General features: G+C 50.8%; 39 protein-coding genes. 29 read left to right on the top strand and 10 right to left on the bottom strand.

Annotated elements, in window-relative coordinates; all coding sequences use genetic code 11:
* Positions 1 to 500: 500 nt before the first annotated feature.
* A complete protein-coding gene (locus tag QWI17_RS15120; RefSeq protein ID WP_302723363.1) occupies positions 501 to 3,908 on the bottom strand; it encodes a two-component regulator propeller domain-containing protein in 3,408 nt (1,135 codons plus the stop codon).
* 394 nt (positions 3,909 to 4,302) lie between these two features.
* On the bottom strand, positions 4,303 to 5,577 hold the full coding sequence (locus tag QWI17_RS15115) for an O-acetylhomoserine aminocarboxypropyltransferase/cysteine synthase family protein (protein WP_302723362.1): 1,275 nt from the start codon (positions 5,575 to 5,577) through the stop codon (positions 4,303 to 4,305).
* 205 nt (positions 5,578 to 5,782) lie between these two features.
* Here QWI17_RS15115 and QWI17_RS15110 point away from each other — a divergent pair, with 205 nt between their 5' ends.
* From QWI17_RS15110 to QWI17_RS15100, 3 genes are read left to right on the top strand one after another with little or no spacing between them, the layout of a single operon-like run.
* Positions 5,783 to 6,553 carry a CPBP family intramembrane glutamic endopeptidase gene (locus QWI17_RS15110; RefSeq protein WP_302723361.1) on the top strand — a complete coding sequence of 257 codons (771 nt, stop codon included), beginning with the start codon at positions 5,783 to 5,785 and terminating at the stop codon, positions 6,551 to 6,553.
* Complete coding sequence (locus QWI17_RS15105) at positions 6,546 to 7,706, top strand: sensor histidine kinase (RefSeq protein WP_302723360.1); 1,161 nt, start codon at positions 6,546 to 6,548, stop codon at positions 7,704 to 7,706. Before QWI17_RS15110 ends, QWI17_RS15105 begins: the two co-directional genes overlap by 8 nt.
* Entirely contained in the window at positions 7,699 to 8,337 is a 639-nt protein-coding gene (locus QWI17_RS15100) for a response regulator transcription factor (RefSeq protein ID WP_302723359.1), read from the top strand. The genes QWI17_RS15105 and QWI17_RS15100 overlap by 8 nt, the downstream gene beginning before the upstream one ends.
* Before the next feature lie 106 nt (positions 8,338 to 8,443).
* On the opposite strand, the gene QWI17_RS15095 is transcribed toward QWI17_RS15100, so the two are convergent.
* Together QWI17_RS15095 and QWI17_RS15090 are read right to left on the bottom strand one after the other, a co-directional pair.
* Positions 8,444 to 8,815, bottom strand: a complete 372-nt coding sequence (locus tag QWI17_RS15095) for a DUF4112 domain-containing protein (protein ID WP_302723358.1) — start codon at positions 8,813 to 8,815, stop codon at positions 8,444 to 8,446.
* 16 nt (positions 8,816 to 8,831) lie between these two features.
* Entirely contained in the window at positions 8,832 to 9,479 is a 648-nt protein-coding gene (locus QWI17_RS15090; protein ID WP_302723357.1) for a DsbA family oxidoreductase, read from the bottom strand.
* A gap of 412 nt (positions 9,480 to 9,891) precedes the next feature.
* Here QWI17_RS15090 and QWI17_RS15085 point away from each other — a divergent pair, with 412 nt between their 5' ends.
* From QWI17_RS15085 to QWI17_RS15075, 3 genes are all read left to right on the top strand, one after another.
* Positions 9,892 to 10,533 carry a hypothetical protein gene (locus tag QWI17_RS15085; protein WP_302723356.1) on the top strand — a complete coding sequence of 214 codons (642 nt, stop codon included), beginning with the start codon at positions 9,892 to 9,894 and terminating at the stop codon, positions 10,531 to 10,533.
* Positions 10,530 to 11,027, top strand: a complete 498-nt coding sequence (locus QWI17_RS15080) for a hypothetical protein (protein WP_302723355.1) — start codon at positions 10,530 to 10,532, stop codon at positions 11,025 to 11,027. Before QWI17_RS15085 ends, QWI17_RS15080 begins: the two co-directional genes overlap by 4 nt.
* A 148-nt stretch (positions 11,028 to 11,175) precedes the next feature.
* Entirely contained in the window at positions 11,176 to 11,967 is a 792-nt protein-coding gene (locus QWI17_RS15075) for a transglutaminase domain-containing protein (protein WP_302723354.1), read from the top strand.
* A gap of 130 nt (positions 11,968 to 12,097) precedes the next feature.
* Here QWI17_RS15075 and QWI17_RS15070 read toward each other — a convergent pair whose 3' ends face one another.
* Together QWI17_RS15070 and QWI17_RS15065 are read right to left on the bottom strand one after the other, a co-directional pair.
* The gene (locus QWI17_RS15070) at positions 12,098 to 12,280 is read right to left on the bottom strand and encodes a DUF6435 family protein (protein WP_302723353.1); all 183 of its coding nucleotides are present in this window, start codon (positions 12,278 to 12,280) and stop codon (positions 12,098 to 12,100) included.
* A gap of 85 nt (positions 12,281 to 12,365) precedes the next feature.
* Positions 12,366 to 13,190 carry a DUF2306 domain-containing protein gene (locus QWI17_RS15065; protein ID WP_302723352.1) on the bottom strand — a complete coding sequence of 275 codons (825 nt, stop codon included), beginning with the start codon at positions 13,188 to 13,190 and terminating at the stop codon, positions 12,366 to 12,368.
* 173 nt (positions 13,191 to 13,363) lie between these two features.
* Between QWI17_RS15065 and QWI17_RS15060 the strand changes: the two genes are divergently transcribed.
* From QWI17_RS15060 to QWI17_RS15050, 3 genes are read left to right on the top strand one after another with little or no spacing between them, the layout of a single operon-like run.
* Complete coding sequence (locus QWI17_RS15060) at positions 13,364 to 14,608, top strand: sensor histidine kinase (RefSeq protein WP_302723351.1); 1,245 nt, start codon at positions 13,364 to 13,366, stop codon at positions 14,606 to 14,608.
* Positions 14,572 to 15,282 (top strand): response regulator, encoded by a 711-nt coding sequence (locus QWI17_RS15055; RefSeq protein ID WP_302723350.1) that lies wholly within the window; start codon positions 14,572 to 14,574, stop codon positions 15,280 to 15,282. The genes QWI17_RS15060 and QWI17_RS15055 overlap by 37 nt, the downstream gene beginning before the upstream one ends.
* On the top strand, positions 15,269 to 15,718 hold the full coding sequence (locus QWI17_RS15050; RefSeq protein ID WP_302723349.1) for a hypothetical protein: 450 nt from the start codon (positions 15,269 to 15,271) through the stop codon (positions 15,716 to 15,718). Before QWI17_RS15055 ends, QWI17_RS15050 begins: the two co-directional genes overlap by 14 nt.
* A gap of 69 nt (positions 15,719 to 15,787) precedes the next feature.
* Here the strand turns inward: QWI17_RS15050 and QWI17_RS15045 are convergent, their stop codons facing one another.
* From QWI17_RS15045 to QWI17_RS15035, 3 genes are all read right to left on the bottom strand, one after another.
* Positions 15,788 to 18,004 carry a carbohydrate-binding family V/XII gene (locus QWI17_RS15045; protein WP_302723348.1) on the bottom strand — a complete coding sequence of 739 codons (2,217 nt, stop codon included), beginning with the start codon at positions 18,002 to 18,004 and terminating at the stop codon, positions 15,788 to 15,790.
* Between the two features lie 380 nt (positions 18,005 to 18,384).
* Entirely contained in the window at positions 18,385 to 18,696 is a 312-nt protein-coding gene (locus tag QWI17_RS15040; protein ID WP_302723347.1) for a hypothetical protein, read from the bottom strand.
* Positions 18,697 to 18,726: 30 nt separating this feature from the next.
* Positions 18,727 to 19,284 (bottom strand): PilZ domain-containing protein, encoded by a 558-nt coding sequence (locus QWI17_RS15035; RefSeq protein WP_302723346.1) that lies wholly within the window; start codon positions 19,282 to 19,284, stop codon positions 18,727 to 18,729.
* 150 nt (positions 19,285 to 19,434) lie between these two features.
* Between QWI17_RS15035 and QWI17_RS15030 the strand changes: the two genes are divergently transcribed.
* From QWI17_RS15030 to QWI17_RS15020, 3 genes are read left to right on the top strand one after another with little or no spacing between them, the layout of a single operon-like run.
* Positions 19,435 to 20,673, top strand: a complete 1,239-nt coding sequence (locus QWI17_RS15030; RefSeq protein ID WP_302723345.1) for a lipoprotein-releasing ABC transporter permease subunit — start codon at positions 19,435 to 19,437, stop codon at positions 20,671 to 20,673.
* The gene (gene lolD, locus QWI17_RS15025; RefSeq protein WP_302723344.1) at positions 20,666 to 21,379 is read left to right on the top strand and encodes a lipoprotein-releasing ABC transporter ATP-binding protein LolD; all 714 of its coding nucleotides are present in this window, start codon (positions 20,666 to 20,668) and stop codon (positions 21,377 to 21,379) included. Before QWI17_RS15030 ends, lolD begins: the two co-directional genes overlap by 8 nt.
* The gene (locus QWI17_RS15020) at positions 21,363 to 22,604 is read left to right on the top strand and encodes a lipoprotein-releasing ABC transporter permease subunit (protein WP_370659605.1); all 1,242 of its coding nucleotides are present in this window, start codon (positions 21,363 to 21,365) and stop codon (positions 22,602 to 22,604) included. Before lolD ends, QWI17_RS15020 begins: the two co-directional genes overlap by 17 nt.
* A 19-nt stretch (positions 22,605 to 22,623) precedes the next feature.
* On the opposite strand, the gene QWI17_RS15015 is transcribed toward QWI17_RS15020, so the two are convergent.
* Positions 22,624 to 23,154 carry a DUF2062 domain-containing protein gene (locus tag QWI17_RS15015; protein ID WP_302723342.1) on the bottom strand — a complete coding sequence of 177 codons (531 nt, stop codon included), beginning with the start codon at positions 23,152 to 23,154 and terminating at the stop codon, positions 22,624 to 22,626.
* A 130-nt stretch (positions 23,155 to 23,284) separates the two neighbouring features.
* Here QWI17_RS15015 and QWI17_RS15010 point away from each other — a divergent pair, with 130 nt between their 5' ends.
* The 17 genes from QWI17_RS15010 to QWI17_RS14930 all read left to right on the top strand — a co-directional run bounded on the left by QWI17_RS15010 (position 23,285) and on the right by QWI17_RS14930 (position 45,107).
* A complete protein-coding gene (locus QWI17_RS15010) occupies positions 23,285 to 25,561 on the top strand; it encodes a DNA internalization-related competence protein ComEC/Rec2 (RefSeq protein ID WP_302723341.1) in 2,277 nt (758 codons plus the stop codon).
* Between the two features lie 174 nt (positions 25,562 to 25,735).
* The gene (locus tag QWI17_RS15005; RefSeq protein WP_302723340.1) at positions 25,736 to 26,365 is read left to right on the top strand and encodes a MotA/TolQ/ExbB proton channel family protein; all 630 of its coding nucleotides are present in this window, start codon (positions 25,736 to 25,738) and stop codon (positions 26,363 to 26,365) included.
* Between the two features lie 14 nt (positions 26,366 to 26,379).
* Positions 26,380 to 26,805 carry an ExbD/TolR family protein gene (locus QWI17_RS15000; RefSeq protein WP_302723339.1) on the top strand — a complete coding sequence of 142 codons (426 nt, stop codon included), beginning with the start codon at positions 26,380 to 26,382 and terminating at the stop codon, positions 26,803 to 26,805.
* Between the two features lie 4 nt (positions 26,806 to 26,809).
* On the top strand, positions 26,810 to 27,850 hold the full coding sequence (gene lpxK / locus QWI17_RS14995) for a tetraacyldisaccharide 4'-kinase (RefSeq protein ID WP_302723338.1): 1,041 nt from the start codon (positions 26,810 to 26,812) through the stop codon (positions 27,848 to 27,850).
* Positions 27,847 to 28,614: a 3-deoxy-manno-octulosonate cytidylyltransferase gene (gene kdsB / locus QWI17_RS14990; protein WP_302723337.1), complete on the top strand. Its 768-nt coding sequence runs from the start codon at positions 27,847 to 27,849 to the stop codon at positions 28,612 to 28,614. The genes lpxK and kdsB overlap by 4 nt, the downstream gene beginning before the upstream one ends.
* An 8-nt stretch (positions 28,615 to 28,622) precedes the next feature.
* Positions 28,623 to 29,102 carry a low molecular weight protein-tyrosine-phosphatase gene (locus tag QWI17_RS14985; protein WP_302723336.1) on the top strand — a complete coding sequence of 160 codons (480 nt, stop codon included), beginning with the start codon at positions 28,623 to 28,625 and terminating at the stop codon, positions 29,100 to 29,102.
* 24 nt (positions 29,103 to 29,126) lie between these two features.
* Positions 29,127 to 30,146 carry a UDP-N-acetylmuramate dehydrogenase gene (gene murB, locus QWI17_RS14980; protein WP_302723335.1) on the top strand — a complete coding sequence of 340 codons (1,020 nt, stop codon included), beginning with the start codon at positions 29,127 to 29,129 and terminating at the stop codon, positions 30,144 to 30,146.
* Between the two features lie 116 nt (positions 30,147 to 30,262).
* Complete coding sequence (locus tag QWI17_RS14975; protein ID WP_302723334.1) at positions 30,263 to 30,877, top strand: alpha-ketoglutarate-dependent dioxygenase AlkB family protein; 615 nt, start codon at positions 30,263 to 30,265, stop codon at positions 30,875 to 30,877.
* Positions 30,878 to 31,166: 289 nt separating this feature from the next.
* Positions 31,167 to 31,817, top strand: a complete 651-nt coding sequence (locus QWI17_RS14970; RefSeq protein WP_302723333.1) for a response regulator — start codon at positions 31,167 to 31,169, stop codon at positions 31,815 to 31,817.
* Between the two features lie 50 nt (positions 31,818 to 31,867).
* Entirely contained in the window at positions 31,868 to 33,694 is a 1,827-nt protein-coding gene (gene uvrC, locus QWI17_RS14965) for an excinuclease ABC subunit UvrC (RefSeq protein ID WP_302723332.1), read from the top strand.
* The gene (locus QWI17_RS14960; protein ID WP_302723331.1) at positions 33,663 to 34,025 is read left to right on the top strand and encodes a hypothetical protein; all 363 of its coding nucleotides are present in this window, start codon (positions 33,663 to 33,665) and stop codon (positions 34,023 to 34,025) included. Before uvrC ends, QWI17_RS14960 begins: the two co-directional genes overlap by 32 nt.
* 900 nt (positions 34,026 to 34,925) lie before the next feature.
* Positions 34,926 to 37,976 (top strand): TonB-dependent receptor, encoded by a 3,051-nt coding sequence (locus QWI17_RS14955; RefSeq protein ID WP_302723330.1) that lies wholly within the window; start codon positions 34,926 to 34,928, stop codon positions 37,974 to 37,976.
* Between the two features lie 148 nt (positions 37,977 to 38,124).
* Positions 38,125 to 38,853, top strand: coding sequence for a SapC family protein (locus QWI17_RS14950; RefSeq protein ID WP_302723329.1), 729 nt, complete (start codon positions 38,125 to 38,127; stop codon positions 38,851 to 38,853).
* A 36-nt stretch (positions 38,854 to 38,889) separates the two neighbouring features.
* The gene (locus QWI17_RS14945) at positions 38,890 to 39,924 is read left to right on the top strand and encodes a cupin-like domain-containing protein (protein WP_302723328.1); all 1,035 of its coding nucleotides are present in this window, start codon (positions 38,890 to 38,892) and stop codon (positions 39,922 to 39,924) included.
* A gap of 49 nt (positions 39,925 to 39,973) precedes the next feature.
* Complete coding sequence (locus QWI17_RS14940) at positions 39,974 to 41,458, top strand: tryptophan halogenase family protein (RefSeq protein WP_302723327.1); 1,485 nt, start codon at positions 39,974 to 39,976, stop codon at positions 41,456 to 41,458.
* Positions 41,459 to 41,466: 8 nt separating this feature from the next.
* Positions 41,467 to 42,162, top strand: a complete 696-nt coding sequence (locus QWI17_RS14935; RefSeq protein WP_302723326.1) for a DUF6445 family protein — start codon at positions 41,467 to 41,469, stop codon at positions 42,160 to 42,162.
* Between the two features lie 329 nt (positions 42,163 to 42,491).
* Positions 42,492 to 45,107, top strand: a complete 2,616-nt coding sequence (locus QWI17_RS14930) for a glycoside hydrolase family 3 protein (RefSeq protein WP_302723325.1) — start codon at positions 42,492 to 42,494, stop codon at positions 45,105 to 45,107.
* Positions 45,108 to 45,278 lie beyond the last annotated feature (171 nt).

Raw genomic sequence — 45,278 nt, 5'->3', positions numbered from 1 at the left:
TTGGCCGTGCCCTTCGGGGCTTGCAGAGCTTTCCGATCTCTGTGTTGGCTCCCCTCACCGGGCCATCGGCACGCCATCGGATCGCCGCCTTGACCTCGAAAAGCTCTTGTAAGCCAGAGGCCACTGAGGACTTAATCAGAGGCTCCCTAGCTGCACACTGGTCTCTTTGGAGGGGAAAGCAAAAAAATAAATAATAAGAAGCAATAGGCAAAATGCGGCAGAACCACCGCAGATGAGTGTTAAAACCAGTGCCACAGTTATTCCCTTTGGGCGAAGTAATTGCCGCCAGTGTGCCAAAACTTCTATTTTAGGTGTGAGCTAGGTAAACAGCCGGTTGGAATTTTCGAAGCAAAGGCCGGTTTGAGACAAATAGCTGATTAAAACTGCGGCAGCCGAGAGATTAAAGGACTATATTTGTGTCTATATGGTTTTCGCCAAGTTTTCTGTGATGCTGTATTTTTGTGCATAAAAACACGTGTCTGACGGGGTCAGGGCTGGCTTTAGCGCCAGTGTATTTTGTTGCTATCGAGATTGGTTTGTACCTGCAATGTTTTATTGGATAAAAGCTCCAGCAACTGTTCTTCGTCGGCGAGGTTAACGATGTCTCCTTTGCGGCATTGGAGATGGGCCGCTGAGATGCCAATCCAACCATTTTTGCCTGAACGTTTGCAGGCATAAAGCGCACGGTCGGCAATGCCAATGACTTGCTCCCAGGTTAGGGCGTCTGGGTATAGGGGGTGAATCGGGTAGTTGGCGTAGCCAATTGATACCGTTTTGTAAATCGGATCGTTACGGCCGATATCAAAAGCCGTAGTACTTATTTTTGTACGTAGGCGGTCAATACAGGCTTCGATATCCCGGTGCTTAAGGTGTCGCATCACAAGCACAAACTCCTCACCGCCCCAGCGCACAATGGAGTCATATTGTCGCATCATACTGCGCAGCACCTCTGCCAGTTGCACCAGTATTCTATCGCCTGCGTCGTGTCCATAGGTGTCATTGACGGACTTAAAATCGTCTATATCGAGAATTACAAACACCAAGCCGGCCGAATCATCTTCGGGTTGGCCGTTCTGAAATAGACGCCTAATCAATGCAGTATCATCGAGCATAGCGCGATTCAGGTAGCGCCGGTTCTTCAAGCCGGTTAGTTGATCTGTAACCGTCATAGACTCAAGCTTTTCGTTGAGTGCGGCTAGCTGTGAGTGCGCGTCGAGCAAACGTTCTTTTTCCAGGCTGAGCTCTGCAGTACGTTGGCTGACTTTGATATCCAACTCGCGGTTGAGATTGTCTTTCATTCGCTCAACGTCGCGTAATTTGGATACGAGCTCGCGTTCGCGTGCTAGTTTTGCCCGGGCACTTTGTAGACGAGAGCGTTGCATAAAGTAAAGTTTTGCTAATAAGCCGACAATGGTAAACACATAAAAAGCTTTGGCCCAATGGGTTAGCCACCAAGGGGGCACCACTGTGATATGCAGTCGTTTCGGGTGATGGTTCCAGATGTCGGCGCTGTTAGCGGCTTTTACTTCAAGTGTATATTTACCTGGGTCAAGATTGGTATAGGTCGCTGAGCGCTGGTGGTCTACCCAGTTCCACTCTTTTTCGAAGCCAAGCAAACGGTAGGCATAGCTGTTGTCTTCCGGGGAGCGGTAATCCAGAGCTGCAAAGCTAACGCTAAATACCGATTGGTGGTGGGAAAGAGTAATTTGTCGAGTATAGTTTATGTGCCGATTAAGTATTCCGGTAGCATCTCCCACTTTCACCGGCTGATTAAAGATGCGCAGTTCTTTGAAGACCAATGCTGGTGGTACTTCATTCGCTTTTAGTTGTGATGGCTTGAATATGACAAGTCCTTCGGAGCTGCCGAAGGCCAGCTCGCCGGTTGATAGCAACGCGCCGCTGTGTCGATTGAACAGGTTGCCCGGCAAGCCGTGGCCACGTTTATAGTGATTAACGACGCCGAGCTCGGGGTCAAATACCACCAAACCCTGATAGGTTGCCATCCATATTTGTCCGGTGGTATCTTCAACAATTGCGACAATTGACAGGTCGGGTAAGCCGTGGTCGATACCATAGCGCTTAAACTGCCCGGTGTTTCGATCAAATATATTAACACCTGCGCCATCGGTACCTACCCACAATCGGTTTTGTGAATCTTCAAAAACGTAGGACACCATGTCTGAACTAATGGATGTATCATCCTGTGGGTCGTACCGGTATGTTGTAAAGGCGCCAGTTGCGGGGTCGACGTTTTGCAAGCCCGAGAAAGAGGCTACCCAAATGTTGCCGCGTCGGTCTTCATACACATGTCGTGTGTACATAGCTTCAACCGGTTGGCCAGAGGAGTTTTGGGGCAGGTAGTGCCGAAAGTCATCGGTTAACGGGCGGTAAAGATTTAGCCCCTTTTCGGTGGTGACCCACAACCGCTGTTGTGAGTCGAATAATATTCCCCAAGGCTCGCGCCCTAACAGTGAATGGGGATTGTCGGCCTCAGGTAGGTATCGCTTAAAGCGTCCAGATTTAGGGTCGAACTGATTTAGTCCCCGATCCCAGGCACCCAGCCAAAGGGTACCATTTGGCCCGTAAGCCATCTCGAGAATCGTGCTGCCCGATAAGCTGTTAGGGTTTTTCGGCTCGTGCTTGAAGTGGGCAAATTCATTGCGCTCACGCCTAAGTAGGCCGAGTCCAAAACCTGCCCCGACCCATAGATCGCCGTTCGGAGCCTCGAGCGTCGCAAGTACCCCACCGTCAGGCAGCGATGTAGTAACACGGGGGTCGTGGCGATAGCTTACAAATTGCGAACCCTGCTCATCAACAAGGTCAATGCCACTTGGAAAATAGCCAATCCATATCCCACCGTTTTTGTCTTCGTACAGTGAGCGTACTACGTAATTACCTGGGGTTAGCGGTTTGCCTTCAATAAACTGATGGCTTTCGATAGAACGGTCTGTTGGTGAAACCAGGTGCACACCCGTGCCGTCTCCAATCCAAACAAGTCCGCGCTGGTCTTGCACAATGTCCCAGACAGTATCAGCTTTCTCGGCTTGATTGTGACTAAATGAGCTGGCCTGCAGCCGCTGGGTATCAAAAAGAACCACTCCCGCGCCTTGTGTGCCGATCCACAATTGTCCCTCCTGGTCGACCATTAACGAGCGCAATTTGTTACTGGAAAGCCCCGCATCACCTTTGCGCCAATTAATACCTTCTCCGGTACGCGGGTTGAATCGGCTCAGGCCTGCATCGTAGTGGCCTAACCATAAGTAACCATCGTTGTCTTCGGTGATTGTTGATAGGTAAACGTCGCTGCCGCGGGCATGATTCTGCAACCAAGTACTGGGATGTAACGTTGCTTTTAGTGATTCTGGGTTAACGGTAAAAACCCCCTGGTTACTGCTCAGCCAAAGGTTGTTACGACTGTCTTCGAACAAAAAGTCGTAAGTGGGCTCCGCGTCAGGGGAGGGACTGTGCAGTTGAGCACAGCTGAAATTGGCGGTTAGCGCATTGAAGCGGCAGTAACCTTTGCGCGTTGTCAGCCATATTTGGCCTTGGCTCGATATTAATAGGCGCTCTACCCAGCTGGTGGGAATCCCATCAAGCCCCTCTTTTTGACGAAAAACTTCCAGCTCGTAACCGTCATAGCGCGCTAGCCCCTTCGCGGCGCCAAACCACAAATAGCCTTCGTGGTCTTGAACAATATCGTTAATATGCCCTAAAGCTTCGAGTTCGTTCTGCGCTATGTGAGAAAATTTTAATTGCGGCAATACGTCTTGTTTTGCGTGCGCACTTTGTACTAAGCCTAAACCGCCCAGAGTACAAAGCACAATAGAACAAAATAACCGTGCTAGCGTTAGTCGAACGGTAGCAGGCAACATCGCTGTCAATGGCCCTAACAGTGCGCTAATTTGCATTGCGTTATTCTGAAATCCTGTTAGATGAAGCTTGGCATTGTCGCTCGATTCTGAGCCTGTCTATTTGTACCCTAATTGCGCGCCAGCTTGTGGTTGTACTAAAGCCTCTTCTCTTAGCTCGGAGCACCGAGTTGAAAGAGATGTCTACGTGGAGCTTAATGGCCACCTACTCTTAAGGCTAGCGCAAACTCAGGCACTTGGTTAGCTTTCAGGGTAAAAATCACTGCCCAATCGACAAGTGACGCAATTGATGGGCTTATCTTCCGATTGAGTGGGTATACGCACCTCGTTTTATACTTGGAATGAGCGAGATCCACTTGGCCTAATTGACTTTATTCTATACGAGCTAACATTTCCTGTATTGGTTGAACTGGCGCACAGGGCGCCAGATCCATTATTCCACGTGCGCCAATGCCTGATCGATATCTTCTAAAATATCATCGATATGCTCTATGCCCACTGACAGGCGTACTAAGTCTTCTGACACGCCGGCAGATTTTAATTCTTCTTCATTGAGCTGACGGTGTGTGGTGCTTGCCGGGTGGCAGGCGAGGGATTTTGCATCGCCAATGTTCACCAGGCGCAGAATCATTTGCAGGGCGTCAATAAATTGGGCGCCGGCCTCTTTGCCACCCTCTATGCCAAAGCTGAGAATGCCGGACGCCTGGCCTTTGGTGATTTTATGGCTAAGGGTGTGGTAGGGGCTGTCCGGAAGGCCTGCATAATTTACCCAGGTGACCTTAGGGTGCGATTGTAAATGCTGCGCGACTTTCAGTGCGTTTTCGCAGTGGCGTTCCATGCGCAGGCCCAAGGTCTCCAAGCCCTGCATAATAAGAAAGGCGCTGTGCGCCGCCAGCGCGGAGCCTGTGTTGCGCAGTGGCACAACACGACAGCGGCCAATGTAGGCTGCCTCGCCCAGTGCCTCGGTGTACACCACGTTGTGATATGACGGGTCGGGCTCATTCAGCATGGGGTAACGCGCTTTGTTGGCGACCCAGTCAAACTTACCGGAATCGACAATAATGCCGCCAACGGTGGTGCCATGGCCACCGATGTATTTCGTCAGGGAATGCACCACGATATCCGCGCCGTATTCAAACGGTTTACACAGGTAAGGGGTCGCCACAGTGTTGTCCACGATGAGCGGAATGCCATGCTTGTGGGCAATATCGGCCAGTTTCTGAATATCCACGATATTTCCGGCGGGGTTACCGATGGATTCGCAAAACATCGCCTTGGTGTTTTCATCAATTAAACTTTCGAGTTTGTCGTAATCATCGAAAGAGGCCATCCGCACATCAATGCCCTGGCGCGGAAAGCTATGGGCGAACAGGTTGTAGGTGCCGCCATAGAGTTGGCTGGTGCTGATAATGTTATCACCTGTCTCGGCGATACATTGAATGGCGTAGGTGATAGCCGCCATGCCCGAGGCCAATGCTAGCGCGCCGATACCGCCTTCCATTGCGGCGATGCGCTCCTCCAGCACGGCATTGGTGGGGTTCATGATGCGAGAGTAAATATTGCCCACTACTTTTAAGTCGAAAAGGTCGGCGCCGTGCTGGGTATCGTCAAAGGTAAACGACGTGGTTTGGTAGATAGGTGTTGTCGCCGCCTTGGTAGTGGCTTCCGACTCGTAGCCGTGATGTAACGCCAAAGATTCCAGTTTCATTATCGCCTCCGGAGGGGGGGTATTAGGGTCTGCTCAGAATGTAGCACAGGTTTAGCTGTTAAGAACGTATTTGTTCGCCGTTAAGGAGCAGGGGGCGCGTTGGGACTGTGAGAGAAATGGCAGTCATATGACCTCATGGCACTAACAATAGTGACTTTTGCTTGGTTACCCTTAACTTGAATTATCATATCGGGTGGGATAAACCATGCAAAAGACTACAGTAAATCAACGAATTACAGCCATATATTTACTAACGACCATCGTCGCTATGGTTGTGACGACTCAATTAGGTGCGAAATCGGGCTTTATGCCGATTGTATTGCTGGGGGTCATTAGCCCTATGCTCTTGGCCATGGCTTTTTGTCGCTGTGAAGGGGGTTGGTCGGCTGTTGCGCGGCTCTTTGCCAAACCTAATGGGTTCCGGTTTACTGCTTTTGCCTTAACGTGTGCTGCGTTTTTGCCGGCGGCATTAATGCTAATCAGTATTTATATTGATACGGGGCATATTCCCACCGTTGATTACGGCATAATGTTGCAAAAGCTTCCTATTTTGCTGGTGTTGATGGCCGGCGAGGAGTTCGGCTGGCGGCGCTACGCCTTTGCGCGCTTAAGCGAGCGCTATAGCTTTACGTTCTCTGCGGTATTGGTTGCGGTGGTGTGGTGGTTGTGGCATTTTCCAGGTTACCTGATCGGCATGGGAACACCAGAAGAGATGTCCTTTGGGTTATTTGGCCTAATGGTGCTACCGGGCGGAATTTTATTGGCGTTTTTGTATCGCTGGACTAAGAATATTTATCTGGTCATTTTGGCTCATGTATCATCGAATATGGCCTTTAGTGGCTTGCCTTTGTTACCCGAGATCACCGGAGATTGTACCGCCTTTGTCATCTACACAGGTTTATTGTGGCTGTTGGTTCTGCCTTTATTATTGCAACGCAAATACTGGAAAAGTGCTTACACTATAAGTCATGCGTAAATCCATATTCATTTCACGTTGGGTGCTAATTGCCATTACCGCTTTTCTAATCGGTGGTGGCTATTTTGTTTATCGCTCAGCGGGGGGCTGGTGGGGTTGGAGCAGTTATTTTCTTTTCGTGGGGGCAACCCTGGCGTTGGTGTTAAGTACGAAAAGTTCGCAATTCACACTCATTTTTATACTGCAGGCGTTGACAGCCTGGGTGTTGGCGTTTTGGGTGCACCCTCATCTGGCGATGTTGTTTGTGGTGGTGTGCTTAGTTGCTGCGGAAAGGCTCGTTAAGCACTTGGCCCTGTATTGGATGCTAGCCTGTGTCGCTGCGGTGGCAATGTGTGAAATGTTCGGCTCGGTGGGAAGCGCAAGTTTCCAAGATGCACTAATCAATAGCTTTTTGACATTGTTTATTGGTGGATTTGCAGTGGTGCGCAAAGAAGCGGAGAACACCAAGCTGAAAGCCTTAGAGTTAACGGATGAGCTGCAGAAAAAAAATAAACAACTCGAAGTCCTGTCGGCTGAGCGCGAGCACAGCCTGCGCACCGATGAGCGTCAACACCTATCACGTGAGTTACACGATACTTTGGGACATAAACTTACCGTTACTATCGTTCAGCTTGAGGCGGCAGAGCGATTTTTGAAACGCGACCCAGAGCGAGTGGAGGAAATACTGCGTACAGCGCGAACTTTAATGACTGAGGGTCTGGCCGAAACCCGCGATATGCTTCACCTGTTGGATGACAATACCGCGCAGCAGATGAGCCTTCGACAGCAGCTAGAGAAAGTGACGTCAGAGTTTGAGGACACAACAGGCCTGACCGTGGTGCTGAAGATCGACAGTTTAGCCGCCACTTTGCAACCAAGTTTACAGTTGCATCTCATACGTATTGTGCAAGAGGCTCTCACGAACGTCGCCCGCCATGCCGATGCCAGCGAGGTACTCGTTCGCCTTGAGGTGAGCGATTGCATCACCCTATTGATAGAAGACAATGGCCGGCGCTTGACGGGTCGTGAGGGTGAACGGCTTGCGCCGGCTAAGTCTATCGCCAGTCGAGCCTCGCAGCTTTGTGGCTCCGTGGAGTTAAAGCGCGAAGGCGAGCTCACCCGTCTGCGTATTTCGATACCATTGGCAGACCAGAGGGGTGGAATTTGTGATTAACATTCTGTTGGCGGATGACCAGCAACTCATGCGCGATGGTATCTCGATGCTGCTGGAGCTAGAAGAAGACATGGCGTTGGTGGCGGAAGCGGCCAATGGGCGTGAAGCTATTGAGCTGTATCAGCAGTACTCGCCCGATGTAGTACTTATGGATATTGAAATGCCGACCATGGATGGTATCGAAGCGGCCAAGAGAATTATAGAGCTTGATGCCAACGCAAAAATACTGGTACTGACAACTTTTGGGCAAGAGGATTACGTTCGTCGGTCGCTGTTGGCCGGTGCACGTGGGTTTTTACTGAAGGCAATATCTGGCGCTGATCTTAGTAGTGCGATTCGCAAAGTGCAGCGGGGGGAGGCTGCTGTCGATGCTCAATCCATCGGCGTATTGCTGCAAAGTTATCGCGACATGGCTGGCACTTTACAGAACCCAAACAGCACTTTGTTGAACCGTCGCGAGCAAGAGATTCTCGAGCTAATTGCGCAACATAAAAGTAATCGGGAAATAGCGGTAATGTTGTCTTTGGCTGAGGGTACGATTAAAAATTACATCAGTCAGCTGTTAGAGAAGCTGCAGGTACATGACCGTAAGCAAGCGGTTCAGATCGGGCGCGATAAGGGATTGCTCTAGACGACCCCTTTTTCTTAAGCTATGTGGTGCGGTATTAGCGAGCTTAGACTTCGGCCTGTGGGCGCTTTGATTAAGGAATGCATCTATTCGAAATAATAGTTTCGCATTATTGACTCTCGGTGTCGTTGGCTTCTAAAAACTCTCGAACCAGTTTCGTGTTGCGCGTATTGGCTTTGTAGAAGGCATCGAATACATCGCCTACAACTGGGATTAAACCGCCGAAAAAGTCTATCGCTATATTGGCAAGGATGCGCAACTTGACGGTGCGCGTGGCGCCAGCCCGCTGCGCTTCAATCAGCACATAGCTTGCAAGCAGTAGACCTGCAAGGTCCCCAATAACGGGTATCAAGCCAATAATGGCCTCAAGGCCAACACTAAAGCGAGTGAAGGGAATTGGCACACTGCTGTCGGTAAGGCGGCTGAAGGTGTCGAGCCGCGCCAGAATCGCTTGCTGTTCTACTTTGCTGGGTCTGGGCATACCTATCCGCCTTTAGCTACTCAGTTTCGGCGCTGATGTTATTAAATGCTTGTGCCAGAGTTTCGGCTTCCTGGGCGCCGGATATCAAATATATTTGATTGATGATAAACGCCGGTACAGCGGTCACGCCGGCGTGCTGGTACGTCGCTTCATCGTTTCGCACGGCTTGAGCATAGCTGTCCGAAGCCAAAATGTCGCGGGCCCGGGTTGCGTTCAGACCAATGGCCTCAGCGCATTGCACCAGAACGTCGTGATCAGACACGTTTTCAGCTCTGCCAAAATAGGCCTCAAACAGTTCCTGTTTCATGGCGGTTGACTTGTCTTCGTCGTCGGCCCACTTGACCAAACGGTGGGCGTCGAAGGTGCTACAGGTAAAGCGCTCTTGCAGTTTGTCAAAGTTTACGCCCAATTGCTTGGCAATTTTCATCATCTGCGTCTGGCTTTCACGCATTTCCGCTTCCGGACGGCCGTACTTACGGGCCAGAGCCGGCAATATGGGCTCACCTTCGCCATTGTGATCAGGGTTTAACTCAAAGGCATGCCACTGCACATTGAATTCATAGTCATTTGCCACACTTTTCATAGCTTGTTCCAGGCGTGCATAGCCGATCGCGCACCAAGGGCAGGCTATATCGGAAACGATATCGATTTGAATGTTGTGCATAAAGCTTCTCGCTCTTACGGCTGAGGCCTACAATGTGCAGTCATAGCCACACGGTTAGTGTGTTTCAAGGGTATCATCTAAGACCACTGCAAAGAAAATCGACGTGTTAGGGGTTGCCGAACAACAGCGAATATCAAAACCTCAACAGGTTTAGCAAGCTTGTTGGTGGCAGCTCCAGATGGTGGTGCCAACGCTCGCAAGTTGTATAGTATTCTCACTCTACTTTCGGGGTAGAATTCAGAGCGAATGTTGATGAAGGCGTCGTTTGCGTTAACACGGGTGTGCTTTTACAAGAGTTTTGTAAGTACCGCGCGACGGGTTTTGGGAAACGCGTAGGCGGTTCTATCACAGCAGAGCCAATATACTTGGGGCTCAAAGTGCAGAGTTATAAATACAGAGGGATTATTACCGTATGTTCAAGCAACTACCTACTTTTTACCTAATTCACATAATTGTAGTGATCATTTGCATCGCTTGTTTGCTAATGAATGGGCCTATGCGCGGTGGTTTTCCGATTGATAATACCGTCGCCGATAGAATGGCATTTATTGCCGACAATGGTTTGGTCTGGACGCTTTCTTGGTCTGTATGGATGCTGTCGGCGTTAGGGCTTTTCGTGTTTTGTGCCATTTTGGCCGATAACTTGCGGCTTACGCTATGGCGCACTATTGGTTTGGCATTGGTGGGGATGGGGATAGCTCCGGATTTAATCGCCGAAGTACTGTACGCTTTTGTGATGCCTAAAATTGTAGCCGGTCACTTGGGTGTTGAACTGTTTTCCTTAATCGAAGTTATTGCGATGCATTTAACCGGCTTTTTGGGCAACGGCCTATACAACTTGGGTGGCATGTTGTTGACGTGCTTGGCGGTTCGTGAAAATGTTGTTAAAGGTTGGGTTGCCGCCTGGGGCCTACTGGCTTGGTTTTTGGGACTGATGTTGTCGCTGTCGGTCGGGATTGGCTCCATCGCATTAGCCGAAATATTCACCGCAGCGAGTATGGTACTTAGCACTTTGTGGATGCTTATATTTGCACATAAGGTACTTAAGGCGTGAACGAGTATACTCTTGTCAAACTGGTGCACCTCGGCGCTTTGATTTTCTGGTTAGGACCAGCACTAGGCGCATGGTTTGTGTTTAAAGCGGTTGAAGATAGTGAATATTTGGCAGGCTCAGCCGGACATAAGGTGAGCCGCGTATTCTTCTACACCATTGTGTTAGAGCATATTGCTTTCGCTGTACTGTTAGCGACAGGTTTTTACATGGCCCTTGATTACGGGTGGCTGGGGGCAGAGTGGTTATCGCAAAAGCTCACCATCGTGATGCTGGTCATTGTTCCTCTGGAAGTGGTTGATGTTGTGCTCGGTAATTGGCTCGCCAACAGCGCCACTAAAAAACTGTATGCCGGCGCTGTTTTGAAGCCTTGGGAGCAAGTCGGTTTGCGTTTGTACCACGGAGCTTTTACCAAGCTGGCTCTTTTAATTATGCCCCTGGCAGTTATAGCCGTGATGTATTTAGCGATTGGCAAGCTGGAGTTTACCCTCTGGTGAGCCTTGTTATAGCGCGCAAGATTTGCCACAGGGCCCCGTCTTATTGTTACAGCGCCATTACCCATACCTGCTATTCCCCTGTATGCTGTAGGTAGGTGCGTAACCTTTGGCACCGTTTTGTTTGCTCATATTTTGGGGAGAGTCTCGTATGTGGTTGCGCGCCAGCTATGAATTGCACTTTGACATTACCTTTCCCACGCCGTTTATTTTGATGTTGCGCCCGCGCAGTGGGGCGCAACAGTGGATTGCTCGCGAAGAATACGCGCTTTCTCCTCAGTTACATGTGGACGAATTCAGTGATTTATTCGGAAACCTTTGCCAGCGGTTGGTGGCGCCGGTGGGGCCGTTTTCGATCCGAACTCAAGTAGAAGTTCTCACTATAGATGCCGTGGATCGCTGCCCAGGGGCGGAGTTCGTCGAAATACAGAACCTTCCTTACGGAGTTCTAAATTACCTGTTACCCAGTCGCTACTGTGAGGCGGAGCAGTTCAATCATATGGCGCAGGAAATTACGGCGGGACAAACCCTCGGTTACGATCAGGTGGCCTGCATTGAAGCCTGGTTGCGCCGGAACATTAGCTATGAGCCCGGCAGTGGTGATTTGCCGGTATCGGCGGTGGGCGTTAATATCAATCAGGTGGGTGTTTGCCGTGATCTGTCGCATTTGGGCATTGCATTGTGTCGCGCCCTGAGTATTCCGGCGCGTTTGGTGGTGGGTTACCTGGAAGGGCTTGTGCCTATGGATATGCATGCCTGGTTTGAAGCTTACGTGGGGGATCGCTGGTATACCTTTGATGCTACCCCCACCACGTCACCCGGTGGCTATATCGCCATTGGCTATGGCCGCGACGCGGCAGACGTTGCGGTATTTAACCAATTTGGCCCGCCTGCCTACCCCCTAAGCCAGATGGTTCACGTAGAGCAATTTACCCCGGAGTAGCGCTCGCGGGTGTCCCCCATTTAACGCTTGCACCTACTACCTCTAACGACTCGTTCGTGGTAAGAGAAGGCCGAAAAGCTAGGCGAGCACTTTGGTTGATCGCGCATTGTTTTAATCTGGTGTCGCCACCTTAGTGCTGCACTTGTTCCGCCTGAATAGCCTCAATTTGTGCCCGTACCTTTTCAGCCTCTTCTGTGAGCAGGGAGTAGGTTTTTATATCCCCGCTGCGCTGGGCCAGCATGGCCTTCTCTAGAATCGCCTCGTAGGATTTTTGCAGCTTCTTAGTTGGGTCTTTGCGTAAAAACGACAACATACATGGGCCTTGTGCGTTAAAGTGTGAGGCTAGATACGTGCCAGAGTAAGGATTGGTTTACCCATATTACAGGATTTGGCCTGTATCACATTCTTGGCAACCAAAGCCCCATGGTTGCGGCAAATATTCCCAGGCACATAAACAGTGTTAATGCGCTGAGCGTTATCACGTAGGCAATTTTTATATTTGGGCTTGCTTGGCGCTGGCAGTGAAAGTACCACTCGAGCATAATCAGTGGCAGCAAATACTGAGCGAACCCGAGCACATAGAGAAAGGGCCCTGTGAAGGTTTCCCAGTGGATGCCAATGCCGCCGGTTAGCATGGCCCAGCCCATTAATCCAACCCGAAAAAACCAAACAGCGCTGGCTACCATAAACAAGCGCAGTGCCCAGCGGCGGTGTTGATCAAATTGGCGCTTCAACGCACTGCGCAACGCCAATATTCCAAATGCGATAATTAGCAAGCCGTCACCTGAAATGCCTATATGAGAAATGAGATCGCCGATGTTACTCCGCGTCCAGGTCATATATAAGCCGCCAATGCTGCTAGTGATTGCTGCAACTAGATAGCTGCGCCCCAACCAGCGGTGAAACCTAGGGAAGCCTTGCCGTACGGCAGGTATGAGCTGCAGCGGGCCTCCACCAATAATAATCGCGGCCAATAGGACGTGACTGACTGCCGCCAGGTTGCCTAAATGTTCACCTTCGCGAAACCCCGATGGCAAGTGCATACCCTGCAATCCTTCCAGCCCTTGTTGAGCAATGGGCGGATAAAATACCGCGAGAATGTAAGCAAGAAATATCCAGTGCCCCAGTGCTGCCAACACAAACCAGCCCTTCGTGCTGAACGCCACCGCTCGTGTAGTGAATTGGCTCGTGGTGAGGTTGCTGTGTAATGCTAGTTCGCTCATTATTCTGCTCCTGATAAACACTCATGAAGGTTTGAGCATATTGAGCCTTGGTTTATATTTACACATCGCCCGCATGTCGGAATTTGATCTCCGCCAAAAGTATGAGAAAGCATGATGCGGTATCCCTCTAAATGGGCATGACAGTCTGAGCAGCCTTGGACTAGAATTTATCAATGCAAGAATCTTTGTCTTTGTTTATACGCCGTCTTTTTAGCCCGCATGGGCCCGACGCCACTTTGTGGCGGCCTTGGCGCGGGCCTTTTGAGCGCTGGCCTCACGCCACCGATTTGCTGATTGCACTAAGCTCTCTTTTTCTAAATTTATTAATGTGGTCACGCGGTAGTTCAGGCGATGTTATGGCGCTCCAGAGCCTGCCCGATGTCGGCGTGTATTTGTGTGCGTTTGTGGCGAACTTTGCCTTGCTGTGGCGCCGCAGTTATCCATGGCAGGTACACGGTGTTGTGCTGTTAGTATCCATTTTGTTGTATCTGGTGGCGCCGGTGCATGGGGTCGTCGCCTTGGCCTTTTCTCTGTACAGCCTGGGGCGATATGAGGCCAACAATCAAGCCAGTGTGCTCGGCGCGTTTGTAGCGTCAATGTTTGTGGCCGTGGATTTACTGCTGGTTAATACTGCTAACGCCGGTGGCGCTATTGCCGCGATACTGGTATTGGCCCTTTGGTATTTTGGTCGAAGATTGCGTTTTCGCGGTGAGTATTTACGTTTGCTGGAAGAGCGGGCCCGGTATTTGGAGCGCGAGCGCGACCTTGATGCAGAGCGCGCGGTAATCGCAGAGCGCGCCCGTATTGCTCGCGAGATGCACGATGTGGTTGCACACCAGGTAAGTTTAATGACGGTACAGGCCGGGGCGGCGAGAACCATAGCCCCAAGTGACGTAGCGGCTGCCAGCGAAGCCATGGCCTCGGTGGAGTTGGCGGGGCGACAAGCATTGTCGGAGATGCGTCACTTGTTGAGCCTCATGCGGCCGGATGATTTGGAAGAGCCGATTGACCCTCAGCCTGGCATTGGCGATTTAACAAATCTCGTTCGTCAGGTTAGCGATGTGGGTCTGGAGGTAGAGTTAATCACTTTAGGTGATGTGTCTGCTTTGGCTGCTCGGCTTGAGTTGACTATATACCGTATCGTTCAAGAGGCCCTCACCAACGTTATCAAGCATGCGGGTGCACAAGCAAAAGTGGTTGTGACTCTGGATGGCCGGAATGAGGATCTTGAATTGACGATTATGGACAATGGAGGCTTCACCAAGGGGGTGAACAAGAGTGGTCACGGCATTGTAGGCATGCGCGAGCGCGTTGCTTTGCTTGGCGGATCGTTTAGTGCGGGGTTCAAAGCGAACGCCGGGAGCAACAATGGTTTTGAAGTATGCGCGATCTTGCCGCGCAAGTTAAAGGAGACGTAAGCGTGCGCGTTTTGGTGGTAGATGATCAGGCACTGGTTCGGCGCGGATTTGCATTGGTGTTGCAGCACGAGGGTGATATCGAGGTGGTGGCCGAGGCGAGTAATGGTCTTGAGGCCGTTGCCGCAGCCAAAAAGTATCGACCGGATATTATTTTAATGGATATTCGGATGCCCGAGCTAGATGGTCTGGAAGCAACCTCTCAAATTTTGTCAGAGGCGAGTGTCAATACACGCGTCATTATTCTTACCACCTTTGATCCTGATGAATATGTTTATCGCGCCCTGCGTGCTGGCGCCAGTGGTTTTGTATTGAAGGACATACCACCTGAGGATTTGGTGAACGCTGTGCGCACTGTCTTCGAGGGGGGGGCTATGCTTTCGCCCACCATAACCCGCAGGTTAATCGGTCAGTTTGCTCAACATATGGGCGTGGGGCGCGAGCTGAGTGAACGCTTAGCGCGACTTACCGCGCGAGAGCGCGAAGTGCTTCAGGCTCTCGCGGTGGGGAAAAGCAATTCAGAGATTGCCGAGGCCCTGTTTATTGGCGCCGCGACTGTTAAAACTCATGTCTCTAGTTTGTTGGCCAAATTGGAGTTACGCGATCGTGCCCAGGCGGTGGTTTTCGCCTATGAGTGTGGACTGGCGAAAGTGGGGGGCAGCCATGTCGCCTTTTAACAGAGCAGACCCCCAATCCGGCAATGGGCTGTACCAGTTGGCCGCTGCCGGTGGGTTTTTACTGGGGTTGTTTCTTCTGGCCGGGGCAACCGGTCACCTAAGTGCTGTATGGGCTACGGCGCTTGGCGCTGAACATAGGTTTGCCGCATCACAGCTGTCGCTGTTACTGCCCGGATTAATATTAGCACTGGCCGCCGGCGCCAATTTGTTAACCTGCCGAGCGTTGTGGCGTTCAAGGCGCTGGGCACTGCACGTCGTGTTTGCCATCAATGCCATCGCCACACTGTATTTTGCTTACTTACTGCAACGCGGAGTGCCGGGCCACCCCATTGGCTTTTTTCTGGCGGTTACCGCCAGTCAGTTGGTTATCATAACGTCTATAAAATTGGGGCTGCTCTGGCCCGCTGAACGCTCCAGCGAGCAAGCGGATACCTGACCACTTTGGGTGCGCACCAATACAGCCACTGCTGGACTTTTCGCGTGTGAAAAGCCCAGCTGTAAAGAGCTAACGGCGGAAGCCGCCACCGCCGCGCACCGGCATTTGTCGGTTCATGGGGCGATTCATTGAGCGGTTCATACCGCGTTGGCGCGCACCAAAATCACGATTAAGGCCACCGCGGTCCAGTGTGGGGCGCGTGCTTGGTCGGTTGTATTGCCTGTCCCTTTGCAAGTGATTGTCAAATTGCGGGCGAGGCATTTCTTTGCTTTGGCTGCCGATATTGTCGTGTCTTTGCGGAATACGCTCTTCTTGAATGGTGAGGTCCTGATGATTATTCCAACTACCATTATCACGAGTTTGCCAATTATCGCCAACTTTGCGGGCGACGTTGCCGTGTTTATCGGCAAACACATTGTTGTCGCGTGTGTTTAGCGTTTTAGCTTGTTTAAGGTGATTGTGAATAGTAGCGGAGCTGGCATTGCGTTTTACATTGCCTGGGCGTTGGTAAATATTTTTTGCCTGTGTCTTGCGTTTAATGGAGGTGTTGTTTAACCGGTTGTTGACGTTAACGCGGTTGCCTACATTGATGTTGTTGCCAATATTGATGTTGCCGGTATTGATCACGACAGGAGGGCGGTAGCCGCCACCATACCAGCCATGACAACAACCCCAGGGGCGATACGGGCCGCTCCAGCCGCCGCCCCAGCTCACCCCAAAACTAAAAAAGCCATTGCTCCAGCTCACGCCGTAATTCCAGCCGGTCCAGGGGTTATAGCCTACATTGAATCCCCAGGTAGGTGGGCGAGGGTAGTACGTTGCGCCCCAGTAGGGAGGGTAATACCAGCCGGTACCGTAGACGGGCACGCCGTAATAGGGGAAAGACCACAAATAGCCGGGCCGATAACCCACATAAACAACATCGGGTGTCGAGTCATACACTTCTACGTACGTTGTGTTGTAAACCGGTGAACTCGGTGGAATTTGTTTGATTTTTTCGCTGGGAACATTGTCGGCCACTGTCCATGGGCCGGTCGCCTTATTCGACTCGAACCATACGCCGTTGTCTACCGCGTAAAAGTGATTGTCTATTTTTAAGACTTGCGCGCCCGTATTGACAGCGTAAGCGACGGTAGTGCCGTCAATGCTCGCAAATTCCGGCTTGCCATCGTAGCTTACCTCCAGCGTCGCTTCACTGCGCTTGACCGCCGTTGTTTGCGGAATGGCGGCATCAAGCATGGCATCTTCGGCCTCATCGGTACCAGCGACTGCGGTACGCACTCCGCCAATATCTGAGTCTGGCGGAATCTCGCTAAAGCTTTTGGGCAATTGATCGGGGCGAGCAAATTGCCAGGGACCATTTTCATTGTTGGCGCTGAACCACCGCCCCGACAGCAGCAAGTACATTTTTCCGGCTTCAATGTCGCGCAACCAGGGCGTTTCAGTATTTTCAACATAGAGCAATTTGCCACCCGCTAAACTCTTCCAGCGGGCCTCACCTTGCGTGACGATAAGTTCGGTGGGCTGCGTTGCGACAACGATAGCAGGCGCTACTGCACCCTCCGCTGGCTTTTCTTCCGTTTTGGGTAGCATTTTCACCAAATCGGCTGGCGGGTTGGTTATGCTGGTGTAAGGGCCAGTAGGCTTGGCGGCGCTGTACCAAAAATTGCCACTGCTCAGATACGTTATTTTACTTTTTTTATCGCGCACCACCACAAAGGGGGAATTTAGAGCGCGCTCATAGTGGCTATTTTCGACGTCACTAAATCGCGGCTCGCCGTCGAACATTAGCAGTACCGAAAGCTCGTCGCGAAACAGAATAACCGGAGCGTCGGTTTTCAACTCGGTTAGGCTTTTTTGTTCAATCTCGGCACTTTCCAGGCTGGCTGACAGCGCGTCAAGGCTTGCCACAAAGCCCGCCTGGGGAAGGGCCGATTCAACCACTTCGGTGAACCTTGCCTCGTCGGCCTCGCTGGAATCTGGCCAGCGTACTTTCGTCACTTTAAGGTCGCGGACGAACACAGTGCCCGCGTCTTGATTAGTGTCTATCCGCGCGTTAAACCAAAAGGCACCGAAAATGGGGGCGGGTTGACCCTTCAGTTCAAGCGACATGGCGGCTCGCCCGCTAAGGCGGTTGCCTTGCATAGATTCTGGTTGTGGTTGGTAGACGACAACAGAGCCTTCTTTTGCGGTAATTTGCTGTGGCCAGTCAATGGCATGCACGCTAAATGCACTCAACGCTAGACAAAGCATTGCTACCCATTTAATACCCATAGTCCCTTTCATTCCATCGCCTCTAAGTCTCAACGTAGTGGGGTCAGTTTAACAGGTTTCATCGTGTGTGGCGGCAGGCGTGAGCTTTAGAAAATACGCCTGGCATTTCGGTTATTTGAATAAAAACCCAATAATCACGGCAGAGCAGGGGCTAGATCAGTAACTCAGGCGCAGTGGTGCCAGAGGGTGAAATCGCAGACTATCTCTCGACATATAATGTCTTACGTTACTGTGGGTGATGAATGCTTAGTATTGGTGGCCGATTTTCCGCATGCAACCAATTTAATTAGCGTTGCAGATAAGGCGTTATACCGAGCTAAGTCTGCGGGTCGTGATACGGTCGTTGTGGCTGGCACGTAGCCTGTTAAATATGCTGCTGGCGTACTTTACGGCTACGAGGCAGGATCTACTGTCGGGGTAAATTTCACCACCGAGTGGATGACCCAATCGTTTTCAAAATACACCACAAAGTTAGAATATTCCCAGCGATAAATGGCCGGTTCCCCTACCGGACCAGAGGTGTTGTCGGGATCGCCAAATTGCTGAATTACCCGGGCTTTTGTATGCCCTTTGTCGGGAGTGGTTATACTCGCCTGTTTGGTTTGTTCGCCTATCGGAATTTCTACCACATCGGCGCGTGCAGTTGCACACAGGGACATCAGCAGGGCCCAGGGGAGTAGTGTATAAAGAGGTAACCGTTTCATAGCGCAATTCCTAGGTGGAAGGGCGCAATGTCAGGTTTTATTGCTGCGGATCGACTCCATTTGGGATCGCATGATCTGCTGGCTAATTTGCTGACGTTGCGCGCTGTTTTCGTAGCGGAATTCTGCCGCAATTTGGTAGCCCTTGTCTGGATCTGGTTCACATCGTGTAATTTGACCATGCAATGCGATTGCCATGGTTGGATGAGCAAAAATTAGCATCAAAGCGACCCAATCATCGATCTTGACCGCTTGTTCGCCGATAAAACTGAGCCCACCTTCGCTGATCGTGATCTCACCGTAATCACCCTGTGATTCGGTACTGCTGGTTAAACAGTAAACGGCAAGCACGTCGATTTTGCGCGACATGACGTGTAAGTATTCACCCAGTGCCCGGTCGCTGTCTTTGATTTGCTGCTGTAATTGCACGGCCTCACCGTCGAGCTTTTTAAGCTCGGCCATGGCTCGGAGTACAGGACTGGCGGAAAAGTGACTCGCCGGATCTTCCTGGTGAGTCGGCTGGGCGGTCAAAACGGCCATATCGATATTGGCCTGTACATCTATTCGGAAATATTCGCGACGGTCATCCACTGTTATTTTCTCCGCAAACATCGAGCGCTTGCACATTCTATTTACTCAACAATAGCACATGCAATCGTCGCTGTAATGGCATGCGATTGGCACTTTAGCCGCTTGTGATGGTCTCTTGTGGTCGTAACGTCATTAGGGTTAAATGCGCGAATGCTAAAAAATGTACCTCTTATGATCGGCTTGCGCTACATTCGCGCCAAACGTCGGCACCAGTTTATCTCCTTTGTCAGCGGTTTTTCGCTGGTCGGGATGGCGCTTGGGGTTATGGCGTTGATTATAGTGCTATCGGTGATGAATGGCTTTGACCGCGAGATGAAATCGCGGGTATTACAGGTTGTTCCCCACGGTTTCATTGAGCATAAAGCGGGCTTGGACAACTGGCAGGCATTGCGCCAGCAGCTGGTTGAGCACCCTGAAGTTGTAGGCGCGGCTCCCAGTATCAATGGTTTTGCCCTGTTAAGTCGGGGTGCTCGCACCACAGGTGTCGAGTTCTCAGCCATACACCCGCAGTTGCAACCGGAAGTTTCGAAAGTGGCACGCAGTATGATTATGGGTAGCATTGAGGACGTAAAACCCGGCGAGTTCGGCGTGGTACTGGGCGTATTGTTGGCACGAAAGCTGGGGGCAATGCCGGGTGACAAGGTGACCTTGACGCTGCCCGAAGTACGCATTACACCCGCTGGCGTTTATCCCAGAGTAAAGCGCTTTACGGTAAAGGGTGTGTTTGAGGTAGGTGCGCCCGTCGATCAGCAATTAGCGCTGGTTCATCTAGATGATATGCAGCGCTTGCAACGGCTGTCGTCACCTACAGGTCTTCAGGTTGAGGTCACTGATATTTACCGGGCAGGAGAGGTACTTGCGCAATTAAAGCCGTTTTTACCGGACGAATACGAAATATCTGACTGGAGCCATTCTCAGGGCAGCTTGTTTCAGGCGGTGAAAATGGAAAAGATGATGGTTGGGGTGTTGCTTAGCACAATCATTGCTGTTGCTGCGTTCAATATAGTTTCGTCACTGGTTCTGATGGTGTCCGATAAACGCTCGGATATTGCTGTGTTGCGTACCATGGGACTTACCGCTCGTCAGGTTGTCGTCATCTTCTTGGTTCAGGGCGTGGGAGTTGGCGTTTTGGGTATCGGTATTGGCGCCACTCTTGGCGTTTTAGGTGCCTTGTATATCAGCGACTTGGTTACCGGACTGGAAAAGCTTGTGGGCTTAAAGGTATTCGACCCTAATGTCTATTTTATCAGTGAGATTCCCTCGCACATGTATATATCGGATGTCGCGGCCATTGCCGTCACAGCGCTGTGTCTGAGCTTTTTGGCGACTGTGTATCCCGCCTGGCGCGCTGGGCAAATCGAACCCGCAGAGGCTTTACGTTATGAGTAGTTCACCCGCACTAACCTGTCGCGATGTCGTAAAGGCCTATCGTCAGGGGCCAGAAGCCGTTCAGGTATTGCAGGGGGTGAACCTGACAGTGGCCGCAGCCGAGCGCGTAGCCATTATTGGTGCGTCCGGTTCGGGAAAGTCGACTTTGTTGAATATTCTGGGCGGGCTGGATACACCCGACTCCGGTGAGGTAACGGTTGCCGGCAAAATGCTGTCGACACTCAGTGCCGATGCGCGCGGAAAATTGCGCAATCAGGCGTTGGGTTTTGTCTATCAGTTTCATCATTTGTTGCCTGAATTTACCGCTCTGGAAAATGTGGCCATGCCCTTGGTGATTGGCAAAATGTCGCCTGCCCAAGCGCAGCAAAAAGCGCGTGCAATGTTAGCGAATGTTGGTCTAAAAGAGCGGGTTGGCCACAAGCCGTCGGAGTTGTCGGGCGGCGAGCGGCAGCGAGTCGCCATTGCCCGGGCATTGGTTACCGAGCCCGCCTGCGTGTTAATGGACGAACCTACCGGCAACCTGGATACCCATACGGCAGCTGATATTCAGACCTTGATGCAAACATTGAATACCCGCATCGGGATAAGTTTTATCGTCGTTACTCATGATCTGGAGTTGGCCTCGCAGATGGATCGCACACTTACCCTGCACGAAGGGACTCTGGTAGAAAGTCAGCCCGCTACAACGGATGCTAGTGGTGTTTAATCGGTTTACGCTGTCGGTAGGCGCACGCTACGCGCTATCGCGCGGCAGTAGCCATTTGGTGAGTTTTATCTCTCGCATGTCGGTTGGCGGCTTGGTTATATCGGTAGCGCTGTTGATCATGGTGCTGTCGGTGATGAACGGTTTTGACCGGGAATTGCGCCAGCAAATCTTGCAACTTATGCCGCAGGGCACAATCTATAATCGCGATGGCATTGAGAATCCTCGGGCTATCATGGCACAAATTCAAAGCCATCCGCAGGTCACCGCCGCGGCGCCCTTCGTTAACCTGGAGGGGTTGCTCAATGCCCGCGGCAATGTTGTGCCGGTGCAAACTTATGGTGTTGAGCCGGAACTTGAGCAAGCCGCTTCTAATGTTGGGCGGTTCCTGCGCAACAATAGGTTGATGGCGCTTGCCGATAACCCGCGTGCGGTTATTCTGGGCGCTGCCTTAGCCGCAAATCTCAACGCGGACGTCGGATCGCAGATAACCTTTATTGTCCCCCGCGGGGAAGCGCGCGGCAGCCCTAATACGATGGCTCTTACCGTGGTGGATATATTTGATTCCGGTACGGAAGTGGACCAGCATCTGGCGCTTATGAATATAGTCGCGGCGTCTAAGATGACCGCGCACCCAGGCAAGGTGAGTGGCATTAGGTTTAACGTCAAAGATTTATTTAGCGCCGGGCAAACCGTGCTTGAAATTTCCTCTCAATTACCTATGGGATATTACGGTCGCGACTGGATGCGCACCCACGGGGATGTTTATCAGGCTATTCATATGTCGAAAAAGCTGGTGGCTTTGTTGCTGCTGTTGTTGATCGGTATTGCCGCGTTTAACCTGATTGCAACTTTGGTGATGGTCGTCGTGGATAAGCAATCCGATATTGCTATTTTACGCACACAAGGCGCGCGAGCTCGCGATATTGTAGGCATTTTTATTGTCCAGGGGGCCATTATTGGGGGCGTTGGAACTGTGCTGGGAGCGATTGTGGGCGTGCTCCTATCGCACGGAGTCACCGCAGGTGTTGCGGGCCTCGAATCTATCTTGGGAATGCAATTTATGCACTCCGATGTGTACCCGGTAAGCTACATGCCCTCGCAGGTACTTTGGTCGGACGTGGCGTATATTTGCGGTTCTGCTCTGGTGTTGAGCGTGCTGGCGAGTATTTATCCAGCATTGAAGGCTGCCCGCATATTGCCGGCCGAAGCGTTGCGGCACGAGTAGCGGGCTCGGGGTAGGTTTTCTATTCGCTATCGCGTGATTTGCGACGGAGCTTACGGTGCTCCCAAGCTCGCAGCACATGCCAGCGCCAAAACAGCTGCATGGCAATGTAACTAATACCGCCGAGTATCAGACCGGTAATGATCGAGCCTAGCATCAGAGGTTTCCATATCAGACTGAACTCCTCCATAAGCCAGGCCCAATTGTGCTCAGAGCTGTTGGCCAACGTGGGGGCATCGAGAATCCAGCGCCCGAGTTGGTAGGTGGCAAAGAAAATGGGCGCATAGGTGAGGGGGTTGGTAATCCATACCAGTGCTAAGGTGATGGGCATGTTACAGCGCACCCAGAGCGCGCATAGGGCGGCAAGCACCATCTGCCCCGGAACCGGCAGAAATGCGAAAAATACCCCAAAAAAGAAGGCCAGCGAAACCGAATGTCGGTTTAAGTGGAACAGATTAGGGTCGTGGAGCAGGTCACCTAAAAACTGCAGGGCTGGTTTTTCTTTGATGGCGGCAGGGTCAGGTAGATAACGTCGAATTACCTTGCGAGCCATGTGGTTACTTCATCACCTCAAAAGTGCGCGCATTCTACCCGTAAATGGGCAATGTCGCTATCTCTCATTCTAGCGCGAGCCTGCAAGACTGCTACACTACGGGCAGGATTCAATGTATTCAAGGATGAATATGTACCCCTTTGCCCTCACATTTATTGGCAGTCTGTTGGTGGTGGCTTTCGCCCCCGCTTTGCCTCCTTCGAGCCTACTCTTCGTCAGCGTTTTTACGCTGCTTACTCTGTCCTTTTGCTGGCCGCAAGCCAGGCCATACCTGCTGGGGCTTTGCCTGGGCTGGGTACTTGCGGTATGGCACGGCACTTCACTGGTCGAAAATCAGCTCGCGCAATCGAAGGTGGGGCAAGACTTAAACATTACCGGTAAATTGGCCACCACCGCGCAGCGGCAAGGCCGCCGCTGGCGTTTCGATTTTGCCCCGGAGTCGCCAGGTTTGCCGTCATTGGTGCAGGTGAGCTGGTATGAGGCACCGGCATGGGTAGCGGACATACAAAAAGGCGATCAACTGCATCTGGTGCTGCGCTTAAAGCGCCTGCGCAGCTTTGTTAATCCGGTCGGATTTGACTATAAACTATGGCAACTTCGACGTGGGGTGGGCGCTGTTGGTTATGTGCGAAGTGGGAAAAAAGGCGCGTCAGCAATTCCACATCGCGCGACGATTAAAGATCGCCTGAGTGTTTGGCTTAACCGGGCGCCGATACACAATCGCGATGTCTTGCGAGCGCTCTTATTGGGTGATCGCAGCGAAATTTCCGAGCAGCGTTGGGTGTTGTTTCGCCAAACTGGCACTAATCACCTAATGGCAATTTCTGGGCTGCACATCGGTTTGGCAGCGGCAATGGGGTATGTGATCGGATTATGTATAGGACGTGTTGCATCGCTATGGCTACCCTGGCCTGCGGTATTCTGGGGTTTTGTAGGGGGCGGAATAATGGCGGCAGGCTACGCCGCACTGGCTGGATTTGCCTTACCTACACAGCGCGCGCTGGCGATGTTGTTGTTATTTTATTTTTGGCGCTGGCGAGGCACCCCGATACCTGCGTTGCAGATACTAGTGGCCGCTCTGGTTATTGTCGGGGCGCTCGACCCGTTGGCAGTGGTAGATGCGGGTTTGTGGCTGTCCTTTGTGGCTGTGTTTGCACTGGTCTTGATATTCAGTGGGCAGAGTTTTGTTAAAGCCAACCGGTGGTTGCCTTGGGTGGGATCGCAGTTAGCGGTATTTGTCGCGCTGCTGGTGCCGCTACTGATTTTCTTTGGCGAGTTTTCTTGGGTAGCGCCGCTGGCAAACATTCTGGCTATAGCCTTGGTGAGCTTTTGGGTGGTGCCTGCGCTGTTTGTCAGTGCGCTATGTTTCGAGCTGTGGCCAGGCCTGTCTGAGCTATTGCTGCAGGGGGCCGACTGGGGTTTACAGTTGCTTTGGTGGTGGCTTGCGACGCTCGTCGATACCGCGAGTCGGTTTGGATTGCCTGCTACTGCCCAGATTAAGCTTGCCGAGGGAGCGTTGCCCGCACTTGCTATGGCGTGTTTACTGTTGCTATTACCGAGAGCGTTTAACCTCAGGCCACTGGCCATGATGTTGCTGCTGGTTGTGATCTCTGTCCCCAAGGTTCGCGAGCCATTATTTGCAATGACTGTGCTTGATGTAGGGCAGGGGTTGGCCGTGGTGGTGCGTTCGCAAGATAAAACTCTGGTTTATGATACCGGCCCCTGGTTTGGCGAAAGTTTTAACGCTGGCGCCGATATTATTGCTCCGTTTTTGCAAGCAAAGGGGGCTGCAAACGTTGATGTGTTGGTGGTATCTCACGCTCACCGCGACCACGCCGGAGGGGCGGCGGGGTTGATTGAGCGTATGCCGGTTGCGTCTTTGTTAGTTGGTGAGTCATTGCCGTACCTGTCCGCGCAAGACGAGGGGCGAGCGCGATCCTGCCATCAGCAGACACCCTTGCGGCTTGGCGAGGTAGAGCTAACGTTTGTTGCGCTGCCCGGGCAAGGTCGCGCGGACTTAACCGGCAATAATGCATCGTGTGTAGTGTTGGTTCGCTGGCGGTCGAAGCAAATTTTGTTGCCGGGTGACATTGAAAATCCGCTGGAGGCGGCGCTGGCACGTGAGCTGGGAAGTATTGATTGGATTGTAGCCCCACACCATGGCAGTCGCAGCTCATCCACTGCTGTTTTGCTGGATAAGCTGCAGCCTGCGCACGTCATCTTTTCGACCGGTTTTAACAATCGTCATAATCATCCGCATCCAGACGTTGTCGCGCGCTATGAGCAAAATGGGGCCCAATCTTACAACACCGCGACCGATGGCGCTGTACAAATAATCGGCAATAAGCATGGGGAACTTGTTGCACAGCGCTGGCGTCATAGAGATCGACGTTACTGGCGCAATTGATTGAGTTGAATGCATTGCGCCGATATTCGTGTGACGGGCAGCTGCAGTGGTGCACAGTGTGAACCGGCGCTATAACCCAATGGCGCGGGACTGTGATAGGCTACAGCCTTTGCAAATCGGGAGTCTGGCGACAGTTCTTCCCCGACAATAAACGGAACCAAGAGGGTTTGCTGAGTGTTTGAAGTGATTGCCGCTGGTGGTTGGTTAATGCTGCCGATCATCCTATGTTCTATCGCCGTTGTGGCAATCAGCGCTGAGCGCTACTGGAGTTTGAATCCGAATAAGATCGCACCGCGCCATCTGTTGGCCCAGGTGTGGGGCTGGATTAAAAACAACGAGCTCAACGCTGAGCGTTTAAAAGAGTTAAAACAATCGTCGCAGTTGGGTGAAATTCTGTCGGCAGGCCTTTCCAACTCGCGTTATGGTCGTGAGATTATGAAAGACTCCATTGAGGAGGCTGCCAACAAAGTTGTCCACGAGCTCGAGCGCTTCGTCGGGATATTGGGCACCATCGCAGCGGTAACGCCGCTTTTGGGTTTGTTGGGAACCGTGCTGGGCATGATTGAGGTTTTTAATGCAATTATGATTCAGGGTACGGGAAATGCTGGTGTTCTGGCCGGCGGTATTTCCCAGGCATTGATTACTACCGCTGCTGGCTTGTGTGTCGCAATCCCGGCAATGATCTTCCACCGCTACTTCCAACGACACATCGATTCTTTGGTGGTGACAATGGAAGAAGAGGCGATTAAATTGGTGGATGCGCTGCACAGCGATCGCCGTGTCGATGTTAAGACCAAGAGCTGAGCGAGGAATCGACTGTGCAGTTTCGCAGACAATCGCGCGATGAAGACTCGATCAACTTAACGCCACTGATTGATGTGGTGTTTCTGCTGTTGATTTTCTTTATGGTATCGACGACTTTCACCAAAGAAACTCATTTGGAAATTGACTTGCCTGAAGCTGTCGGCGAGACCGCCCCCGAAGCGGCCGACCCACTGGAGGTGTTGATCAGCGCCGAAGGTGGATATACCGTCAATGGCAGGGTGTTGGTGAACAATCAAACGGGTACGTTAAGTGCGGCCCTCACTGAGGTTGCTGCAGGTGATACCGACCAGCGCTTAATTATTACCGCCGATGCCAAAGCATCTCACGAGTTTGTTGTGCGAGCCATGGATACCGCCGGCCAGTTGGGCTTTGTTAATCTCAGTATCACCACCCGCCGCCCTGAGGCTGCTACTGAATAACCCTATGAGCAATGACCAAGAAGCGCGCTGGCTCGATGCTTGGTACGGCGGTAAGCGGTGGGTCTTTTGGCTGTTGCCATTAGAGGGGCTCTTTCGCGTCATCAGCTTTGTTCGTCGTGCTTTCATCCGCCGCTTTAGGCAAAAAAAATTACCCGTACCTGTCATCGTGGTGGGAAATTTATCTGTCGGTGGAACCGGTAAAACACCTGTGATTATTGCTCTGGTGAACCACCTGCAGACGCGCGGTTTTAAAGTGGGCGTGGTCAGTCGTGGCTATGGTTCGCGCGCACCGGAATACCCTTATGTGGTTACAGCAGCCTCCAGTGCAGAACAGGCCGGTGATGAGCCACTTTCTATTTGGCGAGCAACAGGGTGCGCGGTGTGTATTGATGCCAATCGTGTAGCCGCCGCTCGTACCTTGGTGCAATCCGGTTGTACGGTGCTGCTCAGTGACGACGGTCTGCAACATTATCGGTTAGGGCGAGACATCGAAATAGCGGTATTGGATGCCGCGCGCGGTATGGGTAATGGCCACTGCCTTCCGGTTGGCCCGCTTCGCGAAGCGCAGGCCAGGTTGCAAGAAGTTGACTTTGTCGTGGCCAATCAAACGCAACTGGATGGTGAGGTGGCGGTAGCACCGGGCGCATACCATATGCGCTTACAGCCCAGGCATTGGTTTCGGGTTAAAAACCTCGAACGGTTAGCTTTGGACGCGGTTCCGTCTGGCAGTCGGGTCCATGCTGTAGCTGGAATTGGCAACCCCCAGCGCTTTTTTGACACATTAGCGCGGCTCAATTTAGCACCACAGCCACACATATACCCCGACCATCATGCATTCACAGCGGCCAATTTTTCGTTTAATACGCGCTTGCCGGTAGTGATGACCAGTAAAGACGCCGTAAAATGTCAGAGCTTTGCCAAGCCCGATTGGCTGGCTCTGGAAGTGGAAGCCGTTATAGATAAGAAGTTTTGGCCGGCTTTGGATGCAGCTTTGAGTGCGTTGAGCGGTTCACAACAGGTCACAGCGAAAGGTTCGAATTTATGAGTTTTACTGTCGTTATTCCCGCACGCTTCGGTTCTACCCGGCTGCCGGCTAAGCCTTTAGCGAAGATTGGTGCCAAACCTATGATTGAGCATGTGTATAGGCAGGCGCAATTGAGTTCCGCCAGTCGGGTGCTGGTGGCCACCGATGACGAGCGGGTTGGGCAGGCCGTAGAGAGCTTTGGTGGAGAGGTGGTTATGACAAGAGATGATCACGTATCCGGTACAGACCGGTTGCAGGAGGTGGCTGCACTTTTACGGCTGGGCGATGATGAAATTGTCGTTAATGTGCAGGGCGATGAACCGCTTATACCCCCTGAGGTGATTGATCAGGTAGCCGCCAATTTGGCGCAACACACCAAGGCCAGTGTCGCCACGCTCTGTGAGCCATTGGCAAATTATAGCGAGTTCCGCAATCCTAATATTGTGAAAGCCGTTGCTGATATACATGGTTATGCCTTGTACTTTTCGCGCGCGCCTATTCCCTGGCCGCGCGATGACACTAACACTGCAAGCGAAGCGGCATTGCCGGCGGACTTCCCCGCTCGCCGTCATATAGGATTATACGCTTATCGCGTATCCCTGCTTAACCGCTTTGTCACATGGCCACCGGCCACACTGGAGGCGACCGAAAGCCTTGAACAGTTGCGGGTACTTGCCTATGGCGAGCATATTCATTTAGCCGATACAGTTGCCAAAGTTCCGGGCGGGGTAGATACCCAGGAAGATCTCGAACGCGTGCGTAAGGCCTTGGCTGGCAATGTATAGGAGCCCCGATGACCGTTAACGTATTGTTTGTATGTCTTGGCAATATCTGCCGATCACCTACCGCCGAAGGCTTGTTTAAAGCTGAAATTGTTCGCGCCGGGTTAGCGGATGTCATTGCAACCGACTCGGCCGGCACAGGCGGCTGGCATGTGGGCAACCCGCCGGACAAGCGAGCTATTAAAGCGGCTGCCGAGCGCGGCATTGATATCAGTGTATTGCGAGCGCGTCAGGTACAAGGGCGGGACTTCGAGAAATTTGATTATGTGCTGGCAATGGACCAGTCTAATTTGGCTGATTTGAAACGGTTACGTCCCGGTGATTACACGGGACAATTAAACCTGTTTCTTGATTATGCCGATAACGTGGGGGAGAGCGAGGTGCCCGATCCTTATTATGGGGGGGATGAAGGTTTTGAGCATGTTCTCGATCTTATTGAACAGGCATCAAAGGGGCTGTTGCTCGATATTCGACAGCGCTATCTAAGTTAACGGATTACCCCTGAAGGATACATTTTGCCACTGTTTTTGCCCGAATTTAATCTCGCCCGCGTTAACACTTTGGCCTCGCCAGTTAACGCTAAGGCCTATGTTGCCGTGCAGAATATGACGGAGTTGGTAGAGGCTATCAAGTATGCCAGTGAGCACGACTGGCCGATTCTACCCCTGGGCGGCGGCAGCAATATTGTGCTCACCAATGATTTCCCCGGGTTGGTTATTCACCTTAAGCTGCAGGGCGTGCAACTAGAGGCTGAGAGCGAACAAGCAGCTTGGGTAAGAGTGCAGGCTGGAGAGAACTGGCATGACTTTGTAGTTCACAGTCTGCTCATGGGTTGGTACGGTCTGGAAAATTTGTCACTGATCCCGGGCTCCGCGGGCGCAGCGCCAATCCAAAATATTGGCGCCTATGGCGTGGAGCTGGAGTCAGTGTTTGAGGAATTGACCGCGCTCGATATAGGCAGTTGTTTACCGGTGACGTTTACCCGCGAAAGCTGTGGTTTCGGGTATCGCGACAGTGTATTTAAGCATCGGCTCCGCGATCGCTATATTATAACCAGCGTGCTGTTAAAGCTTAGCAAGCTTCCGCGGCTCACGCTGCAGTACCCTGCGTTGCGAGACCGTGTCGAATCACTTCCTGCGGAGCAGGTTACTCCCGAGCGGGTAAGCGCGTTGGTGTGTAGTATACGCTCCGAAAAATTGCCGGATCCTGACGACATACCCAATGTCGGCAGCTTTTTTAAAAATCCGGTTGTCGGGAGCGAGCAATTTGCTCAGTTGCAAAGGCAGTGGTCGGATATTGTGGGCTACCCCCAACCCAATGGCAGGATAAAGCTTGCCGCCGCCTGGTTAATTGATCGGGCCGGGCTCAAAGGAATGGTCATGGGGGCGGTAGCTGTGCACGATAAGCAGGCGCTGGTATTGACTAACCCAGGCCGGGCAGTGGCTTCCGAGATAATCGCACTTGCCACCAAAGTACAGAATACGGTGCTGGAGCAATTTGGCGTCAAGCTGGAAATAGAACCGCGGGTCTACTGATAAGCGCGCCGCAGCGCTAAGGCCTACCGCCTATCGCCGACCCGTGTAGCGCATGTATCCGGGCCCGCAGTTCTCGAGTGTCGGTGTGTGAGCGCTTGCCGTATTATAATACCTCTATGCAGCATGACCTTTTTACATCCCCAGAGCCCGAGATTATCATCGCCTGTGATGGTCGGGCGACTCTGTATCGTCAGTGGATTCATCGCGATGAGGCCGCCAACCTTTTCGATTCGCTGCGACAATCCCTTGACTGGGAGCAGACCGTTCTCACCATGTACGGTCGTCAGGTCGCTATTCCGAGGCTGAATGCGTGGTACGGCGATAGCGGCTCGTCCTATTCTTATTCGGGTGCCTATTTTGACCCAATGCCATGGACTGCTGAGCTGGCCAACCTACGGGAACGCCTGCAGGCCTATACCGACACCGGGTTTAATAGCGTGTTGGCGAACTATTATCGAGATGGTCGGGATGGGGTGGGCTGGCACAGCGATAACGAGACTGAACTTGGGCCAGAGCCGACCATTGCCTCAGTCAGCTTGGGAGAAACCAGACGCTTCAGCCTGCGCCACAGCGCCACGGGCAAAACTGTTTTGGTTGATTTGGCGGCGGGTGACTTGTTGGTGATGTCAGGCAAGCTACAGACACGCTGGCAGCACCAAATAGCTAAGTCGCGCAAGGAGCTGGGCGCGCGGATAAATTTGACGTTCCGTCGGGTTGGCGAAAAAGGGTGAGTGCGCTTCAGGCCTTGCCCTGCGGGACTTCCAGGCTGGCCCGTAATCGTCGTTGCCACTTTTCGATGAGTGGGCACACACCGTCAAAGTGGCGCCTAGATTACGAACCAGCCTGAGAGGCTGAGTACGTAAGGGGTTTTCAACAGCCTGTTAAATAGCGGGGATAATAGTTCCCATTATTGCCCATAAACTGCTAAGATTCTCGGGTAATAAACAAAAATTGACACAGACAGAACTTGTCGCAAGTCGAAAATGAAGGTGTTGTATATCGCCTTCCGGGGAGTATCCGGTGACGAAAATACTGGTCGTAGACGATCATGACCTGGTGCGTATGGGCATCGTCCGTATGCTGAGCGACGTAGATGGATACGAAGTCGTTGGTGATGCGAAAAGCGGCGAGGAGGCCATAACCTGTGCCCGTACATTGGCGCCGGATGTAGTGCTAATGGACGTCAAGATGCCCGGCATTGGTGGCTTAGAAGCAACACGCAAAATGCTCCTTGCCAACCCTGGCGTGAAAATCATTGCTGTTACCGCCTGCGACGACAGTTTATACCCCTCGCGATTGCTGCAAGCCGGGGCCATGGGCTATGTAACCAAAGGCACAGGGTTTGCCGATATTACTACCGCCATTGATACGGTCGTTCGTGGTAATCAATACATGAGCAATGGAATCGCCCAACAGCTCGCACTCCAAAATATCACCGGCAAGCAGAGTGCGACGCCCTTTGAGCTCTTGTCGCAACGCGAGCTCGAAACCGCCATGCTGATAGCCGGTGGTCGCAAAGCGCAGGAGATAGCCAACACATTTTCGGTTAGCCCTAAAACGGTCAACAGCTATCGTTATCGGATTTTTGAAAAGCTTGGGATTAACTCTGATGTAGAGTTGGCCTTATTAGCGGTGAAGCACAATTATTTGGATCCGGAAGCTGTGGTGTAAACCGAGTATTTTGTCATGTCAGGCGGCCAATATCGGTATAATGCTCGCCTATGGTAGATGCGCAATTTGACCCCAAGCGATTTCTCGCAAATCAAACTCAGGCCCCCGGCGTGTATCAGATGTTTAACGCTGATGGGGATATTCTGTATGTCGGTAAGGCCAAGAATCTCAAAAAGCGGTTATCCAGCTACTTTCGCAAAACCGGCTTAGCACCTAAAACCCAATCGCTGGTTGCGCGCATAGCCAAGGTTGAAGTCACCCTAACGGCCAGTGAAAGTGAAGCGCTGATACTCGAGCAGAACCTCATCAAGTCCAACCGGCCGCCGTACAATATTTTACTGCGTGATGATAAATCCTACCCGTACGTGTTTGTGTCTTCGGCAGAGCCCTATCCGAGGCTTGCGCTGCATAGAGGGGCGAAAAAGAAAAAGGGCGATTATTATGGCCCTTACCCAAACGTCAGTGCTGTTAGAGATAGCCTGAGCTTTTTGCAAAAAACCTTTAAAGTGCGCCAGTGTGAAGACAGCGTGTTCCGCAATCGCTCTCGACCCTGTTTACAGTATCAGATTGATCGCTGTACTGGTCCCTGTGTTGATCTCATTGCACCTGAAGATTACGCCAAAGATGTTCACCATACCCGCCTGTTCTTGCTTGGCAAAAATCACCAGCTGCTGAAAGAGCTGGCCGACGATATGGAATCAGCCTCGATGAGTTTGGAGTTTGAGCGAGCGGCGCAATTGCGCGATCAGATCAGTGCGCTGCGTACAATTCAGTCGCAGCAGAATGTAGAAGAGGGCAGCGCGGATCTGGATATAATTGCCGTTGCTCTGCGCAGTGCTAATGCTTGCGTGCATGCCCTTTTTATACGCCAGGGGCGAATATTAGGCAGTCGGAGCTATTACCCCAAGTTAGGCCTGAGCCTGTCTGAGGCTGATGTCCTGGATGAGTTCTTGCCTCAATTTTATTTAGGGAGTGGGCGCGAGGTGCCGGGCGCAATAATAACCAGCGCTCCTCTGGCTCAGGCAAAACTGCTCAGTCAGGCCCTGGCGGAGGCTCGCGGTGCCAAGGTAGCTATTACTCATAATGTCAGAACGCACCGCGCCAAGTGGGTGGACATGGCCCGGCGGGCCGCTGAACAAAACATTATTGCCAGAATTAACAGCCGAAAAACGGTTACCGAGCGCTTGTTAGCCTTGCAAGATGTGCTCGGGCTCGAGGATGTTCCCGCCCGCATGGAGTGTTTTGATATCAGTCATTCCAGTGGAGAGCTAACGGTTGCCTCCTGTGTGGTGTTTGATAAGGAGGGGCCCGCGAAATCGGACTACCGCCGTTTCAATATCGATGGTATCACCGGGGGTGATGATTATGCCGCCATGGAGCAAGCCCTTACGCGTCGCTACACCCGATTACAAAAGGGGGAGGGGAAGCTGCCGGACATTTTATTTATTGACGGTGGTAAGGGGCAGATGGGCGTGGCAAGAGACGTGCTGAATGAGTTGGGGGTGAAAGGCGTTCAGCTTATTGGTGTGGCCAAAGGTACCACTCGCAAGCCAGGCTTTGAAACACTCTATAACAACGATACCGGGCAGGAGATTGTATTGGGTAGTGACTCGCCAGCACTGCATGTCATACAGCAGATCCGTGATGAAGCCCACCGCTTTGCCATCACCGGTCATAAAAATCGTCGCGATAAAAAGCGCAGAGGGTCTTCGCTGGACGATATCCCCGGAGTAGGGCCTGCGAAACGTCGGGAGTTATTGCGTCATTTTGGCGGTTTGCAGGAAATTAAAGCAGCCAGCGTGGAAGAGCTGGCTAAAACTGCAGGTGTTAGCCGGAAGCTGGCCGATGAAATATACGGCTACTTTCACATGGATTAGCGCTTGGAGTTTTATTTTTTCAGTTGTGCTGAAGCTGCTGCTTAATCGCGCAAGAGACATCGGCGAGCTCGATGTTGCAGTTGTATGTAAAGGGGGCGTGGATTTGAGTCGCTCCGTTAATTGCCTTTTGGGTGGTTGCCGCAGCGGATTAAATGTCGCGATATTTCGAATTTTTTATCGTTTACCTGTTTCTAATGGTCTGATCGACCAAAACAAGCCGTCATTAATGCGCCATTTATGCGATAAAAAGCGCCATTTTGGGCTGCGTAATGACACCGCTGTCAATAGTGTAAACGGTTACATTTTTTGCAAAGACCACCTTATTAGGTAAATGTCTCTCAGAGCCCTTGAATTACCTGACTTGAGAGACACTTCTCGGCTGGGAGTGTTATCGCGAGTATCATTGATCCACTGTGGTAGCGTTATCAGTTAAATTTTAACAAAAAAATTACAAAGGCCAATTCATTGGGTGCTCTTCGTGTTGAGGTGTAATGGTTGCGCTACCATTTCCGCAAAGAGGGAGCTCTGTTGTTTCCACCATCGAGAAGTTTTTATCCTTTTTAAACAGTATGTTACAGGGTTTCTCTTGGTTTTTTGTTTTGTGTCTGGCACGAGTTTCAATGTTGTTTGCGGGTTATTGATGTTTCCCTCAGTAGAGAGGCTAGGTGTTTAAAGTTGCGAAGATATTGTTTACGTTATTGTTAACATAGGGTGGGTAACCGGTTACATCGATGGGGGAGTTAAAGAGAGTATTGAATACCTCTTTGGCATGCCGTAAATTGGCCCAATAGATTGATGTGGGTTGCGTGTTGTTGCAGATAAGCTAATGTTACTTGGTTGTTGTCGGAGCACGTTGATATCGCATGGCTTGAGCGTTGAGTGTCGAATTTGAGTGTGACGCCAGCAGAGATGCTCGAGAGGCTGGCAATAAAAATTGTTGAATCGACCTAAAGAATGGCGTAAATTGAATCCAGCTTAAAGTCAAAAAGACTAAAACGTTAAAAATAACAATGTTAAAAAAGCAACGATATAGATAGGGTAAGCGGGATATACGATTATAAATTACACGGTTCAGTGGCCCATATGCTGAAGCCCACTTACACAGAGAATTTGCAAATTCCGATTTGCAAAACCAAGTGCCAAGCGTGTCCAGTAAGACAAATAAAACGGTACTTGGGATTTAAGCGAGATGCTAAATAATAATCTTCCTAGCATAATCAAGGAGAGCCTCATGTATAAAAAAACCAACTTTAAGCGTAAGCTTATTGCTTCAGCGGTCGCATCATGTGCAATGACTGGGTTTTCAACCCAAGCTTTGGCACAAGAAGACGCGAGCATGCTTGAAGAAGTTGTAGTAACCGGTATCCGCGCGTCGCTCGAGCGATCAATGGATATCAAACGTGACTCAGCCGGTGTTGTAGATGCGATTTCAGCAGAAGACATTGGTAAATTCCCCGATACCAACTTGGCTGAATCTCTTCAGCGTATTACCGGTGTTTCCATCAGTCGTAACAACGGCGAAGGTTCAGAAGTAACCGTTCGTGGTTTTGGTGCCGGCAACAACATGGTTACCTTGAACGGTCGTACCATGCCTTCCGCTTCTACCTTCAACGGTGACGGTGGCGGCTCACGTGCCTTTGACTTCGCTAACCTGGCATCTGAAGGTGTGAGTGGCGTTGAAGTTTACAAAACCGGTAAAGCATCCATTACCACTGGTGGTATTGGTGCAACTATTAACCTGAAGACCACACGTCCTCTGGATAACCCTGGCTTCACCGCAAGTGTTGGCGGTAAAGCGGTAATGGATACCTCCAATCGCGCAGGCGATGATGTGACTCCCGAAGTGTCGGGCATGTTCAGCTTTTCTAACGACAGCGGTACTTTTGGGGTTGCCTTGAGTGCCAGCCACCAGCAGCGTGACTCGGGCACCGTGGGCGCCACAGTTAATGACTGGGGTATCTATGAGTGGAATGATATTACAGATCCTGATAGAGCCTGGAATAACGTTGACGTAGACGTAACAAATGCTCCGGATCAAGGCCAGTATTACTCGCGCTTTTACGACTTGCGCTATGAGTTCACCGATACCCAGCGTACCCGTGATAACGCTCAACTGACTGTACAGTTTGCGCCTACAGATCGTATAACCGGCACAGTGGATTACACCTTCGCTGAAAACCAAATCGAGCGCCATTTGGGTCAATCCGGTCAGTGGATGCAGCAGGGGGATAATCTTCAGGCCGTCACTTTTGACGACCAAGACATCGCCACCATGGTTTACGCTACCGAGACTTACGCCAATGGTATTGACGAGGGTCACGAGCAGCAGTACGCAAACCAAACCAATACGCTGGAATCTTTCGGTGTGAATCTGGGCTTCCAGGTTAGCGACGAATTTAGTGTGGTTCTGGACGTGCATGATTCGGAAATGCACAGCCGCGGTACCGGCCCTTATGGTGCGGGTTCAGTGCGTATGGCGCTGGCTAACCCAAGTGTTTCTTCTCGCGAATGGTGGTTCGGTGCTGAGTTCCCAACGTATCAGAACCAATACGATGAGAGCAAGGGTGGTAACACCGGTTTCCCAGTTAATCGGGACGGTACGCGTGACCCCGGTGATATCAGCTCTACCATGTTTAACCTGCGTCAAGCGGATCAAAAGTCAGCGGTTACCCAAGTTAAATTGGACGCCAGTTATGAATTTGACAATGGTCGCTTTGATTTTGGTGTAGAAACCCGTGAAATGGAATCTCATACCCTGAACTATGCAGCGGAAAACGTTGCTCTGGGTAACTGGAATGGTGGCTACCCTGGTGAGTTCGTTGGTATTGTTGAGCCTTTTGACATACAGGGCGAATTTGAAGACTGGTCACCTCGCGATGGTCACGGCTTTATTGGCGACCCCGTAGCGATGTACGAGCAAGCTCAAACGTATGATCGCTACGACGGTATCATACCCGTTGATATGACCCAAACTGCTGACAACCTCGTGCAGGAAGATACTGCAGCGGCTTACTTCCAGATTGAGTTGAATGGCGAGTTAGGCGATATGCCTTTCGCAATTCTGACCGGTTTGCGCTATGAGCAGACCGATGTGTTCTCTAGCTCGTTGGCCGCTCGCTATCGGTCTATTTGGGAATCCAATAACGATGTTGCTATTCGTGTGGATCCAACCGTAGAGTCCAATTTGGCCAGTGCCGAAGAGAGCTATGACAACCTGCTGCCTAGCTTCGATCTTACCCTGAACATCCAGGAAGATCTGATTGGTCGCTTCTCTTATAGCAAAACCATTGCCCGTGCGGGTCTGAATAGTTTGGGTGTGTCGGCGTCTGGCTTTGGTGCTGGCGGCGGTTCAACCTTGCTAGGCGCAGTTCCCACTGCTAGCTCTTCAAACCCCGGCCTGTTGCCACTGGAATCCACTAACTTCGATTTGTCGTTGGAGTGGTATTACGGTGATACCAGCTATGTGTCTGCTGGGGTCTTCGAGAAGAACGTAATGAACTTCCTCGGCTCGGAGACTGTAAACCGCGATGACCTGCTTGGTGGTATTCGTGACGTAACGGCTGGTCCTCGTGCGCAACAGGCGGCTAGTGACTTGGCGGCAGCGGGTTTGAGTCTTAACGACGATAATCTACTTGGTCAGTTCATCTGGAACGAGTTTGCGCAAGGCAGCTCTGAGTGGCAAGCTGAGTTTGGCAGCGCTGTGTACACAGGTACTGCGGACCAAAACCTGTTCCTGGCTGAGCAAGCGGGCTGGGATCCTATCGCAAACGGTGATGACCCGGTTTACACCTTCAGAACCAGCACACCAAATAATGGTCGTGAAGCCAAAATCCACGGTGCTGAATTTGCTATACAGCACTTCTTTGGCGAGACCGGTTTTGGTATTCAGGCCAACTATACGCTGGTGCGTGGTGATGTAAGCTTCGATAATCTGGGCGATCCTTCTGATTCTCAGTTTGCTCTGGTTGGTTTGAGTGATACTGCTAACTTGGTGGGTATGTATGAAAACTACGGCTTCCAGGTTCGTCTTGCTTACAACTGGCGTGATGAATACTTGAATGAGACTAACCGTGGTGGATTTGGTAACCCGCGTTATATCGAGGCGTACTCGCAAATCGATCTTAACGTAAGTTATGAAATCATCGATGGTTTGTCTTTATCCTTTGAAGGTATTAACATCACTGGTGAAAACAGCCGTTCTCACGGCCGTAACGAAGCCATGATGTGGGATATGTACGACCTGGCTCCACGTTATCAAGTTGGTGCGCGTTATACATTTTAATTAAAGGCTTTACATTTAGTTAAAGTGTCTTATCTTTGATAAGTAAAAAAGCCGCTGCAAAGCGGCTTTTTTATTGGCGCAGGAATTACCATTGCGGAGCATGCCTGCTTTGATAACCAATAATTTTCTAAGGTGTAGAATTGAAACAATGGCAAATAACGTATTATTGAATAATGTATCTCATCAGGATTTAAAGGTGCTTGCACGCTTTGGTGCTGAGTTTGGTGATAATGTAGGGAGTGTTTTGGCTTTTCCAACAGAGTTTGTTGAATTGCAAAAAGAGTATCCTATTTTATTTAAATTGAATAAAAAAACTGAAAAATATCAGTCCATTGCACTTTTAGGGTTAAATCAAGGCGAAAATCTATTCTTGGATTCAGGGAGTGAGTCTGGCTGGGCTGCCAATTATATTCCTGCGGCTGTTGCAAAAGGTCCTTTTTTGATCGGAATACAATCTCAAAGTTCAGGTGAATCCAATGAGGCAATGATTCATATTGATTTGGATCATGCTAAAGTGGGTCATCAGGATGGGCACGCTCTGTTTTTGGAGCACGGTGGGAATAGCCCTTATCTTGAGCACGTCGCTAACCTTTTGAAAGTTATTCACCAAGGTGTGGCCTCGCAAGATCTTATGTTCAGAATCTTTTTGGAGATGGATTTGATCGAGCCTGTCAATATTGAATTTGATTTGCATAGTGGCGAAAAATATCAATTATCGGGGCATTATACGATCAATGAAGAAAAGCTCGCGCAGCTGGAAGGTGAAAAACTGGAAAAGCTGAGTAAGTTGGGCTTTTTGCCGTTGGCGTATGCGGTTACTGCATCAATGACAAATATTAGAAAGTTGATAGATATCAAAAATAGACAGTTGAGTTAATGTCAGGATGGTCTTTCAACTTGTTAGAATGACATTATGTTGCCTATAACCCAAAAAACTAAAATCGTTAACCCTAAGCGGGTTGGCCAAATAGACGACAGTATTTTCTCGTCTGATGAGCCCGCTGTCATCAAGGGGCTGGTTAATGACTGGAAGCTTGTCGAGAAAGGGAGGCAGTCGGACAGTAGCGCTATTGAGTATTTGAAGTCGTTTTATAATGGTCGGCCCTCCGTTATTTGCATTGGTGAACCTTCCATTCAGGGGCGTTTTTTCTATAGTGCAGATGCTACAGAGCTAAATTTTCAGACGCAAAAAATGCAAGTGGATGAGGCTCTGGACCTAATCGAAGCAAGTTTTGCTGAGCAAAGCCCCAGCTCGTACTATATTGCATCGAATCTTATAGACACACATTTCCCAGGCTTCAGAGCCGAAAATGATATTGGTATACCGAGGCCTGCTGCCAGTTCTCCCTTAGAAGACGTTCGCGTGAGTATTTGGATTGGGAATCGTACCACTGCTTGTTGCCATCATGATGCTCCCGATAACTTGGCTTGTTGTGTGGTAGGGGAACGTCAATTTACACTTTTTCCACCAGATCAAATTGCGAATCTTTACCCCGGGCCATTAACGCCCACACCAGGTGGCCAGCCATTAAGTATGGTGGATTTTGGTAATCCTGATTTCACAAAGTACCCTAGGTTTGCTGAGGCTATTAAACATGGCCAAGTCGCTGAACTTGAAGCGGGTGATGCGTTGTACCTGCCCAGTATGTGGTGGCATCAGGTGGAGTCGCAAAGCAAGTTTAATGTTTTGGTAAACTATTGGTGGAGTAACTCTGCACGGCACATGGGTCCGGCAAAAGATGTCTTGTATCATGCAATGTTAAGTTTACGCGGCAGGCCAGAGCACGAAAAGTTGGCGTGGAAACATGTTTTCGATTATTACATCTTTGATGATGCAGAGCGGGCAACAGAGCACTTGCCGGAACAGGCGCGAGGATATCTTGGTGAGATTGATAAAGAAAAGGGCAGAATGTTGCGTGCCATGCTTTTGAATTTTCTTAACCGATAAGTAAATTTTTTGAATTGAATGACCTACTGATGACGTGTGAGGACTGGTTTTGCAGAATAATGCTGTAAAAAAAGTAGTGATTGCTGGTGGTGGCACCGCAGGTTGGGTGGCTGCGGCAGCTTTATCTAAAAAGCTTGGTGAGCTTGTGGATGTTGTGCTTGTTGAATCTGAGCAAATTGGTACGGTGGGCGTCGGCGAGGCTACGATTCCTCCTATGCGTGTTTTCCATTCGCTGATTGGTGTCGATGAACAAGAGTTTATGCGCGCTACTGAGGCCGTGTTCAAATTAGGGATTTCATTTAAAAATTGGGGGCAGGTTGGTGACGAGTACTTCCACCCGTTCGGTACAACCGGGCAGAGCAGTTTCCTTGCAGATTTCCAGCACTTTTGGTTATACGGTAAAAGTAAAGGCATAGATGCGGGTTTTGGTGAATATAACCTGGAAGCGCAAGCGGCATTGGCGAATAAATTTGCTACCTCTAAAAATGGCCGTATTAACTTCGCTTACCACCTTGATGCAACGCGATATGCCCAGTATTTACGCCAATTCAGTGAAAAGCTCGGTGCCAAGCGAATCGAGGGGAAGATTCAGAACGTACAGCAGCATGAAAATGGTGACATTAAGGCGCTTGAGCTTGAATCAGGTGAGGTGGTTGAGGGTGATTTATTTATCGATTGTACTGGTTTCACCGGATTATTGATTGATAAAACGTTAAATGTCCCTTTTGAGGATTGGTCGCACTGGCTTCCATGTAATAGCGCAATTGCGGTGCAAACGGAGTCAGTTGAGCCTGCGAAACCCTATGTGACCTGTACCGCACATCAGGCGGGTTGGCAATGGCATATACCGTTGCAGCATAGGGTAGGCAATGGCAACGTATTTTGTAGCGAGTTTATGTCTGATGAGCAGGCAAAACAGCACCTTTTGGATAATGTTCAGGGAAAGGTGTTAACTGAGCCTCGGGTTATTAAGTACAAAACCGGCCGGCGAAAAGTTTTTTGGAGTCGCAATTGCGTCGCCTTAGGTCTTTCCAGTGGCTTTGTTGAGCCCTTGGAGTCCACCAGTATCTATCTGTTTATGATCGGGGTGACGAGGTTGATGAAAATATTCCCCTTTCACGGTATTACCCAGACAGCCATTGATGAATACAATCGGCAGGCTATTGCCGAACTGGAAAACGTTCGCGATTTTATTGTATTGCACTACCATGCCACTGAACGTGAAGATAGTGAGTTTTGGCGTTATTGCAAAAACATGGATGTCCCAGATTCATTGACCCATCGTATTGAATTGTTTAGAGAGAATGGCCTTGCTTTTCAAGGTGATCAAGAGATGTTTCGGCTCGAATCTTGGACACATGTGATGCTAGGGCAAGGTATCACACCAAAACGGTATCACTCGATATTTAGCACTATGTCAGATGAAGAGTTGGTAGGCCACCTAAGTAATACACGCAATACGATAGCTGAGGCTGTCAGTAAAATGCCAAATCATCAGGAATTTGTTAATCATTACTGCAAGGCCACGCGCTGAGAGTGAGTATGCAATTATCGTTAAATCCTAATATGGCTACCAGTGTTTATGAGTTGGGCGAAGAGCGCTCGCCGCTACTGGTCGTTGATGATTTTCTGCAAAACCCTGATCTTATGGTGGAACATGCCGCTCAGCAAAAGTTTGCAAAATATTCGGAATTTTTTCCCGGAATACGAGCTCCAGTGCCCGTTGAGTTTCAGTCTCTGCTGTTACGTACATTAGGGCGACAATTAAAGCAGGTGTTTGATCTGCAGGGATCGAAGCTTGCTTTGTCGCTATGCCAATACTCCATTGTGACGGTGCCCTCGGATAAACTTAAGCTGTTGCAGCGTATCCCGCATTTTGATTCGCCAAAGCAGGATGAATTGGCGGCTGTATTTTATTTGTTTAAAGGAGATCTGGGGGGGACCTCATTCTATCGTCATAATAAGACCGGTTTCGAATATATCGATGAAGAGCGGCAAGTTGCCTATTATAAGTCACTGGAAAGTGAAAATGACACTGACAATATTCCGCAGCAAGGCTATATAAACGGTGACACAGCTTTGTTTACCCGGATAGGAGAGCAGAAAGGTATTTTCAATCGACTTATTATTTACCGTCGACGAAATTTACACAGTGGTTCAATACCTTCGAGCTTTATACCAGATAGTAGTCCGCGCACGGGTCGGCTTACTATTAGTACTTTTATCGACTGTATTTAGCCTTTTTATTGTCAACTGAGTACTCTGACCAATAATGTGGTCGAGCATTTTTGAAAGCTTAAGTTGTAAAAATGACTTGAAACTGTAGTGATGACTTCCGTTGCCGCTCATAACGTTATTAAAAAGACAAGTTGCTACAATTACTGTCAGGTGCGGGGCCAGTGCACCTGTGGGTGACGAAGGTTTAGACGCCTTTGATAATGCTAAAAGTGGGGTGCACCACTTTTTCAAATTGTCATAATGTGGGTCGCCAACCACGATCCTACGTTCGTATACTCGCGTTTGCAAAGTACATATATACCATTGAACAATTATACGAGGAGCCACCCATGGCGATAACAACTCTCCGGCGATTGGCACTGGCCAGTGCCATTGTGGCGTCGCTAGCAGCATGCCAGAAGCCTAACACTGAGTCGGTGGCCCCCGAAACGGGTAATGCCGTTACAGAATCTAGTCCCTCGGCAAGTAGCCAGGCGCCGGTCGTATGGCCCGACATTCAAAGCGAAGTAAAACAAGATGCGACCATTGAGGCGCGCATTGATCAAATAATAGAGACACTGACCCTTGAAGAAAAAGTGGGACAGATGATTCAGCCAGAGATTAGGCATCTCACCCCTGATGATGTACGCAAATACCATGTCGGTTCGGTCCTCAACGGCGGTGGATCTTTTCCCTCGGGTGATAAGTACGCATCGGTTGAAGATTGGTTAGCGCTTGCCGACGGGTTCTATCTGGCGTCTATTGATAAATCAAACGGACGCGCAGGTATTCCGATTATGTGGGGTACGGATGCCGTACACGGCGTCGGGAATGTAGTGGGAGCAACCTTGTTCCCTCACAACATTGCGTTGGGTGCAGCGAATAACCCAGAGTTGCTGAAACAAATCGGTTGGGCGACGGCCCGCGAATTATTGGTGACGGGTATTGATTGGGACTTTTCTCCCACTGTGGCCGTGGCTCGCAATGAGCGCTGGGGGCGGACCTACGAGTCCTGGTCGGAGGCGCCTGAGATAGTAGGGGCCTATGCCGGTGAAATGGTACGCGGCCTGCAGGGGGAGGCTGGTGAGGACTTTATGGGCGAAGGACGTGTTCTCGCAACAGCAAAGCACTTTATTGGTGACGGCGGAACCAAAGACGGTATTGACCGCGGTGACACCGTAGGTGACGAATTACATCTGCGCGATGTTCACGGCGCCGGATATTTTACCGCCCTGGAGGCGGGCGTGCAGGCCGTAATGGCGTCATTTACGCGCTGGGATGGTAAGCGCATGCACGGCCATGATTACCTGCTCAACGATGTGTTAAAAGGTCAAATGAACTTCGATGGTTTGGTCGTGGGTGATTGGGCCGGGCACAGCTTTGTTCAGGGGTGTACGGCAACCAACTGCCCGCAATCTGTGAACGCCGGTTTGGATGTGTTTATGGCGCCCGATGCGGATTGGAAAGAGCTCTACCAAAACACTGTGCAGAACGTTAAAGATGGCGACATCACCATGGCCCGCATTGACGATGCTGTACGCCGTATTCTGCGAGTCAAACTTCGTGCCGGCTTGTTTGAAGCGGGCAAGCCTTCGTCTAGGCCTCTGGCAGGCAAAGCTGAATTATTAGGTGCGCCAGAGCATCGGGCTATCGCCCGTAAAGCGGTGCAGCAATCGCTGGTAATGCTAAAAAATAGCGACGGTTTACTACCGTTGTCGCGCGAAGCAAAAGTATTGGTCACAGGTGATGGCGCCGATAATATAGGTAAGCAAGCAGGGGGTTGGTCTATTTCCTGGCAGGGTACTGGCAACAAAAATTCAGATTTCCCCAGTGGAACCTCAGTTTTTGATGGTATTGAGTCCGTGGTTAATGCTGGCGGCGGTGAGGCAATACTCAGTGAAGATGGAAGCTTTGAAACCAAACCTGATGTCGCCATTGTCGTATTTGGCGAAGATCCATACGCTGAAATGCAGGGCGATGTTTCTAATCTTGCTTATAAACGCGGAAAAACTGACGACCTTGAACTGTTGCAGTCCTTTAAAGACGCCAACATTCCGGTGGTCGCTTTGTTTATTACCGGTCGTCCGCTTTGGGTAAACCGCGAGCTTAACGCGTCCGATGCATTTGTCGTTATCTGGCAGCCGGGAACCGAAGGTGTCGGTGTATCTGACGTGTTATTTCGCAATAATGATGGCGATATTAACGTGCCCATGTCGGGTAAACTGTCATTCTCCTGGCCAAAGACACCCGATCAAGTACCGCTTAATGTGGGCGACGAAAACTATGACCCACTCTTTCCCTATGGCTTTGGTTTGACCTATGCCGACACAGATACACTCGGTGATGACCTATCGGAGGAGGGCCTCACCGTTAGTGCAACCTCTGATGTACTGCCGCTGTTTGACCGGCGGCCGATAGAGCCGTGGGGCATTGAGGCCGTGGGTGCAGAAAACGACCGGTTGGTGATGGAAGGAAAAACCATGAGCACCTCTACAGTGACGGTGACGGCAGTAGACCGCAATGAACAGGAGGACGCGCGTCAGGTAGTTTTTAACGGACAAGGCCCTGGGCACGTAGCCTTGTTTGTTGACGAGCGCCAGGACTGGACCGGCTACGTGGAAGATCAGGCAGCGTTGATTTTCGATATTAAAGTGGATTCAGCACCAACCCAAACGACTTATCTTCGCTTTGGTTGTGGGTCTTACTGTGCGTCAGATCTGGATATGACCGAAGGCATGAAAGAGTATTTGGTCGGCAATGGCTGGCAGACGTTGTCGGTTGATCTTAAATGCTTCCCGACATCGGGTGAGAACTTTGGTGTGCAACAGCCGCCGGAAGAGTTTTTGACACAGGTCTTGCGCCCATTCACTATCTATACTGAGGGCGAGCTGGACATGTCATTTGCTAATGTGCGAATTGAAAAAAATAAAGCTGCAAGTGCTTTGATTAATTGTCAAAATCCGTAGATCAATTGTTTATGTTTTAGGCCGCCCCTGGGCGCAATGCTGTTCACTTAAGAGGAGCAGCATTGCGATCCACCGGATAGCGAGTCTTTGATATCTTAACCGTTCGAGGCGTTGTTGGTCTCGAACGCCTTTCTAAAAACAGGCTGCCGACTCCGGCTCTAAGCTCTGACA

The sequence above is a fragment of the Gilvimarinus gilvus genome (genome assembly GCF_030518155.1).
Lineage (GTDB): Bacteria > Pseudomonadota > Gammaproteobacteria > Pseudomonadales > Cellvibrionaceae > Gilvimarinus > Gilvimarinus gilvus.
The sequence above is the reverse complement of the archived record's forward strand: the minus strand, read 5'-3'. Positions and strand labels throughout refer to the sequence as shown.

Excerpts from the sequence above, each read along its gene's own strand:
- QWI17_RS15070 (WP_302723353.1), bottom strand. The coding sequence starts at position 12,280 with ATGTTGTCGTTTTTACGCAAAGACCCAACTAAGAAGCTGCAAAAATCC.
- QWI17_RS15040 (WP_302723347.1), bottom strand. The coding sequence starts at position 18,696 with ATGAAACGGTTACCTCTTTATACACTACTCCCCTGGGCCCTGCTGATG.
- QWI17_RS14960 (WP_302723331.1), top strand. The coding sequence starts at position 33,663 with ATGAAATATACGGCTACTTTCACATGGATTAGCGCTTGGAGTTTTATT.
- lolD (WP_302723344.1), top strand. The coding sequence starts at position 20,666 with ATGAGTAGTTCACCCGCACTAACCTGTCGCGATGTCGTAAAGGCCTAT.
- QWI17_RS15065 (WP_302723352.1), bottom strand. The coding sequence starts at position 13,190 with ATGAGCGAACTAGCATTACACAGCAACCTCACCACGAGCCAATTCACT.
- uvrC (WP_302723332.1), top strand. The coding sequence starts at position 31,868 with ATGGTAGATGCGCAATTTGACCCCAAGCGATTTCTCGCAAATCAAACT.
- QWI17_RS14985 (WP_302723336.1), top strand. The coding sequence starts at position 28,623 with ATGACCGTTAACGTATTGTTTGTATGTCTTGGCAATATCTGCCGATCA.
- QWI17_RS15020 (WP_370659605.1), top strand. The coding sequence starts at position 21,363 with ATGCTAGTGGTGTTTAATCGGTTTACGCTGTCGGTAGGCGCACGCTAC.
- QWI17_RS15075 (WP_302723354.1), top strand. The coding sequence starts at position 11,176 with ATGTGGTTGCGCGCCAGCTATGAATTGCACTTTGACATTACCTTTCCC.
- QWI17_RS14935 (WP_302723326.1), top strand. The coding sequence starts at position 41,467 with ATGCAATTATCGTTAAATCCTAATATGGCTACCAGTGTTTATGAGTTG.
- QWI17_RS15120 (WP_302723363.1), bottom strand. The coding sequence starts at position 3,908 with ATGCAAATTAGCGCACTGTTAGGGCCATTGACAGCGATGTTGCCTGCT.
- kdsB (WP_302723337.1), top strand. The coding sequence starts at position 27,847 with ATGAGTTTTACTGTCGTTATTCCCGCACGCTTCGGTTCTACCCGGCTG.
- lpxK (WP_302723338.1), top strand. The coding sequence starts at position 26,810 with ATGAGCAATGACCAAGAAGCGCGCTGGCTCGATGCTTGGTACGGCGGT.
- QWI17_RS15090 (WP_302723357.1), bottom strand. The coding sequence starts at position 9,479 with ATGCACAACATTCAAATCGATATCGTTTCCGATATAGCCTGCCCTTGG.
- QWI17_RS14955 (WP_302723330.1), top strand. The coding sequence starts at position 34,926 with ATGTATAAAAAAACCAACTTTAAGCGTAAGCTTATTGCTTCAGCGGTC.
- QWI17_RS15050 (WP_302723349.1), top strand. The coding sequence starts at position 15,269 with ATGTCGCCTTTTAACAGAGCAGACCCCCAATCCGGCAATGGGCTGTAC.
- QWI17_RS14975 (WP_302723334.1), top strand. The coding sequence starts at position 30,263 with ATGCAGCATGACCTTTTTACATCCCCAGAGCCCGAGATTATCATCGCC.
- QWI17_RS15095 (WP_302723358.1), bottom strand. The coding sequence starts at position 8,815 with ATGCCCAGACCCAGCAAAGTAGAACAGCAAGCGATTCTGGCGCGGCTC.
- QWI17_RS15010 (WP_302723341.1), top strand. The coding sequence starts at position 23,285 with ATGTACCCCTTTGCCCTCACATTTATTGGCAGTCTGTTGGTGGTGGCT.
- QWI17_RS15115 (WP_302723362.1), bottom strand. The coding sequence starts at position 5,577 with ATGAAACTGGAATCTTTGGCGTTACATCACGGCTACGAGTCGGAAGCC.
- QWI17_RS15105 (WP_302723360.1), top strand. The coding sequence starts at position 6,546 with ATGCGTAAATCCATATTCATTTCACGTTGGGTGCTAATTGCCATTACC.
- QWI17_RS15030 (WP_302723345.1), top strand. The coding sequence starts at position 19,435 with ATGCTAAAAAATGTACCTCTTATGATCGGCTTGCGCTACATTCGCGCC.
- QWI17_RS15085 (WP_302723356.1), top strand. The coding sequence starts at position 9,892 with ATGTTCAAGCAACTACCTACTTTTTACCTAATTCACATAATTGTAGTG.
- QWI17_RS15055 (WP_302723350.1), top strand. The coding sequence starts at position 14,572 with ATGCGCGATCTTGCCGCGCAAGTTAAAGGAGACGTAAGCGTGCGCGTT.
- QWI17_RS14930 (WP_302723325.1), top strand. The coding sequence starts at position 42,492 with ATGGCGATAACAACTCTCCGGCGATTGGCACTGGCCAGTGCCATTGTG.
- QWI17_RS14950 (WP_302723329.1), top strand. The coding sequence starts at position 38,125 with ATGGCAAATAACGTATTATTGAATAATGTATCTCATCAGGATTTAAAG.
- QWI17_RS14945 (WP_302723328.1), top strand. The coding sequence starts at position 38,890 with ATGTTGCCTATAACCCAAAAAACTAAAATCGTTAACCCTAAGCGGGTT.
- QWI17_RS15060 (WP_302723351.1), top strand. The coding sequence starts at position 13,364 with ATGCAAGAATCTTTGTCTTTGTTTATACGCCGTCTTTTTAGCCCGCAT.
- QWI17_RS15110 (WP_302723361.1), top strand. The coding sequence starts at position 5,783 with ATGCAAAAGACTACAGTAAATCAACGAATTACAGCCATATATTTACTA.
- QWI17_RS15015 (WP_302723342.1), bottom strand. The coding sequence starts at position 23,154 with ATGGCTCGCAAGGTAATTCGACGTTATCTACCTGACCCTGCCGCCATC.
- QWI17_RS15045 (WP_302723348.1), bottom strand. The coding sequence starts at position 18,004 with ATGAAAGGGACTATGGGTATTAAATGGGTAGCAATGCTTTGTCTAGCG.